Source organism: Clostridium sardiniense (assembly GCF_019753795.1).
Taxonomy (GTDB): Bacteria; Bacillota; Clostridia; order Clostridiales; family Clostridiaceae; genus Clostridium; species Clostridium sardiniense.
The window spans coordinates 57672-115342 of sequence record NZ_JAIKTU010000012.1 but is presented as its reverse complement, the minus strand read 5'-3'; the positions used below and the strand labels follow the sequence as shown (position 1 = coordinate 115342).

The 57671-nt window shown below is 27.2% G+C and carries 61 protein-coding genes, 1 pseudogene, 1 riboswitch and 1 other annotated feature (2 of these 64 cut by a window edge); of the genes and pseudogenes, 51 read left to right on the top strand and 11 right to left on the bottom strand.

Annotated elements, in window-relative coordinates; all coding sequences use genetic code 11:
* On the bottom strand, positions 1-12 hold the start of the coding sequence (locus K5V21_RS14700; protein WP_221861923.1) for a DUF986 family protein. The gene continues 474 nt to the left of window position 1, outside the view; only the first 12 of its 486 coding nucleotides appear in the window; the start codon lies at positions 10-12; its stop codon lies beyond the left edge, outside the window.
* Positions 13-191: 179 nt separating this feature from the next.
* Here K5V21_RS14700 and K5V21_RS14695 point away from each other — a divergent pair, with 179 nt between their 5' ends.
* Entirely contained in the window at positions 192-533 is a 342-nt protein-coding gene (locus tag K5V21_RS14695) for a hypothetical protein (protein ID WP_221861922.1), read from the top strand.
* A 34-nt stretch (positions 534-567) separates the two neighbouring features.
* Here K5V21_RS14695 and K5V21_RS14690 read toward each other — a convergent pair whose 3' ends face one another.
* Positions 568-1050 (bottom strand): hypothetical protein, encoded by a 483-nt coding sequence (locus K5V21_RS14690; RefSeq protein ID WP_221861921.1) that lies wholly within the window; start codon positions 1048-1050, stop codon positions 568-570.
* Positions 1051-1327: 277 nt separating this feature from the next.
* Between K5V21_RS14690 and sdaAB the strand changes: the two genes are divergently transcribed.
* The 13 genes from sdaAB (at position 1328) to K5V21_RS19565 (ending at position 13406) form a co-directional block, all read left to right on the top strand.
* Entirely contained in the window at positions 1328-2011 is a 684-nt protein-coding gene (gene sdaAB, locus K5V21_RS14685; protein ID WP_221861920.1) for an L-serine ammonia-lyase, iron-sulfur-dependent subunit beta, read from the top strand.
* The gene (gene sdaAA, locus K5V21_RS14680; protein ID WP_221861919.1) at positions 2011-2889 is read left to right on the top strand and encodes an L-serine ammonia-lyase, iron-sulfur-dependent, subunit alpha; all 879 of its coding nucleotides are present in this window, start codon (positions 2011-2013) and stop codon (positions 2887-2889) included. Before sdaAB ends, sdaAA begins: the two co-directional genes overlap by 1 nt.
* 100 nt (positions 2890-2989) lie before the next feature.
* Positions 2990-3101, top strand: a riboswitch (TPP riboswitch).
* Between the two features lie 83 nt (positions 3102-3184).
* Entirely contained in the window at positions 3185-3718 is a 534-nt protein-coding gene (thiW, locus tag K5V21_RS14675) for an energy coupling factor transporter S component ThiW (protein WP_221861918.1), read from the top strand.
* A gap of 17 nt (positions 3719-3735) precedes the next feature.
* A complete protein-coding gene (gene thiD, locus K5V21_RS14670) occupies positions 3736-4542 on the top strand; it encodes a bifunctional hydroxymethylpyrimidine kinase/phosphomethylpyrimidine kinase (protein ID WP_221861917.1) in 807 nt (268 codons plus the stop codon).
* Positions 4543-4597: 55 nt separating this feature from the next.
* A complete protein-coding gene (thiM, locus tag K5V21_RS14665; RefSeq protein WP_221861916.1) occupies positions 4598-5422 on the top strand; it encodes a hydroxyethylthiazole kinase in 825 nt (274 codons plus the stop codon).
* Positions 5409-6029 carry a thiamine phosphate synthase gene (gene thiE, locus K5V21_RS14660; RefSeq protein ID WP_221861915.1) on the top strand — a complete coding sequence of 207 codons (621 nt, stop codon included), beginning with the start codon at positions 5409-5411 and terminating at the stop codon, positions 6027-6029. Before thiM ends, thiE begins: the two co-directional genes overlap by 14 nt.
* Positions 6030-6084: 55 nt before the next feature.
* Positions 6085-6606: a hypothetical protein gene (locus K5V21_RS14655; protein WP_221861914.1), complete on the top strand. Its 522-nt coding sequence runs from the start codon at positions 6085-6087 to the stop codon at positions 6604-6606.
* Positions 6607-6770: 164 nt separating this feature from the next.
* Positions 6771-9137, top strand: a complete 2367-nt coding sequence (locus tag K5V21_RS14650) for a PAS domain-containing sensor histidine kinase (protein WP_221861913.1) — start codon at positions 6771-6773, stop codon at positions 9135-9137.
* Positions 9138-9363: 226 nt separating this feature from the next.
* Complete coding sequence (locus K5V21_RS14645) at positions 9364-10071, top strand: nitrite reductase (RefSeq protein WP_221861912.1); 708 nt, start codon at positions 9364-9366, stop codon at positions 10069-10071.
* Between the two features lie 200 nt (positions 10072-10271).
* On the top strand, positions 10272-11312 hold the full coding sequence (asrA, locus tag K5V21_RS14640; RefSeq protein WP_221861911.1) for an anaerobic sulfite reductase subunit AsrA: 1041 nt from the start codon (positions 10272-10274) through the stop codon (positions 11310-11312).
* Positions 11305-12099, top strand: coding sequence for an anaerobic sulfite reductase subunit AsrB (asrB, locus tag K5V21_RS14635; RefSeq protein WP_221861910.1), 795 nt, complete (start codon positions 11305-11307; stop codon positions 12097-12099). Before asrA ends, asrB begins: the two co-directional genes overlap by 8 nt.
* A 13-nt stretch (positions 12100-12112) precedes the next feature.
* Positions 12113-13162 carry a sulfite reductase subunit C gene (gene asrC, locus K5V21_RS14630; protein WP_221861909.1) on the top strand — a complete coding sequence of 350 codons (1050 nt, stop codon included), beginning with the start codon at positions 12113-12115 and terminating at the stop codon, positions 13160-13162.
* 121 nt (positions 13163-13283) lie between these two features.
* A complete protein-coding gene (locus tag K5V21_RS19565) occupies positions 13284-13406 on the top strand; it encodes a hypothetical protein (protein ID WP_280637809.1) in 123 nt (40 codons plus the stop codon).
* 243 nt (positions 13407-13649) lie between these two features.
* Here K5V21_RS19565 and K5V21_RS14625 read toward each other — a convergent pair whose 3' ends face one another.
* Positions 13650-14300: a hypothetical protein gene (locus tag K5V21_RS14625; protein ID WP_221861908.1), complete on the bottom strand. Its 651-nt coding sequence runs from the start codon at positions 14298-14300 to the stop codon at positions 13650-13652.
* A gap of 202 nt (positions 14301-14502) precedes the next feature.
* On the opposite strand from K5V21_RS14625, the gene K5V21_RS14620 reads away from it, so the two are divergent.
* The 4 genes from K5V21_RS14620 to K5V21_RS14605 all read left to right on the top strand — a co-directional run bounded on the left by K5V21_RS14620 (position 14503) and on the right by K5V21_RS14605 (position 19846).
* Positions 14503-15276, top strand: coding sequence for an ABC transporter ATP-binding protein (locus tag K5V21_RS14620; RefSeq protein WP_221861907.1), 774 nt, complete (start codon positions 14503-14505; stop codon positions 15274-15276).
* Position 15277: 1 nt separating this feature from the next.
* On the top strand, positions 15278-17098 hold the full coding sequence (locus K5V21_RS14615; RefSeq protein ID WP_221861906.1) for an ABC transporter permease: 1821 nt from the start codon (positions 15278-15280) through the stop codon (positions 17096-17098).
* Positions 17099-17257: 159 nt separating this feature from the next.
* Complete coding sequence (locus K5V21_RS14610; protein WP_221861905.1) at positions 17258-19135, top strand: FUSC family protein; 1878 nt, start codon at positions 17258-17260, stop codon at positions 19133-19135.
* Positions 19136-19282: 147 nt separating this feature from the next.
* Entirely contained in the window at positions 19283-19846 is a 564-nt protein-coding gene (locus K5V21_RS14605; protein ID WP_221861904.1) for a beta-class carbonic anhydrase, read from the top strand.
* A gap of 51 nt (positions 19847-19897) precedes the next feature.
* Here the strand turns inward: K5V21_RS14605 and K5V21_RS14600 are convergent, their stop codons facing one another.
* Positions 19898-20311, bottom strand: coding sequence for a hypothetical protein (locus K5V21_RS14600; protein ID WP_221861903.1), 414 nt, complete (start codon positions 20309-20311; stop codon positions 19898-19900).
* A gap of 233 nt (positions 20312-20544) precedes the next feature.
* On the opposite strand from K5V21_RS14600, the gene K5V21_RS14595 reads away from it, so the two are divergent.
* The 5 genes from K5V21_RS14595 to K5V21_RS14575 all read left to right on the top strand — a co-directional run bounded on the left by K5V21_RS14595 (position 20545) and on the right by K5V21_RS14575 (position 24560).
* The gene (locus K5V21_RS14595; RefSeq protein WP_221861902.1) at positions 20545-21252 is read left to right on the top strand and encodes a response regulator transcription factor; all 708 of its coding nucleotides are present in this window, start codon (positions 20545-20547) and stop codon (positions 21250-21252) included.
* A gap of 108 nt (positions 21253-21360) precedes the next feature.
* Positions 21361-22284, top strand: a complete 924-nt coding sequence (locus tag K5V21_RS14590) for an ATP-binding cassette domain-containing protein (RefSeq protein WP_308119107.1) — start codon at positions 21361-21363, stop codon at positions 22282-22284.
* Complete coding sequence (locus tag K5V21_RS14585; protein WP_221861900.1) at positions 22277-23011, top strand: ABC transporter permease; 735 nt, start codon at positions 22277-22279, stop codon at positions 23009-23011. Before K5V21_RS14590 ends, K5V21_RS14585 begins: the two co-directional genes overlap by 8 nt.
* A 19-nt stretch (positions 23012-23030) precedes the next feature.
* The gene (locus tag K5V21_RS14580; protein ID WP_245000738.1) at positions 23031-23933 is read left to right on the top strand and encodes a sensor histidine kinase; all 903 of its coding nucleotides are present in this window, start codon (positions 23031-23033) and stop codon (positions 23931-23933) included.
* 114 nt (positions 23934-24047) lie between these two features.
* A complete protein-coding gene (locus K5V21_RS14575) occupies positions 24048-24560 on the top strand; it encodes a hypothetical protein (RefSeq protein WP_221861899.1) in 513 nt (170 codons plus the stop codon).
* A gap of 30 nt (positions 24561-24590) precedes the next feature.
* Here K5V21_RS14575 and K5V21_RS14570 read toward each other — a convergent pair whose 3' ends face one another.
* Entirely contained in the window at positions 24591-24950 is a 360-nt protein-coding gene (locus K5V21_RS14570; RefSeq protein ID WP_221861898.1) for an SdpI family protein, read from the bottom strand.
* 102 nt (positions 24951-25052) lie between these two features.
* A complete protein-coding gene (locus K5V21_RS14565; protein WP_221861897.1) occupies positions 25053-25469 on the bottom strand; it encodes a hypothetical protein in 417 nt (138 codons plus the stop codon).
* Positions 25470-25679: 210 nt separating this feature from the next.
* Between K5V21_RS14565 and K5V21_RS14560 the strand changes: the two genes are divergently transcribed.
* The 4 genes from K5V21_RS14560 (at position 25680) to K5V21_RS14545 (ending at position 28614) form a co-directional block, all read left to right on the top strand.
* Positions 25680-26324: an N-acetylmannosamine-6-phosphate 2-epimerase gene (locus tag K5V21_RS14560; protein WP_221861896.1), complete on the top strand. Its 645-nt coding sequence runs from the start codon at positions 25680-25682 to the stop codon at positions 26322-26324.
* Between the two features lie 177 nt (positions 26325-26501).
* Entirely contained in the window at positions 26502-26813 is a 312-nt protein-coding gene (locus K5V21_RS14555; protein ID WP_221861895.1) for an ArsR/SmtB family transcription factor, read from the top strand.
* A gap of 20 nt (positions 26814-26833) precedes the next feature.
* Positions 26834-27244, top strand: a complete 411-nt coding sequence (locus K5V21_RS14550) for an arsenate reductase ArsC (protein WP_221861894.1) — start codon at positions 26834-26836, stop codon at positions 27242-27244.
* Positions 27245-27288: 44 nt separating this feature from the next.
* On the top strand, positions 27289-28614 hold the full coding sequence (locus tag K5V21_RS14545) for an MATE family efflux transporter (RefSeq protein ID WP_221861893.1): 1326 nt from the start codon (positions 27289-27291) through the stop codon (positions 28612-28614).
* Between the two features lie 69 nt (positions 28615-28683).
* On the opposite strand, the gene K5V21_RS14540 is transcribed toward K5V21_RS14545, so the two are convergent.
* Entirely contained in the window at positions 28684-29019 is a 336-nt protein-coding gene (locus K5V21_RS14540; RefSeq protein WP_221861892.1) for an SdpI family protein, read from the bottom strand.
* A gap of 129 nt (positions 29020-29148) precedes the next feature.
* Between K5V21_RS14540 and recQ the strand changes: the two genes are divergently transcribed.
* Positions 29149-30915: a DNA helicase RecQ gene (gene recQ, locus K5V21_RS14535; RefSeq protein ID WP_221861942.1), complete on the top strand. Its 1767-nt coding sequence runs from the start codon at positions 29149-29151 to the stop codon at positions 30913-30915.
* A gap of 80 nt (positions 30916-30995) precedes the next feature.
* Complete coding sequence (locus K5V21_RS14530; protein ID WP_221861891.1) at positions 30996-31655, top strand: Ntn hydrolase family protein; 660 nt, start codon at positions 30996-30998, stop codon at positions 31653-31655.
* 46 nt (positions 31656-31701) lie between these two features.
* Here K5V21_RS14530 and K5V21_RS14525 read toward each other — a convergent pair whose 3' ends face one another.
* Positions 31702-32865 (bottom strand): cation:dicarboxylate symporter family transporter, encoded by a 1164-nt coding sequence (locus K5V21_RS14525; RefSeq protein ID WP_221861890.1) that lies wholly within the window; start codon positions 32863-32865, stop codon positions 31702-31704.
* A 529-nt stretch (positions 32866-33394) separates the two neighbouring features.
* Between K5V21_RS14525 and K5V21_RS14520 the strand changes: the two genes are divergently transcribed.
* Positions 33395-36187 carry a YfhO family protein gene (locus K5V21_RS14520; RefSeq protein WP_221861889.1) on the top strand — a complete coding sequence of 931 codons (2793 nt, stop codon included), beginning with the start codon at positions 33395-33397 and terminating at the stop codon, positions 36185-36187.
* Between the two features lie 81 nt (positions 36188-36268).
* Here K5V21_RS14520 and K5V21_RS14515 read toward each other — a convergent pair whose 3' ends face one another.
* The gene (locus tag K5V21_RS14515; protein ID WP_221861888.1) at positions 36269-36877 is read right to left on the bottom strand and encodes a methyltransferase; all 609 of its coding nucleotides are present in this window, start codon (positions 36875-36877) and stop codon (positions 36269-36271) included.
* Positions 36878-37085: 208 nt separating this feature from the next.
* Here K5V21_RS14515 and K5V21_RS14510 point away from each other — a divergent pair, with 208 nt between their 5' ends.
* From K5V21_RS14510 to K5V21_RS14460, 12 genes are all read left to right on the top strand, one after another.
* Positions 37086-37652, top strand: a complete 567-nt coding sequence (locus K5V21_RS14510) for a sigma-70 family RNA polymerase sigma factor (protein WP_221861887.1) — start codon at positions 37086-37088, stop codon at positions 37650-37652.
* The gene (locus K5V21_RS14505) at positions 37649-39025 is read left to right on the top strand and encodes a DUF4179 domain-containing protein (protein ID WP_221861886.1); all 1377 of its coding nucleotides are present in this window, start codon (positions 37649-37651) and stop codon (positions 39023-39025) included. The genes K5V21_RS14510 and K5V21_RS14505 overlap by 4 nt, the downstream gene beginning before the upstream one ends.
* A gap of 69 nt (positions 39026-39094) precedes the next feature.
* Positions 39095-39220 carry a CPC_1213 family protein gene (locus K5V21_RS19560; RefSeq protein WP_280637808.1) on the top strand — a complete coding sequence of 42 codons (126 nt, stop codon included), beginning with the start codon at positions 39095-39097 and terminating at the stop codon, positions 39218-39220.
* Between the two features lie 157 nt (positions 39221-39377).
* Positions 39378-39908 carry a hypothetical protein gene (locus K5V21_RS14500; RefSeq protein WP_221861885.1) on the top strand — a complete coding sequence of 177 codons (531 nt, stop codon included), beginning with the start codon at positions 39378-39380 and terminating at the stop codon, positions 39906-39908.
* A gap of 139 nt (positions 39909-40047) precedes the next feature.
* Complete coding sequence (locus tag K5V21_RS14495) at positions 40048-40551, top strand: PH domain-containing protein (RefSeq protein ID WP_221861884.1); 504 nt, start codon at positions 40048-40050, stop codon at positions 40549-40551.
* Between the two features lie 2 nt (positions 40552-40553).
* The gene (locus K5V21_RS19655) at positions 40554-42047 is read left to right on the top strand and encodes a PH domain-containing protein (protein ID WP_221861883.1); all 1494 of its coding nucleotides are present in this window, start codon (positions 40554-40556) and stop codon (positions 42045-42047) included.
* A 135-nt stretch (positions 42048-42182) separates the two neighbouring features.
* The gene (locus tag K5V21_RS14485) at positions 42183-44105 is read left to right on the top strand and encodes a PrkA family serine protein kinase (protein ID WP_204594843.1); all 1923 of its coding nucleotides are present in this window, start codon (positions 42183-42185) and stop codon (positions 44103-44105) included.
* Positions 44106-44115: 10 nt separating this feature from the next.
* Complete coding sequence (yhbH, locus tag K5V21_RS14480) at positions 44116-45297, top strand: sporulation protein YhbH (RefSeq protein WP_221861882.1); 1182 nt, start codon at positions 44116-44118, stop codon at positions 45295-45297.
* A gap of 6 nt (positions 45298-45303) precedes the next feature.
* Positions 45304-46689, top strand: a complete 1386-nt coding sequence (locus tag K5V21_RS14475) for a SpoVR family protein (protein ID WP_221861881.1) — start codon at positions 45304-45306, stop codon at positions 46687-46689.
* 46 nt (positions 46690-46735) lie between these two features.
* Positions 46736-47272, top strand: a complete 537-nt coding sequence (locus tag K5V21_RS14470) for a rubrerythrin family protein (RefSeq protein WP_221861880.1) — start codon at positions 46736-46738, stop codon at positions 47270-47272.
* Between the two features lie 18 nt (positions 47273-47290).
* Positions 47291-47539 (top strand): hypothetical protein, encoded by a 249-nt coding sequence (locus tag K5V21_RS14465; protein WP_221861879.1) that lies wholly within the window; start codon positions 47291-47293, stop codon positions 47537-47539.
* Positions 47540-47641: 102 nt separating this feature from the next.
* Positions 47642-48037, top strand: a complete 396-nt coding sequence (locus K5V21_RS14460; RefSeq protein ID WP_221861878.1) for a hypothetical protein — start codon at positions 47642-47644, stop codon at positions 48035-48037.
* 42 nt (positions 48038-48079) lie between these two features.
* On the opposite strand, the gene pssA is transcribed toward K5V21_RS14460, so the two are convergent.
* Positions 48080-48616 carry a CDP-diacylglycerol--serine O-phosphatidyltransferase gene (gene pssA, locus K5V21_RS14455; protein ID WP_221861877.1) on the bottom strand — a complete coding sequence of 179 codons (537 nt, stop codon included), beginning with the start codon at positions 48614-48616 and terminating at the stop codon, positions 48080-48082.
* A gap of 209 nt (positions 48617-48825) precedes the next feature.
* Between pssA and K5V21_RS14450 the strand changes: the two genes are divergently transcribed.
* The 8 genes from K5V21_RS14450 to nth all read left to right on the top strand — a co-directional run bounded on the left by K5V21_RS14450 (position 48826) and on the right by nth (position 56860).
* Complete coding sequence (locus tag K5V21_RS14450) at positions 48826-49707, top strand: YegS/Rv2252/BmrU family lipid kinase (protein WP_221861876.1); 882 nt, start codon at positions 48826-48828, stop codon at positions 49705-49707.
* Positions 49708-49766: 59 nt separating this feature from the next.
* Positions 49767-50405: a hypothetical protein gene (locus K5V21_RS14445; RefSeq protein WP_221861875.1), complete on the top strand. Its 639-nt coding sequence runs from the start codon at positions 49767-49769 to the stop codon at positions 50403-50405.
* A gap of 409 nt (positions 50406-50814) precedes the next feature.
* A complete protein-coding gene (locus K5V21_RS14440; RefSeq protein ID WP_204594852.1) occupies positions 50815-52083 on the top strand; it encodes a magnesium transporter in 1269 nt (422 codons plus the stop codon).
* Positions 52084-52287: 204 nt separating this feature from the next.
* Positions 52288-52532: a binding site (T-box leader), on the top strand.
* A 176-nt stretch (positions 52533-52708) separates the two neighbouring features.
* Complete coding sequence (cysK, locus tag K5V21_RS14435; protein WP_204594853.1) at positions 52709-53614, top strand: cysteine synthase A; 906 nt, start codon at positions 52709-52711, stop codon at positions 53612-53614.
* Between the two features lie 70 nt (positions 53615-53684).
* Positions 53685-54269, top strand: a complete 585-nt coding sequence (gene epsC, locus K5V21_RS14430) for a serine O-acetyltransferase EpsC (protein ID WP_221861874.1) — start codon at positions 53685-53687, stop codon at positions 54267-54269.
* A 43-nt stretch (positions 54270-54312) separates the two neighbouring features.
* The gene (gene queG, locus K5V21_RS14425; protein WP_221861873.1) at positions 54313-55293 is read left to right on the top strand and encodes a tRNA epoxyqueuosine(34) reductase QueG; all 981 of its coding nucleotides are present in this window, start codon (positions 54313-54315) and stop codon (positions 55291-55293) included.
* A 57-nt stretch (positions 55294-55350) separates the two neighbouring features.
* Positions 55351-56055 (top strand): lysophospholipid acyltransferase family protein, encoded by a 705-nt coding sequence (locus tag K5V21_RS14420; protein WP_204594856.1) that lies wholly within the window; start codon positions 55351-55353, stop codon positions 56053-56055.
* A gap of 169 nt (positions 56056-56224) precedes the next feature.
* Positions 56225-56860 (top strand): endonuclease III, encoded by a 636-nt coding sequence (nth, locus tag K5V21_RS14415; protein WP_221861872.1) that lies wholly within the window; start codon positions 56225-56227, stop codon positions 56858-56860.
* Positions 56861-56933: 73 nt separating this feature from the next.
* Here the strand turns inward: nth and K5V21_RS19400 are convergent.
* Positions 56934-57094, bottom strand: a pseudogene (locus K5V21_RS19400) (IS3 family transposase); the annotation flags it as partial.
* Positions 57095-57483: 389 nt separating this feature from the next.
* Between K5V21_RS19400 and K5V21_RS14410 the strand changes: the two are divergent.
* Positions 57484-57671, top strand: the start of a protein-coding gene (locus tag K5V21_RS14410) for a hypothetical protein (protein ID WP_221861871.1). The gene runs 199 nt beyond the window's last position; the window shows 188 of its 387 coding nt (coding positions 1-188); it begins with the start codon at positions 57484-57486; the stop codon falls past the right edge of the window.

The following is a 57671-nucleotide window of genomic DNA, read 5'->3' as shown; positions in this document are numbered from 1 at the left end:
AAAAAATTTCATAAGAGTCCTCCTTAAAAATTTATATACTTTAAATTTTATAGCTAAAAAAAGATAATGGTGTGAATAAAGTGTTAAATATTAATAAAAGAAATAACTTCTAAATATCCAAAAAACTTGTACATTTATGATAAATGTAGTTAAATTATTATGTAATCTAGACAAATAAATGAGGTGTTACTGTGAAAAACAAGGAAATTAAAGATTATTTAAAAGATATAACAAAGGCATCAGCATATTTCATATTTAGAAATGGTCCAGTTAAGAAGCTGTATGAAGATGGGAAATTAACCGATGAAGAGGTTAAAGATATGCAAGAATATCTTCAAAATCATTTAGCATACCTGTATAATGTCCTTCTAGAAGAAGGTAACATTAAAAAATTTGATTTAATAACATCAACTATGAATAAATTCTATGTAAATGATGAGTCAAATATAGAAATTAAGGACGATGGATTTGATAACTTTTATAAGAGTCTTTTTGAGCCAAAGACAGTAGATACAGGAATAAAGTTTAAATAAAAATACCTCGCATAATTAATGCGAGGTATTTTTATTATTCTCTTATAACTTTTATTTTTCTACTTTTCAATATTTCATAGAAGTCATCAGCAGACAATTTATTAATTGAAAAATTAAAAGTTGTCTTTTCGAATTTTAATTTTAATAAATACCTATTTTCAGATTTCTTTTTAAATATAACAGAGTTTATTTCTTTATAGTTCACATTATAGTACATGTAATAAAGTGAGCTATGTGTAAGCAATATTTCAGTATTAATAATAGTATTTAGTATCAAAATTAAAATTATTATACTAGATAATATTTTTTCAGGAATTGAGTCTTGATCTACAAAGATTAAGTAAACACAAGCTATAATAAGTAAAATTATTAATGTTATTGTAGATGATAGATTATAATTTTTTATTATTACAAAGGGTCCTTCTTTCTTTAAAGCTACTCTTTTAAAGTAGTTTTTAAGCATAGCGAAGGAGTATACAAGAATAAATACTAATTCTATAATTAAGAATAAATTCATAGGTTTTCCTCCTTTTAAATTAACATTAATAGTAAGTTAAATATAACATCATTGTGTGAACAATAAATTAATAAGATTTAAATTAAAATTGAAAGCATGTCTAAATTTAACTTAAATTAATTATTTTAGATATTTATAAATGAGAATTATTAAATAATAGTTAAATTCATTAATATTATACTCTAAAGTGATTCTTTATATTGATAAAAGCTATATTAATAGATTAAACTATAAATATAAAAAATATAAAATTTACGCATAGGATAAGGTGAGAAGTATGAATAATGTAGGTGTTTTTGATATTTTAGGACCAATAATGATTGGGCCTTCAAGTTCACATACAGCTGGTGCTGCAAGACTTGGAAAAGTTGCAAGGGCAGTGGCAGGTGATGAGGTTGTAAAAGTAACGTTTTACTTACATGGGTCATTTGCAAAAACATATAAAGGACATGGTACAGATAGAGCATTAGTTGCAGGTATTCTTGGAATGGAACCAAGTGATAAAAGACTTAGAAATTCTCTTGAAATAGCTAAAGAGAAGGGATTAAAATTTGCTTTTGCTGAAACAGATCTTGGGGATGTTCATCCAAATACAGTTAAATTTGATATGATAACAAAAAGTGGTGAAAGAAGAGAAGTTATTGGATCATCAATAGGCGGAGGAAGTATTAAAATAACTGAAGTTAACGGAAATAAAGTTGAGTTTACAGGAGATTATCCAACGCTTATAATAGCTCAAAGAGATGTGCCAGGAGTTGTATCTAAAGTTACAAGTATTCTTTATGATGAAGGTATAAATATTGCATTTATGAGTGTATTTAGAAGACAAAGAGGCCAAGGAGCTAATATGGTATTTGAATTAGACCATAGTCTAGATAGTAATACAATAGAAAAACTAAAAACAATTGAACATATAACTAGAGTAATTATGATAAATCCTGTAAAGGAAGGTGAAGAATAATGGTTGCAAGAAGTGGAGAAGATCTTTTAAGAATATGCAGTCAAAGAGGAATATCTTTAAGTGAATATGCAATAGAAATGGAAATGGAGAAGTCAGGATCAACTAGAGAAGAAGTAATAAATAGAATGAGAACTACTTTAAAGGTTATGATTGATTCAGCTACAGAAGGAATGGAAAAAGAAGTCTATTCAGTAAGTGGTCTTATTGGAGGCGATGGATATAAGCTAAATGAGTATCTAAAAAAAGGCGAAACTTTAACTGGCACTACAACAGTTATGGCAATGGCAATGGCATTATCATCATCGGAAGTAAATGCTTCAATGGGAAGAATAGTAGCATGTCCAACAGCTGGTTCATGTGGAATACTTCCAGCAGTTATATTATCAGCAGGAGCAAAGCTTGATAAGACTGAAGATGAACTTGTTATGGCTCTTTTTGCATCAGCTGCAGTTGGTACAATAATTGCAATGAATGCAACGGTTTCAGGTGCAGAAGGTGGATGTCAAGCTGAATGTGGATCAGCAGCAGCTATGGGATCAGCGGCAATAGTTGAAATGATGGGTGGAACTCCAAAGATGAGCTTAGATGCAGCAGCAATTGTTATAAAAAATATTTTAGGATTAGTTTGTGATCCAGTTGCTGGACTTGTTGAAATTCCATGTGCTAAAAGAAATGCAGCAGGTGCTGTAAGTGCACTTTGTACAGCAGATTTAGTAATGGCAGGAGTTGAATCAAAAATCCCATTTGATGATACAGTTTCAGCTATGTATAAAGTAGGTAAGCAATTACCACCATCACTTAGAGAAACAGCAATGGGTGGAGTTGCAATAACTAAAACTGGACTTGAACTTAAGAAAAAAGTTTTCGGTGATAATTAGAAAAGAAGTAAAGTAGACTATATATAATTTTATTAAGTTTTAAGTTAGTGTAGACTTTAAAAATTTTTTGTTATAGAATTAAAATAGAAAAGTAAATAGAATATAGAGCTAGGGGAGCTATAAGTTTTTAGCTGAGATTGAAATTTTAATTTCTAAACCCTTATTACCTGATATGGTTAGTACCATCGTAGGGATAGCATTGTTTATGAATTTTTATATTGATAGATAGAGTATAGCCTTATGAGGTTATACTCTTTTTTTATTACTTAAAATCATGTATAAAGGGGGAAATTTTATGAATAGGAAAAGTAATCTAACCTACAAACTAGCTTTAAGTGGACTTTTAATAGGAATAGCAACTATTTTAGGAACTTTCTCAATACCTATTTTAGGTGCGAAGGTCTCACCAGTACAGCATTTTATAAACGTTATTTCTGGAATAACTCTTGGGCCAGCATTTGCGGTAGGAAATGCTTTTGTAGCATCTCTTCTTAGAAATATTTTAGGGACAGGCAGTTTACTTGCTTTTCCAGGAAGTATGATAGGAGCATTACTCGCAGGGCTTATTTATAAAAAGTTTAAAAGTTCTTTAGGAGCTGTAATTGGAGAAGTTATTGGAACAGGGATTTTGGGAGCTATACTTGCTTATCCAGTTGCTTCATTAATTCTTGGAAAAGAATCATCATTATTTTTATATATAGTACCATTTTCTTCAAGTTGTATAGTGGGAGCTATTATAGCTTATATGTTTATAAGTGTTCCAGCTATTAAAAGTGTACTTGGAGTCTATGATGAAGGATTAAATAAGCAAGTAGAAAAAAATTATTAATTGAAAGGATGATATACATGTATAGAGCATTATCAATTGCAGGATCAGATTGTTCAGGAGGTGCAGGAATACAGGCAGACTTAAAATCTTTTTCGGCAAATGGAGTATTTGGAATGAGCGTAATTACAGCAATTACAGCGCAAAATACCCAAGGTGTATTTGGAATTCAAGATATAAATGAAGATATGATAAGAGATCAAATAAAAGTAATATTTGATGATATAAGAGTAGATGCTATAAAAATTGGAATGGTATCAAAAAAAGAATCAATAAGGATAATAGGTGAAACTTTAAGAGAAATAAATAATCTTCCATCAGTTGTAGTTGATCCAGTTATGGTATCAAAAAGTGGATTTAAACTTTTATCAGAAGATGCTAAGGATACACTAATTAAAGAACTATTCCCTATAGCTACGCTTATAACGCCAAATCTTCCAGAAGCAGAAGAAATACTTGGAGTAGAAATAAAAACTTTAGATGATATGAAGGAAGCTGCAATTAATTTGAAAAATCTTGGACCTAAGGCCGTTTTGGTAAAGGGTGGACATTTAGAAGATGATGCAACAGATCTTTTATATGATGGAGAAAAGTTTATTTATTTAAAACAAGAAAGAATAGATAGTAAAAACACACATGGTACAGGATGTACGTTATCATCAGCTATAGCTGCAAATATTGCAAAGGGTATGACTATAGAAGAGGCAGTAAGAGAGGCTAAGAGATATATAACAGTTGCAATAGAACATGGAATAGAACTTGGGAAGGGTGTTGGGCCAACACATCATTTTTATGAGTTATATAAAGAAGCAGGTATAGAAAAATAGGATTTATTAAAAATATATTTTAGGTAATTAAATAATATTAGTAGGGAGTAGTGTTATGGAAATAAGAGAGATTTTAAAGAGAGCTAATAGATATGTGGTAGAAAGCCCACTTGTAGATTCAATAACTAATAATGTTACTATGAATGATGTAGCACAAACTATACTTTCATATGGTGGTAAGCCAATGATGATTGATGATTTAAAAGAAATAAGAGAAGGGGTAGCTATATCAAACTGCCTGCATATAAATATTGGAACAATGGGATATGAAAAGGGCAATAGTATGGTATTAGGAACACAAGTAGCAAAAGAAAAGAATATTCCTGTAGTATTGGATCCTGTTGGTGTACATGTTACAGAGCTTAGAAAGACGGTAGTTAGAAATATTCTAGATGTTGGTGTAAGCTTAATTAAAGGAAATTTAACTGAAATAAAGAGCCTTATAGGTGTTAAGAGTAATTTTATAGGCATAGACTCACTAGATGATGGAGAATTTACAGACAACTTGAGAAGTACTTTAAGAACATATGCAAGAAATAATAATTGCATTATAGTTATAACAGGAAAAGTAGATTATATTACAGATGGAAAAAGAGAAATTACAATAGATAATGGAGTATCAGAGCTTTCATTAGTTACAGGAACAGGATGTATGCTTGGTGGAATGTTTGCAGTAGAATGTGGTAAAAACCTAGGTGATAACACTATATTTGGAGTAGCTAAAGCAGTTCTTACAATGAATATTTCTGGGGAAATAGCTATGGAAAATAATGAAGGGGAAGGAATAATTTCATTTAAACATAAAACATTAGATAAAATATCTTGTTTGAAAGATGAAGATATAATAGAAAGAGGAAAGATAACTTATGAAGAATTTTAGTGACAAAAAAATATATTTAGTGACAGATTATAGAATACATTTTGAGGAGTTATTAGAAAAAACAGAAGAAGCTTTAAAAGCAGGTGTAAAGCTTATCCAATATAGAGATAAAGATATTTCAACTAAATTAATGTGTGATAGAGCAGAGAAGTTGTGTAATCTTTGCAAAAGGTATAATGCCATATTTTTAGTAAATGATAGAGTAGATGTAGCTATGGCAATTGATGCAGATGGAGTACATGTAGGGCAAGATGATATGGAGTGCAGTTTAGCTAGAAATTTACTTGGAGCAGATAAAATAATAGGAGTATCTACTAAGACACTAGAAGAGAGCAAAAAAGCTTTAGATAATGGAGCAGATTATTTAGGGTGCGGGGCTATATATAGTACAAGTACTAAAGATACAAGTGTTTTAAGCATAAGTGACCTTAAAGAAATAAAAGATAATATAAATCTTCCTATATACGGAATTGGAGGAATAAATACAGATAATATAACTAATGAATTAAAAGATTTATTAGATGGAGTAGCTGTTATAACAGCAATATTAAATTCAGATAATATAAAAGAAAGTATTAACAAATTTAAAAACATGCTAGAGGAATAAGATTATATCATAAGAATAATATAATAATTGAAGCACTATTTTTAAGGGGATATAAATGAAATCTAACGGTATGAATGATTTTAATGAATTTAACGAATTTATGAAACAGTTTGGTTTTAATTTTGGATATAATAACTGCAATAATAGAGATAATGCAGAAAATTTTGATCCAGACGAAAGATGCGAAGATATACCAGGTGGATTTCAAGATTTACATCCTCAGTTATTTGTTCTGATTGGTGATATAATGGGACAAATTATGGCAGGAGAGATGCCTTTTAACGTTCAAAATGCCATAGGAAATTGGTTTGAATTAATAGGACAGGTAATTCTAACATATAGTGCTCAGCAACAATATTTTCAAAATGGACCGGGAAGATACTATAAGAGAAAAAATAAAAATGTAGGAAATCCTTTTTGTGAAGCAAATCCAACACCTGACAATGCAGCTGATCATGGGGGAATAAGACAAAATACTAATTATGATACAGAAATTAATATTTTAAAAGGTAATATAGAATCCCTTACTAAAGAAATTGAAAGTTTAAAATCTATAATAAGAGATATAAATAAATAGTATAAAAATAATCAAAAAAACAGGATTCTTAGTAATCCTGTTTTTTACTTACTTGATAGTTATCTCTGAAAAGAATAAGGTTAAATTAATAAAAAATTTACAAAAAGATACAAATTAGCCAAAAAAGATGTTATTATATAATTGATTTAGTGGGGAGGGGAAAAATGCTGAATTTAGCTAATAGAGAGAGAAATTTATCGAGAGAGAAGAATATTATAAGAGGGACTTTGACTATAATTTTTATTGTAGGTGTAATAATATCTATATTTATATCTAAAGATTTATTATATAAAAGAGAGGTTTTAATTAATAAGGAAGTAATATATCCATATGGAGTAGTAAACTTAAATTTAATGCTTGGAATTATGGCATATATAAGTTCACTAATATATTATTTTAGTAATAAAAAGGATAACTTCTTTTTAATATCATTGTTATATTTAAATTTATTTATAAGTTCATTAATGAATTTAAATAGTAATGTGATTAATGATTCCTTTATTCAGGTATTGAATCCTACATTTAGATTATTTATTTTAACTAAAGTGATAAGTGAAAAGAAAACTTTTTCTATAGATAATAAAATAAAAACTAGTATAGAAGTATCTATATTAACTATTATATTTTCAATATTAGATATTAAAATAAGTAAGCTACTTATAAGTGATGAAACATTAGATTATTTAAATATTATTATATCTATTATAATAATAATGATAATAATAGGATATATCATATCGAACATATTGTTGGTTAAGAAAAGTTTAAAAGAAGTTGAGATAGTATATACATGTGTAATTGCAAGTATGTGTTTATTGATTTTAAGAGGTGTATATTTTTTATATTCTGCTAGATATCCAAGCATACATTTTATTCAACAAAATTATTATGCACTAAATTATTTAACTATTATATCAAATATAGTAATTATATCTGGATTGTTTATAGAAATAATAAAAGAAATAAATAGAAACAAAAGATTAGAAAATGAATTAAATATATTTTATTATATAACAGAGTTTGATTATACAAATAATATTTTATTATTTGATAGTGAGTGGAACGTAGCTTATGCAAATAAAGCAATAATAAATAATTATTGTAGTGAAAGTGAGGTAGAAGCTCAATATAAAGAATTAAATAAAATATTTTGTAAATATGCAGATGATGTAGAAGAATTTAACTTTACTGATGTATATAAAGATATAGCAGATATTGGGTTCTGGAAAGGGAATGTTATATTAAAAGAACTAGATAAAGTTATGGAATTGTATATAAAACAAATTGCATATAATAAAGAAATATATTTTTTTATATCCTTTAATGATATAACTAAAGAATATAAATTAACAGAAGAATTAAGAAAGAAAGAAGAACTTTTAAGAACAATAAATGATAATATACAAGATATTATCATTGGATTATCTGCTGATGGTTCTATAGAATATGCAAATAAAGCTGCAATAAGAACTTTTAAATATAGGTATAGTGACTTAATAAATAAAAATTATAGTGAATTGGTTTATTCATATGATAAAGATAATATATTTAAAGAGGTAAATAGAAGGTTTAATTGCATAGGAATTGATTCTAGAGATAATGAGATAGAGCTTCAGTCTATATGTAGAAATATAAGTGAAGATAATGAGTTAGATGTAAAGAATATAATAATTTCTAAGGATTTAACTCAAAAAAATAAATATGATAAATTAAACTATAAGTATAATGAAATAAAGGCATATGAGAAGTCTAAAAATGAATTCTTTGCAAATTTATCACATGAATTAAGAACTCCAATAAATATAATATATTCAACTTTACAGCTACTTGATGGAGTGGAAAATAGCGATGTAAATGCTTTTAAGGAGTACTATATAAAATATAAAAAAGTATTAAAATTGAACTGTTATAGAATGCTTAGACTTGTTAATAATCTTATTGATATTACAAAGTTTGAGGTTGGATCAGTTGAGGGCGAATTTGTAAATTTAAATATAGTAGAGCTTGTTGAAAATGTTACTTTATCTGTATTATCATATGCTAAGATAAAAAATATAAATATAATTTTTGATACAGATGTTGAAGAATTAATAATAAAGTGTGATGCAGAAAAAATAGAAAGAATAATGTTAAATTTACTTTCTAATGCTATAAAATTTACTGAGGATAATAAAACTATTTTTGTAAATATAACATCAAATGATGATTGGGTAGATATAAAGGTAAGAGATGAGGGAAGAGGAATTCCAGAAACTATGAAAAATCTTATTTTTAAAAGATTTGTACAAGTTGATAAATCATTAAACAGAAATACTGAAGGAAGTGGCATTGGACTTAGTATTGTTAAGTCATTAGTTGAAATACATAATGGAAATATATTAGTAGAGAGTGAAGTCAACAAAGGAACTACATTTAATATATTTTTACCTAATGTTAAATTAGATAATGAAGAGGTTTCAATAATACATTCTTTTAACTCAGATATGCAAAAAGTTGAATTAGAATTATCAGATATATATGAGCTATATTAATAGTTTATATATAAGTATTAAATGAAGTTAGGTAAAAACTAAATTTACCTAACTTTATTTGTATTTATGATAGCTTATAAATAATTTTATTATAATATATAGGAATTTATTTGCATAAAAATATAAGTAAAACCTATTAATAATATAAAAAAACTATATATCACTTATATTAATTCGGGTTGTATAATTAAGTTAAGAAGTATAGTATTATGGAGGATAAGTTAATATGAGTAATAATTTAACAGCTGAAGAAAAAAAATCACTTAAAGCAAAAGGAATAATAGCTCAAAAGCAAGATGGGTATTTTACTATAAGGTTTTTAAGTAAAGTTGGATATTTTAAATCTGATGAAATGATAGAACTAGCAAATTTATCTAAGAAGTACGGAAATGGAGAGCTTAGTCTTACAAGTAGATTAACTTTAGAGATTCCGTATATAAAGAAAGAAGATATAGATAATGTTATTAAAGAATCAAAAGAAAAGAAACTTAGAATTGGAGGAGGAGGGGATACTGTTAGAGCTGTAATTGCATGTAAAGGGTCTGTTTGTACACATGGATTGACAGATACAAATAAACTTGCTATTGAAATTGAGGATAGATTCTTTGGAAGAATACTTCCAGGTAAATTTAAAATTGGAGTATTTGGATGTGTAAATAGTTATGGAAAGGCTCAAAGTAATGATTTATCAATACTTCCAGTTAGAAATTTATCAAACTTAGAAGTAGAATATAAGATATTTTTAGGTGGTAGACTTGGAAGACAAGCTAGATTAGCTATACCTATGGAAAAAAGATTTAAAGAAAATGAATTAATTGAAGTAGTAGAAAAAGTAATAAGCTACTATGAAAAAAACGCAAGGACAAAGGAAAGATTTGCAGAAGTTATAGATAGAATTGGCATTGAGGAAGTTGAAAGTGAAATAATTAAATAGAGAATATATAAAACTATCAAATTTTTAGATTGAAGAATTTGATAGTTTTTTTAAATTCTATAATAGGTTTTTACTTATTATTATTATAAAAAATAAGGATTGGAATTATAAGTATCACAGTAGTATTATCAAAGTATAAGATTGTCAAAAAAAAGACAATTGTGTGTTTAGATTAAATAAGATAGTTCGGAGGGAAAAATATGGGATACAAGTTAGAATTTCAAGAAGTTAATGATTTGTTTGAAGAATTAAAAAAAGAGTACAAGATTTATGCACCAAAAAGATTTGAAAAGCAAGGAAGGTATTCAGATACTGATATAATTCGTTACGCAGAAGTTAATTCAGTAGAAGAGATAGTTTATAAGGAAAAGTCTACATATCCTGTAAAAGAAGTAATAACACCAATAAATCAAACTTTATACTATTTTACAGAAGATGAATTTAGAGAAAGTAAAAATCCACATAATAAAAAAATATTAATATTTGCAAGACCTTGTGATATTAATGCTCAAGAAAGACAAGATAAAATATATCTTGAAAATGGCAATTTCGAAGATGTGTTTTATAAGAGAGTAAGAGATAAAGTTAGATTCGTATGTATGGAATGTATTGAAGGATGGGATACATGTTTCTGTACAACTATGGGAAGTAATAAAACAGATAATTATAGCTTAGCAGTTAGATTTTTAGAAGATGCTATTTTATTTAATGTAAATGATGAAGAATTTAAAGATTACTTTAAAGATAAAAAAGAAGAAGAATTTATACTTGAGTTTATAAAAGAAAATAAAGCAAAAGTAAAATTACCAGAAATAAAAGATAAAGAAGTTATTGAAAAACTAAAGAGACATCCAATGTGGGAAGAATATAACAAGAGATGTATAGGTTGTGGAAGCTGTACATTAGCTTGTAGTACGTGTACATGTTTTACAACTAAAGATATTGTATACAATGAAAATGCAAATGTTGGAGAAAGAAGAAGAGTACAAGCTTCATGTCATATAGATGGATTTGATGAAATGGCTGGAGGACATAAATTTAGAAATACTTTAGGTGACAAAATGAGATATAAAGTACTTCATAAGATTCATGATTATAAAGAAAAGTTTGGAGACAACCATATGTGTGTGGGTTGTGGAAGATGTACAGATAGATGTCCTGAAAATATCTCAATTACAGCAACGATAAATAAAGTTACAAAAGCAGTTAATGAAATTTGTGGAGGTAATGATAATGAGTAATAATGTATTAACACCAAAACCATGTAGAATTATTAGCATAAACAAAGAAAGTAATTCAGAATATACATTTAGAGTAGAAACTGATATTGTTCCAGAACATGGACAATTTTTACAATTATCAATACCTAAGATTGGAGAAGCTCCGATATCAGTTAGCGGATTTGGAGATGGATATTTAGATTTTACAATACGTTCAGTAGGCAAGGTAACAGATGCTATCTTTAACTTGCAACCAGGAGATACTTTATTCCTAAGAGGAGCTTATGGTATAGGTTGGCCAGTAGAAAAGTTTAAGGATAAAAATATAGTTATAGTTGCTGGTGGTACAGGGGTAGCACCTGTTAGGAGTATGATAAATAAGTTCTATAATACTCCAAATTACGTTAAGAGCTTAAATTTAATATTTGGATTTAAAAATGAAAGTGGAATATTATTTAAGAGTGAATTAGATTTGTGGAAAGAAACATTTAATACAATCTATACTTTAGATTCAGGCGTTAAAGAAGGATGGGAGACTGGACTTGTTACAACTCATTTAGAAAAACTTCCACTTGATAGATTTGATGATAACTATGAAGTTATTATAGTTGGACCTCCAATAATGATGCACTTTACAGCATTAGAATTCTTAAAACTTGGAGTTCCTGAAGAAAAAATATGGGTATCATTTGAAAGAAAGATGTCATGTGCAGTTGGGAAATGTGGACATTGTAGAATAGATGAAACTTATGTTTGTCTTGAAGGACCTGTATTTAATTATACTAAAGCAAAAACATTATTAGATTAGAGGAGTGTTATATATGAATCATGATATAGATATTAAAAAAGTAAGAATTAACTGTTATCGTCAATCTAAAGTTCCAGGAGAATTCATGCTTCAAATGCGTATTCCAGGAGGGACAGTAAACGCTAAATATTTAACTACTGTTCAAGAGATAGCAGAAACATGGGGAAATGGAACTTTCCATGTTGGTATGAGACAAACTTTTAATATACCAGGAATAAAATATGAAAATATAGAAGATGTAAATGCATTCATTGAAAATTATTTAAAAGAAGTTGAAGTAGATGAATGTAATTGTGACATGGAAATTGATAAAAATGGTTACCCAACTATAGGTGCTAGAAACATTATGGCATGTATTGGAAATAGTCATTGTATAAAAGCAAATGTTAATACAAAAGAGTTAGCTACAAAGATTGAAAAGCTAGTATTCCCTTCACATTATCATATAAAGGTTTCAGTATCAGGATGCCCAAATGACTGTGGTAAAGGACATTTCCAAGATTTTGGTGTTATAGGACAAGCTAGAATGGAATATCATCCAGAAAGATGTATTGGATGTGGAGCTTGTGTTAGAGCATGTGAACATCATGCAACTAGAGTATTAAGTATGAATAAGAACGGTACTGTAGATAAAGATCCTTGTTGTTGTGTTGGTTGCGGAGAATGTGTTCTTGCATGTCCAGCAAGTGCGTGGACTAGAAAGTCAGAAAAATTCTATAGAATAGTTATTGGAGGAAGAACAGGAAAGCAAACTCCAAGAATGGGTAAGACATTTATAAACTTTGCAACTGAAGAAGTTGTACTTGGTATATTTGGTAACTGGCAAAAGTTCTCTGCATGGGCTTTAGACTACAAGCCAGAATACTTGCATGGTGGACATTTAATAGATAGAGCAGGATACCATAAGTTTAAGGAGATAATTCTAGATGGAGTAGAGTTAAATCCAGAAGCTTTAGTTGCTGATAATATATTCTGGGCAGAAACAGAATATAGATCAAACTTTAATGTTAAACCAATTAGCCAACATAAGACTATAGATACAAATAGAGAAATTAGAGAATAATTTTATTATATTAGGCTGTATTACATATGTAGTACAGCTTTTTTTATGAATTAATATACTAATATTACTTTAAGTGGTAAAATCAAAACTAAAGGAAGAATTAAAAGAGGGGGAGATTTTTATGAATACTATGATTTTTTCGTTAATACCATTAGTAATAATGATAATAGTATGGGGAGTTGGGATATATGCACTTATTTTATTTATTAAGGCATTAAAAATATATATAAAGAAAAATCAATAATTGGGCAATAAATTAAAGCATAATTTAGACTATATTTTAATAATATGGTCTTTTTTTTATAGTTTAAAATAAAGATTTGATAGGATAAATATGGTTAAGTGATTAGTTGTAAAGATCATAAATAATTAAGAGCAGATTTCGGAATATTAGAAAATTATTTTGAAGGTAATAAAAGATATTACATCAAAAAGAATACATAGCAAATAAGATAAGAGGGGTTTTACCTCTTATCTTATTTTAGAATTAATATATATTATTTTCTTTAGTCTTTTTAGGATTATAAGTAAGTAAAAAAATATTGATATCAGTATTATCTATTGTGAAGTTCCTAGAAAGTTTAAATCCATAGCTTTTGTATAAGTTAACCATTTCTTCAGTTTCAGTCTCAACAATAAGCGGAGTCTGTTTATCATAGGATTCCTTAACTAGATAATTTAACATATCTTTTAAAAATATATCTTTATTATCTCTATTAGATGAAGCAATACTAGATATAAATATATAACTATTTTTAAAATTAATATAATCTTTTACTTTAAGTAAAGTATCCTTTGCTTTAATTAATCTACTTATTGTCTCAGCTATATCAATATTTAAAGTAGCTCTTAGTATGTTAGGTATAGAGGTAATTAAAGATTCATAATAAAGTCTATTTTCTTTATCAAAATTAACTAAAGAAAAAGTACCTTCCATATCAATTGATGTTACATATGTAACTCCAATATCTTTATAGAGTTTAAGGAGTCTATCAAAAATAAGAGGAAGAACTATATTTTTATCATATTCATTAGGAAATATATAGCTAACAACAGGAGACGAGGAAAATTCCTTCGAAAGCATAGAGGAAAGCTCATAAATCATACTATCATTTATTTTAATAAATTTATCTGTCAATAAAATCACTCCAATCTTAATGTTAGTTTTTGTTATAAGATAAGATTTTAGTCATTTCAAATTAACTTAAATTACGGAATAAACTTCATGTAAAGAGAATGATTACAAAATTGTAAGATAAGTGAAAGATTAATCAATATGTAATAAAAAGTGAAGGTGATAACATGATATAGAAACAAGAATGAAAAAAGGAGGCGTTAAAATGGGGAAACCTGTAGTTGACGTAAGAGATTTAAAAAAGGTATATGGAAAAACAAATGATAATAAATTTTATGCTTTAAATGGTATTTCGATTTCAGTGGAAAAAGGAGAGTTTGTTGGAATAATGGGACCATCTGGTTCAGGTAAGACAACTCTTTTGAATATTTTATCTACATTAGATAGTCCAACAAGTGGGGTAGTTAAAATTGATGGAACTGATATAACTCATATGAAATCAGATGCATTATCAGACTTTAGATCACAAAATTTAGGATTTATATTCCAAGATTTTAATCTTTTGGAGAACTTATCACTTTATGAAAATATAGCGTTGCCACTATATCTTCAAGGAATGTCATCAAAGAAGATTGGAAAGAGAGTAAATGAAGTTGCAAAAACTTTAGATATTTTAGAAATACTAAAAAAATATCCAACAGAGGTGTCAGGTGGACAAAAACAACGTACTGCTGCTGCAAGAGCACTCGTACATAATCCAGCAATTATATTAGGAGATGAGCCAACAGGAGCACTTGATTCTAAAAATGCAACAAGTATGCTTGAAGCAATGACAAACTTAAATAAAGAGCAAGGAGTATCTATATTAATGGTTACTCATGATGCTTATAGTGCAAGTTATTGTAATAGAATTTTATTTATTAGAGATGGGAAAATCTTTAATGAGTTGAAGAAGAAATCAACTCAAGATGAATTCTATAAAGAAATTTTAGATGTAGTAGCAAATATGGATACTACTATAAAGCATGGGGAGGAGTAATATGTTATTAAAACTCTCAATGTCAGGAGTAAAAAGTAAATTTAAAGATTACTTAGTTTTACTTTTTGGTCTTGTAATGGCAATTTCAATATTTTATATGTTTCAGACACTTGCATTAAATGAGGAGTTTGTTAAATCAAATTCTATCATTAGTTCAATAATGGCAGTATTCCAAATAGGCTCCGTATTACTTGCTATAATTACGGTATTTTATATAATCTATGCAAACTCATTCCTTCTTTTATTAAGACAAAAAGAGTTTGGAATGTACATGATGTTAGGTGCAAAAAAGAAAAAAGTCACACTTATAATGTTTATAGAAACATTAGTAATTGGAGTAGTTTCATTAATTGTTGGTATTATAATTGGAGCTATACTTTCCAAAATAATTAGCTATATATTAATGACACAATTAAATTTTGAAGGTGGAAAATACTATCCATTTTATATGCCTTCTATATCAATTACATGTATTTTCTTTATGATATTATTTTTGATCGCAGCAATATTTAATTCTATTAAGTTATTTAAATCTTCTGTTCTTCAATTATTGCATGCAGAAGATCAAGCAGATAACGTAAAAGTTAAGCCAATGAATTCAGTAGTTAAAGCTATTTTAGCTATTATACTTTTAGTTATTGGATATGCAGCCATAATTAATATTAAAGTAACTATGATAGCGGGCTTATTTATAGGAATGATAACTATAACAGCAGGCACATATTTATTATTTATGGCATTTGTTCCTATACTTATTGATACATTACTTAAAAATAAACATATAAAAGAAAAAGGATTAAATGTATTTACTCTTTCTCAATTAAGTTTCCGTGTAAAAGAGCTTACTAAAGTGCTAGCAACTGTTGCAATGTTAATAGCATTATCTGCTGGAGCAATTTCTAGTGGCATGGCATTTAAAAACAATGCAAAATTTATAGCTGAAGACTCTGAGTATTATGATGTAGTTTTAAATAATCCAACATCACAAGAAAATAGTATATTAAGCAAATTAGGTACTAAAGAAAAATTAGAATATAGGTATAAGAAAGATAAGGAATTTATATACTATCTGTCAAATGATTTGTTGAAGAATAAGCCCAATATATTAGAAAGAGATATGATGGGCAATATCACATATAGTGGTAAAGTTAAGTCTGAGTTAACTGTAAATAATGGTATTTACGATAAAAGCAAAAAAGATAATCAGTGGTTAGACTTCTTCTATAGTATAAAGAATAGGTATACAGATTCAGATTTAAAAACAAAAGTAGTTGATGAGAAGAAATTTAATTCAATAACAGGTAATGTAAATAAAGCTGTTGTTATAAAAACTAATGACTTTATTAAAGACTTAGATAATTTTAAGAAGATAGATGATATTGAAAGGTTAAGATATAATACTAATGAGATAAATAGTAAATATGAATTTTATACTCAGTATTATGCAATGACAAGTGGTATGGTATTTATGGGACTTTTTTTAGGGGTTGCATTCCTTGGAATGATGGCAAGTTGTCTAATGTTTAAAATATTAACAGGGGCATCAAAAGATATTAAGCGTTATGAAATGCTTAGAAAAATAGGAGTTCGTAAAAAACTATTAATTAAATCAATATATAAGGAAATATTATTTATATATGCAATTTCAGCTATAGTTGGTATAGCTCATGTATTAATAGGTATGCAGATGTTTAAAATATTTTTAGTACATCCTTACTATCATATATGGGTATCATTATCAGTATTTGGAGTAATATATTTACTATATTATTTTATTACAGTTCAATTATATAAAGGTATTGTTCTGCCAAAGAAAAAATAAAGTATTTAAAAGACGAAATTGTTAACAATTTCGTCTTTATTATTTTAAATAATATGAATTTTGTAAAAAAATACTGTTCTTTTAATTGAAAAATATATATTTTAGGAGTAAAATTGCTTGTTGTATAAGTCGTACTATAGATGAAAGGGTGTAGGAATTATGAATAAGAAATTAGTCATATCAAAAACTATAATGTTTATATTCATTGTAGTCTTTGTTATTGCTTTTAAAAGTATATTTGGAGCTGAGAACACTCTAATAGGTGTAACAACAGCAACAGCAATGCTGATGTTACTGCAAAAGGATTTAACTTTATCACCAGTTAAAAATACTGTATTGTTGATTATATTAAATGTATGTATAGGATTAGCTGCAACAATTGCAAGCATGAATATGTGGATAGCTATTCCAGTTAATTTTATTATGATGTTTGTTCTAAGTTATTCTTTATGTTATAACTTGAAGAGTCCTATATATCTACCATTTTCACTTCAATATTTATTTTTATTAGTAAATCCAGTTAATACTGATAAACTTCCTATGAGATTTTTATCATTAGTTGTTGGTGCCATCATAATTATGATAGTTCAATTAATAGCTAATAGAGATAATGTACTTAAAAAGGGAAATAAGCTATTAGTAAAATCTTGTGATGATATGATAGAGAAAATAAAAAATGAGTCCTTAAATAAGAAAGATGATAGTTTAGATGAGAATATAAGGACTAGTTTAAGTGCTTTTAGGAATATTATATATAATAAAAGAGAGCAAAATTTTTATTTAACAGAAGAGAGTAGAATAAAATTAAATATATCAGTGGCTTTAGAGAAGATATTTATATTATTAGAGAAATTAAATTATTCTAATAATGAAAAGATTATATCAGATATAGAAACCGCTTTAATAAAAATTAGAGGGTATTTAAATGATGAAAACACTATAAGTGATGATATAATCAATTCAATAAAAAATTATGATGGACATGATATAGAAGATTTAACTACCCTTAAGATATTAAATAATATTTCATTCATATATGAAGCATTAGGAGAACTTAAAAACTTAGGTAAGAAACAATATAACCTAATAAATAAAATAGAAAAAATACCTAATAACTTTAAGTTAACACATAATATAGAATCTAATTATAAAGCAAGGTCAGCAAAATTTTCTTATGCAGTACGTATTGCAATAGGTATAACAGTAGCTGCATTTATAATGGATTACTTCCATTTAAGAGAGGGAAGATGGATTGCATTTACTATGTTATCATTAGTAAATCCTATTTATGAAGTATCAAAGACAAAAACAAGAGATAGAATAATTGCTACAATAATTGGTGCTATTATAGTAGAAGTACTTTTCTATATATTTAAAGGTGTTGTAGAGAGAACATTAATACTTATGATAAGCGGTTATATAAGTGGATATATGAAAGAGTATAAATATAATATGATATGTGTAACTGTATCTGCAATAGGAGCAGCAGCTATTTTAGGAGACACAAACACTATGGCTATAAATAGAATAATGTTTGTTATTCTAGGGGCTATACTTGCCATCTTAATAAATAAATTTATATTACCATATAGCATTAAAAAAGATGTAAAAATATTAAAGGTTATGTATATTAATGTAATAAAAGAGATGATAGATAGTTTAAAGGAAGCATATAAGAATAAAAGAGGAGATAAGATAAATAATTTGTTTATAGTTACTTCTTTTATAGAAGAGAGATTAAAGGCTAATAATATAAATTCAGAAGATAATCTTATGGAACTTATAATAAAGGAAAGAAATCTTGTATGTAGCATTTATGAATTATATATAAGAATTGCAAAATTTAATGGTGATAAGAAGGATATTGAAGTTAAATTTGAGAAATTAAAAAAAGAAAAGAATAAGGATGAAAAAGGATTTGAAAGTAAATTAGGAGATTATATTCATAGCTCTCATAGTTTAGATGAAAAGCTAATACTAAGTAATATAATAGAAGTATATAATGGTATAGATAAAATAAAAAGTTTAACAGTATAGTAAAGAGAAGATGCAGGATTTATAATTTTGCATCTTTTATTATTTTATTACCTTAATATTTTAAGTATTGGAATTTTTAAGAAATAAATAATATATAACATTTATATTGTGATATAATATTTAAAAATATAAAGGGTAGGTATAATTATGAGTAAATTAGATGAGATATTAGAATACAATAAAGCTTTTATAGAAAATAGGGAATATGAAAAGTATATAACATCAAAGAATCCTAAGAAGAAACTAGTAATATTATCTTGCATGGATACAAGACTTACAGAACTTTTACCAAAGGCTATGAATCTTAAAAATGGAGATGCAAAGATAATAAAGAATGCAGGTGCAACAGTAATGCAACCTTTTGGTAGTATTTCAAGAAGTATAATAGTAGCTATATATGAATTTTTGGCAGATGAAGTTATTGTAGTAGGTCATTATGGTTGTGGTATGTGTAACTTAGATACGGATAATTTATTAAATAAAATAGAAAATAGAGGTATATCTAAAGAGGTTATAAACACTATTTCTAATTCAGGAATTAACCTAAATAAATGGCTACATGGATTTGATTCAGTAGAAGAATCAATTAAAAATAGTGTAGAAGTTATAAAAAATCATCCATTAATACCAGAGGGAGTTGTAGTACATGGAATTGCAATTAGTCCTGAGACTGGAAAAATTGATGTAATAGTAAATGGATATGAAAAATAGTATAAGAAAAATTAAACCTAGATAAAATATTTTATCTAGGTTTAATTTATATCATTTAACTTTAATTACTGCTGATTTAAGTTCAATTAAACTTTCATTACTTATAGGAGCTTTTGCAATGCCTTTAATTGCAACAAAAGATCCAGTGTTTATCCCGCTTAAATCTTGATTTTTTTGGAAGTTAACTTTTATGTTTTTAACCATCCCCTTTATTATGATTTTATTCTCTTCAAGAAGAACCATGTTAACTTCACCTGTAATCTCAAATACTTTCCCATTGTAGTCACTACCATTATCCTTACTTAATAATGAACTAAACTCTGTTGATGTCATATAAGTTATATCCTTTGATGTAGAAGAGTTTACTAATTTATCAGGTTTTTGAATTTGCTCAAATACAAAAAATAATCCTATTATTGAAATTAAAAGTCCTATAACTATTGCAACAATCCATGACCTTCTCATAATATTATAAATCCTCCTTAAAGAAGTATATAAATATAAATTTAACTTCAAGACTATTATTTGCATATATATAAATAATATATACTATAGAGAGTGAAGTTATATAATTGTAAGATGAATAGAGTTATAATAATATTATTATGTTATTCTAAATATAGAGATATAATATAATTTTCCTATTAAGTAAAAGTTTGATATTATATTACTAATTATTGAGTAGATGAGGTGTTGTTATGGATGAAAATAAAAAAGGAAAAATTTTAATTGTTGAAGATGACTTAGATATAAATGGATTAATATATAGAATATTAATTAAAGAAGGATATGATGTAACACAGGCTTTTTCAGGTTCAGAAGGAAGAATGTGTATAGAATTATATGAATTTGATTTGCTTTTGCTTGATTTAATGCTTCCAGGTATGAGTGGAGAAGAAATTATTGAAAGGGTAAGAAAATCAAAGGATATGCCTATTATAGTAATTTCAGCAAAGACAGGGCAAGATGATAAAATAAATACCTTAGATATAGGTGCAGATGATTTTGTATCAAAACCATTTGATGTAAATGAAATTGTTGCTAGAGTTAATGCACAGCTTAGAAGATATAAACGTTTTTCAGATAATAATAAAGAAGAGAGTAATAATAAAATTTTAAATCATAAAAATATAACTTTAAATAAGGAACTTATAGAAGTAAAAGTAAATAATGAGCCTATATCACTTACAGCAAAAGAATACTTAATACTTAAACTTTTAATGAGCAATCCAAATAAAGTTTTTACTAGAGCTAACCTTTTTGAGTCAGTTTGGAAGGATGAATTCTTAGGAGATGATAATACTATAAATGTACATATTAGTAATATACGTTCTAAGATCGCTGCTGTAGATAAAGAAAATGATTATATAAAAACTATCTGGGGAATAGGCTTTAAAATGGAATAATTTAATGCTTTCTTAAGATTTTCTTTAATTTATATTGGTGTTTATATCTTACAATAATGTAAGAATGAAATTTAGATTAGAATGAGAGTTTAAGAAAGGATGAAGAAAGTGAATGAAATTGTACTTAAAACAAGAAATTTAAGTAAGAATTATATAAATAAATCAGCTGTAATCAACTTAAATATGACAATAAAAAAAGGCGATATTTATGGTCTTGTTGGAAAGAATGGTTCAGGTAAAACTACTTTAATAAGAATGATTTTATCATTAACAAATGAAAGTGACGGAGAGATTGAATTATTTGATAAGGTTAGAGTAGAAGATAGAATAAAAGATCATTCAAGAATTGGAGCAATAGTTGAAACTCCATCTTTTATGCCAAAGCTTACTGCAAGACAAAATTTAGAATATTACAGAATTCAAAAAGGTATACCTAATAAAGAATGTATAGAAGAGTTATTGAATTTAGTTGGATTAAATAAAGTAAAAGATAAAAGAGTAAAAGGATTTTCTTTAGGGATGAAGCAAAGGCTTGGAATAGCATTAGCAATGCTTGGAGATCCAGAATTCTTAATTTTAGATGAGCCTATAAATGGGATAGACCCTATGGGAATCAAAGAAATTAGAGATGTACTTAAGAAATTAAATAAAGTGAAAAATACAACAATACTTATTTCAAGTCATATACTTGGAGAATTATCTCAACTTGCAACATGTTATGGATTTATAAATGATGGTATATTAATTGAGGAAATATCAGCTAAAGCTCTAAATGATAAATGCAAAAATTATATATCAGTAAAAGTTGATAATGTTGAGAAATCATGTGTTGTATTAGAATCACTAAGTTGTTATTCGTATGATGTTTTAAATAATGGATTTATAAGAGTATATGATTTTTTAGATGAGCCATATATAATAAATCAAGAATTAATTAAAAATGGAATAAGGGTGTATTCATTACAAACTATGGGTACTAGCTTAGAAGAGTACTTTATAAATCTAATTGGAGGTGGTGATAATAATGCTTAACTTTATTAAAGCTGAGTTATATAAGCAATTTAAGTTACCACTAATTTATGTAATTAATGCTGTATTAGTAGCCGGATTAATTTTGCTTTGTTTATCATTTAATGGCACTGAAAGTGATATTGCAACTAAAGGATTTATTTTAGATAGAATTGGTGGAATATTCCCTATTATAGCTGTATTTTTAACAGTATTCACTTCAGTATTCTTAGATGATTATAGATACGGAACCTTAAAAAATATACTGTCATCAGATATATCAAGAAGTAAGTACTATATAGGAAAACTTATAGTTCAAACAATAATGGGATTAATTACATCAGCAGTATGCTTAATATCCTTATTTATAGGATTATTTTTATTGCCATCAGGAGATGATTTTGGAGCATATGCCATGAGCTTCTTATTAAGATGTCTATGTGTTATTCCAATATACATAGCTTTATTATCTTTTATAGATTTATTAGTAGTTATGTTTAAAAAAGGAACAGTATATTTAGCATATTATCTTGTACCAGTTGCTCTTTCAATAGTCCTAGGTATATTAAGTTCATTTTCAAATATATTTGAAAAATTAAAATACTTATCAATAGGGTATGCACTTATTCCATTAACTGATACAGCAGCAACTAATGAGCAAATGATTTATGCTGTTGTTTTAGGTATATTTTGGACTATAGTATTTACAGGTCTAGGATTAACTATATTTAAAAATAGAGAAATAAAATAGATTAGGTTAGAGGGGAGATATGATGAAAGATTTAATAATTGTAATATTAGTAATTTTATTATGTATTATATTTGCCCTTTATAGATTAAAGATAAGCAATATAAAATCAGTAACAGAAAAACTTAAAGATTTAAATAATATGGAGAGTAATACAAGGCTTAAAATACCGGCACCCGATAAGTATATTGAAGAGCTTGTACTCCAAATTAACAAGACTATAGATTATAGAATAAAAACAGATGAAAAGCATAGGGAACTTGATTTGGAACTTAGACAGGCGATTGCAAATATGTCACATGATTTAAGAACTCCATTAACATCTATAATGGGGTATATACAACTTTTACAAGATTTTAATATATCAGATGAAGATAAGTCAGAATATTTAGGGATAGTAGAAAAGAGAGCAGAAGTTTTAAAGGAGTTAATTTCAAGTTTTTATGATTTATCAAGATTACAGGCGAATGAGTATACTTTAGATATGGAAAAGGTTAATATAAGCAATATACTTTGTGAACTTATAGCAGCTTTTTATGATGAGATAAGTAAAAAGGGACTTGAGCCAGTTGTAGAAATAGAGGAAAATATTCCATTAATATATGGAGATAAGAAAGCAATAAATCGTATTTTTACAAATATGATTCAAAATATATTAAAACACTCAAAAGGGCAAGTGAAAATATATTTAAAAAAATATGATGATTACATTATTACTGAGTTTTCAAATAAAGCACCAGACCTTGATGCAGATGACGCAAAGAGGATATTTGAGAGATTCTTTACTGGAGATAGAATGAGAACTGGGCAAAACACAGGTCTTGGTCTTGCAATAACCAAAATATTAGTAGAAAGACAAGGTCATGAGATTACATCAGAGAAAATAGATGATCTTCTTAGTATAAAAATAAAGTGGAAATTTTAACATAATAATTATAGGAAATAGTTAATAATTAATAGGTAAACTTTATATAATTATACAAAGGACTACTAAATTATTATTAGTTATCTTTAAATTAATTATAAAGGAGCCTATTAAGTGAAAAAAATTATTTTAAATATAATATTGTTAATTATACTTTTTACAGTTCCTTTTCTTCCGTACAAAAAAGAGTTTACTTTAAAAAACTTCGATGAGACCAAGGTAAATTTAATAATTCAATATAAAGAAGGTTCTGATATACCAAGTGTTGTTAAAGGTGCAGCTTATATAAAATCATACGCAAGTGTAAATGGAATAAAAGATATAAATTATTCCGAAATAAATATTATAGGTAATGTTCCATATAAGGAGATATCAACGTTTGAACTTGGAAATAGAAAATATATTGATTTTGTAGTTATAGGAGAATTCATTGAAGATGAAGTAAAAAATAATGTATTAACATTAAGAGTAATTGACTGGTATAATATTGGAGCAAATATTAGATTAATGGATACAGTATTTTGGCATAGATATAATTTTAGTTTATGGCTTACATATTTTGTTGTAATAGTAACAATATATTTATTATATGAATTAAATAAAGTGTTATTAAGAAAGCTAGAGTAGCAAATCACTATTCTAGCTTTTTATATTTAATTAATTTTTTAATTTTCCAGAGCTTGTGAAATTAATTTTAAGTTCTATATCTACTAATACTAATGGTATAAACATATTAAATAAAGATATAATCATACATATAATTGATGTAAGCTCAGAATTTAGAGTTAAAGAACTCTTTAAAGCAATAATAAATATAAAGGAAATTGTACCAAATATAAGCCAAAGTTTACCGAAGTGATTATTAGCAAATTCAAAAGCTTCTTTAGACTTCATTGAATATGTGGTTCTATATCCGTAAAATTCATTAAATTTTGGCGGTTTAATTATAGAAATTAAGCCAACTAAAATCATGGTTATAGAAATTAAAAAGTCAGTAAAAGAATTTATAATATTCATAAAATCTCCTCCTTACTAAGTAAACAATTACTTTCTATATATTTATATTATAGTATATAAATGTTAATGTTTAGAGGATATTTTTTAAACTTTAAAAAACATTTATTTATATGTTTGATATACAGTTAATACATTATTATCTAATGAAAGTGCAATCATATCATCTTTCTCTCTTTTATAAAAATATCTAGAATTTTCATTATCACTTTCTATAACTTCCATAATATCTACAGGTATAAATTCTTCAGTATCACCTTTAAATACCCAATTAAAAGATGTTTTAATTTTTTCTAAATCAGATTCACTATTATAGGTAAGCTTGTATAAGGATTTTTCACTGTTATTACTTTCTTTTGAACTTTCAATTTTAGATTCCTCTGCTGGGGCTGGTATATCCATTCCCCATTTCTTATCAATAGACTCAGTAAAATTTGGAAAGAAAATAGGACGAGCAAATTTAAGTCCAAATAGCGCAATGAAAATTAGAGTTATATTTATAATAGCAGTTTTTTTATTCATAGAGACCTCCTTGTATTATCAATATATGTAAAATTATAACATAAAATCAGATAGAAAAGTGTAATTATTTAGGAGAATTTAAACGTTGTAAAGGATAATCTATTATGGTATCATGTGATTAAAGAAAATAATTTTCTTTAATGATTTAAAAATAAAAATAATTTTCAAATATATTATTTATAAGAAAAAATATATAAGGTGGGATTTTTTATGAATTCAGGATTAATAGTATCATGTCAAGCATTGAAGGACGAGCCTCTGCATAGTTCGTTTATTATGAGTAGAATGGCTGTAGCAGCAGAACTTGGAGGAGCTGTAGGTATTAGAGCAAATAGTGTGGAAGATATAAAGGCCATTAAGGAGGTTGTAAAGCTACCTATAATAGGAATTATAAAAAAAGATTATGAAGGTATGAAATCTTATATAACACCTACTATGAAAGAAGTTGATGCATTAGTAGAGGCTGGAGTTGATGTTATAGCACTTGATGCTACAATAAATCAAGATGTTGAATTTTTAAAACAAGTATTAGCAAAGTATAAAGATCAACAGTTTATGGCTGATATTTCAACTGTAGAAGAAGGAATAAGAGCTGGAGACTTAGGATTTGATTTTGTTGGAACTACTCTTACAGGATATAATGAGCACTCAAAGGGTATTAATAACTTTTATGTATTAAGAGGATTATTAGAGTCATGTAAGGCAAAAGTAATTGCAGAAGGTAACTTTGATACTCCAGAAAAAGCAAGAAAGGCGATAGAACTTGGAGCTTATGCTGTAGTTGTTGGGGGTGCTATTACAAGACCACAACTTATAACTAAAAAATTTGCAGAAGAAGTAAATAAGGTTATTTAGAAATTATAAAAACTATATATTATATATTATATAAAAAAGAGGCAAAAATAATTGTCTCTTTTTATATTTATCAATATATTATATGTTGATAGATTGGTATTAAAGAAATATAGTGACAAAATATAGATAGTAATCTATATTATATATAGATACTTATCTATATAAGGAGTGGTGAAAATGGAAAAGAATTATGAAGTGAATGCAAAAATATTTAAAGCATTAAGTGATCCTAATAGAATTAAGATAATTGATATATTATCATGCGGAGAAAAATGTGCTTGTGATATATTAGAAAATTTTAATTTTACCCAACCAACATTATCACATCATATGAAAGTTTTAATTGAGTGTGATCTTGTAGTAGCAAGAAAAGAGGGCACATGGAATTACTATACTTTAAATTCTGTAAATGCAAATAGATTAGCACTATTTTTAATGCATATAATAACCGATACAGAAAAATGTATTTGTAAAATAGAAAAAAATTGATTATTTAAGGGGTAGATTATATGAAACCAAAAGTAGCATTTATATGCGTTCATAATTCCTGTAGATCTCAAATGGCAGAGGCTTTAGGAAATCTATATGGTAAAGATATATTTTTAAGTTACTCAGCAGGAACAGAGACTAAACCCAATATAAACCAAGATGCAGTTTATGTAATTAAGAAGCTATATGATATCAATATGGAAAAAAGTCAATATTCAAAATTACTAGGTGATATTCCAGCAGTTGATATAGTTATAAAAATGGGGTGCAATGTTATATGTCCATATCTGCCTTCAAGGCATATTGAAGATTGGGGATTAGATGATCCAACTGGAAAAAGTGAAGAAGAATTTATAAAAACTGCAAGATTAATAGAAGATAGAATTAAAGATTTGATAAATAGAATTAGAAATAATGAAATAAAATTTTAGTTAAGAGTTGAACTTCAAAATATAGAAAATATTATGGAGGAAATATGAAAGGTGTAGATTTAACAAAAGGAAATGTAATATCTGTTTTGGTATTGTTAGCATTACCGATAATGGGAAGTTCACTATTGCAATTTGCATATAATTTGGTTGATATGTTATGGGTAGGAGGACTTGGAAGTAATGCTGTTGCAAGTATTGGATCAGCTAGTTTTTATATAGGACTAGGATATTCAATAAATGCACTAGTTGTCATTGGTACTGGAATAAAGGTTTCTCATTCATTAGGAAAGAATGAGAAGGAGAATGTTAAAAGATATATAAATTCAGGAATATTTATAAATGCAGTAATGGGAATAGTTTATGTATTGGCCCTTTTATTTTTAGGTAAAAATTTTATAGGATTTTTAGGGCTTGATAATTCCTATGTTGAAAGACAATCTTATTTATATTTAGCAGTTAGTGCACCTATGATGTTTTTTACATTTTTTAATTCATTGTATACAAGAATATTTGGTAGTTTTGGAAATAATAAAACTGCATTAAAAATAAATGCAGTAGGAATAGGTATAAACATAATATTAGATCCAATATTTATTTATATATTAAAGTTTGGAGTGGTAGGTGCAGCACTTGCTACATTAGTTGCGAATATTATAATGTTTGTTCTATATAAGACAAAGTCTAATGGATTATTTAGGTTTGATTTTAAATTAGGAGTAGAGAAAAAAAGAGTTTTAGAAATAATAAGACTTGGTTTTCCAATGGCCTTTCAAAGAATTTTATTTACTCTTGTTAATATAGTTATTGCTAAAATAATTGCTATATTTGGAGCAGATGCAATAGCTGCTCAAAAGATAGGGCTTCAAATTGAATCTATAACTTATATGGTAATAGGTGGATTAAATGGAGCTATTTCAAGCTTCATTGGACAAAACTTTGGAGCTAAAAGATATGAAAGAATAGAAGAAGGATATAAGTCAGCAGTAAAAATAGGAGTAGTATATTCAGCTATAATTGCTATTATATTTATTTTATGGCCGGGTTATTTAGTAAAATTATTTATTAGATCTGAAAGCACTGTAAAGATAGCAAGCACATATCTTCAAATAATAGGTTTCTCTCAAGTTTTTAGCGCTATAGAAATGGTATCGAATGGTCTTTTCACAGGGCTTGGAATGCCAAAAATACCAGCTATTATAAGTATAGGATTTACGCTCCTTAGAATACCTATGTCTTTATTTTTTATAAGATATATGGGGGTAAATGGAATATGGCTTAGTATTGCGTTATCAAGTGTTTTAAAAGGAATTACATCTTATATAGTATATAAAATTAAAATTTCTAACGGATTTCTTAAAATAAGTGTCTAATTAAAAGTATTTAAATTAAGTCAAAACGATAATAGAAATGTTTCTATTATCGTTTTTAATTATAGTGTTTTATTTCCTTGTTCCATCTTTATTAAATAATTTCTTTAAGTGAAGTTCATCTACATATATCATCAATACTGAAGTTATAATGAAAAAGATTAATTGAAATTTATCGGCATTTATGGACATAGGAAATATATAGATCCAAAGAGCAAAAATTATATTTAGTATTCCGAAAAAGCTCATACTAATACCACCATATTTTTGAGATTCATCCCATGTATCTTGATTAAGCATAGACATAGAAGTTCTATAACCTAGAACACCATTTCTGCTTCTTGGTGGATTAAGTGCTAAAAGAATTCCAGTTATAAGAAAAATAAACCCAACTATTAAAGATATCAAAAAAATCACCCCTATAAATATTTATGCATTACAAAATGATAAATTTACTTTAAGGTAATTTATATATTTTATCCTTATGAGGAAATAATGTATAATAATCTTAAATTAAAAGAAAGAGAGAGTAGGTTTATGAATAACACTCAAAAAGCATACCATGCCCTTAAGAAGTTTTATGGATATGAAAGCTTTAGAGAAGGACAATTAGATATTATAAATACAATTTTAAATAAAAGAGATGTTTTTTGCCTTATGCCAACAGGGGGAGGAAAATCCATTTGTTATCAAATTCCTGCAATTCTTTTTGAAGGGATTACAGTAGTTATTTCTCCACTTATTTCTCTTATGAAAGATCAAGTTGATGCTTTAAGAGAAAATGGTATAACAGGCGTTTATATAAATAGTAGTTTAAAAAATGACGAAATAAAAGAAATATTGAAAGATGCTTCCCTTGGAATGTATAAACTTATATATATTGCACCTGAAAGGCTTGAATCAAACTATTTTAAAAATATGATTTTAGATTTAAATATTTCTCATATAGCAATAGATGAAGCACATTGCGTATCAGAATGGGGACATGATTTTAGAAAGAGTTATAGATATATAAAGCCTTTTTATGAAGGCTTTAAAAATAAACCAGTTATTTCGGCATTTACAGCAACTGCAACAGATGAGGTTAGAAAAGATTCTATAAGTTTATTAGGTCTTAGAAACCCATACATATATTTAGGTGATGTTAATAGAGCAAATTTAAGCATAGAAGTTTTAAAGGAAGTTGATAAAGAGGAAGAGCTTAAAGATATTATAAGAAGTCATGAAGATGAATCAGGAATAGTTTATTGCTCATCAAGAAAAGAAGTTGAAATTATTTATCAAAGACTAAAGGATTTAGGATATAGTGTTCTTAAATATCATGCTGGTATGAAAGATAGTGATAAAGAGATTGCACAGGAAGATTTCCTTTTTGAAAGAAAAAATGTAATGATAGCAACTAATGCGTTTGGAATGGGAATAGATAAATCAAATATAAGATTTATAGTACACGCAACTCTTCCTAAAAATTTAGAGACTTACTATCAAGAGATTGGCAGAGGGGGAAGAGATGGAGAAAATTGTGATTGCTATCTTTTCTATTCAAGGGATGATATTAAGAGAGTAGAATTTTTAATAAATAAAAGTAGTGGAATGAATAGAAGAGAGATAGCCCTTCGTAAGCTTCAATCTATGGTTGATTATGCAGAAACTGATGATTGCTATAGAGAGTTTATATTAAAATATTTTAATAATAAGTATGTAACTAGCTTCTGCAATAACTGTACTAACTGTCTAAATAGTGATGATATTCAAGACTTTACAAGAGAAGCTCAGATAATTTTATCAACTGTATTTAGGACTAGAGAAAGGTTTGGTATCTCAGTTTTAGTTGATATATTAAGAGGTATTAAAGGACCTAAGATACTTCAATATGAATTAGATAAAGTCACAACATTTGCTCTTATGAAGGAATTTAGTTCTAAGTTCATAAGAGATTTTATAAAAAGTCTTATAGATTTAGGATATATTGAATTAAAGCCAGGTACGTATTCTATGCTTATACTAAACAATAGATCTATAAAAGTTTTAAAATCAGAAGAGAAGGTTCTTATGAAGCTTCAAAAGAGTGAAGATGAAATAATAAATAAAGAACTTTATAATGCATTGAAATCATGGAGAAAGATTAAAGCAACTAAAGAAAATATTCGTCCATATATAATTTTTTCAGATTCAACATTAATTGAAATAGCAAATAATAAACCTAGAACTGAAGAGGAGATTATGAATATAAGAGGAATGGGTGAAAAGAAACTTAAAAAGTATGGAGATGAATTATTAAAAGTAATAAGCGCTTTTTTATAGCTTAAATAATTACTAAAAAATAAAATTTTATTGAAGATTTGAAAATTAATGGATATACATTAAAAAGAGGAGATGGGAATATGTCAATAATAGCAACAGTATTTCTTCCAGAAGGAATTGCAATGGCAGCAGATAGTAGACTAACAGGTATTACAGAGCATGAAGATGGTACAAGAGATAGACGTATTTTAAGTGATAATTCTCAAAAGTTATTTCTTATAAAGAAAAATACAATAGGAATTTCTTGTTGTGGAGATGCTACTATAGGTGGAAAGTCTGTAGGAGATTTTATAAGAAGCTTTGAAATAGATGAGGTTACAGAAGAGGATAATATTAAAGATGTAGTTAGAAAGTTAGTAAATTACACTCAAGAAAAACATGGTAATGGAGTGATTTATCATGTTTGTGGATATTACGAAGATGAGCAGTATGTATATAATATTAAAAATAATGAAGTTATTAGGCCTAATCTAAATAGTAATACTATTGTTGCCGGTGCATCATGGGATGGAGAAACTGATGTATTAGTTAATTTAATGGCATCAAGTAAAAGTATGAAAGTAGATTGGAAGTTTATGCAACTAAAAGATGGAATGGATTTTGCAGAATTTATGGTTGATTTAACTATAAAAGCTCAGAGGTTTAATGTTGGTATTGCAACTTGTGGAGGTGCAATAGATCTTTTAGTTATAACTAAAGATTATGCTAAATTTATAAAACATAAGATATTACATCCGTAAATAAAAAATGGAGTAGGCAATATTACCTGCTCCATTTTTTTATATTTTATAAATTTCTCTTTTTAGCTATACCTGTAAGCATAAGAGTAATTGCCCCGTCTCCAGTAACATTACAAGCTGTTCCAAAACTATCTTGAAGAGCAAATATAGTTAAAATAAGAGCTGTTCCAGCTTCATCAAAAGCTAATATACTAATTATTATACCTAAAGATGCCATAACAGTACCACCAGGAACTCCAGGTGCGCCTATTGCAAATATTCCTAATAATAAAATAAATAATATCATTGTTGTAAGATTAGGTAGCTTACCATAAAGTATTTGAGATACTGTCATTAAGAAGAATACTTCTGTAAGAACTGAACCGCATAAATGTATATTAGAACAAAGTGGTATAGCAAAATCAACAATATCTTCCCTAAGTGCTTTAGATTTTTTAGCACATTCTAAAGCAACCGGTAAAGTTGCAGCGCTTGACATAGTACCAACAGCAGTAAGGTATGCAGGTCCATAGTATTTGACAACTTCCCATGGATTTTCTTTTGATATAAACCCTCCTATTATGTATAAGACAGAAAGCCAAATAAAGTGACCTATTAAAACAATGATTATTACCTTAAAAAATATTGGTAGCTGAGTCTTAAGACCACCTTCATATGATAAAGCAGCAAAATTTGTTGCAATGAAAAATGGAAGTATTGGAATAATTATTTTGTTTACAATACTTAATACTATATTTTGAAATTGATCTAATAGTCTTTCAACTAAATCAGCTTTTGTCCAACCCGTTGCAAGACCTACAAGTAGAGCTAATGCAAGTGCACTCATAACACTCATAACAGGTGGTATGTCTAGCTTAAATAGTAATTCCGGAAGTTCTTTTAAACCAGAAGTATTTGAAGTTATTGAAAGCTTAGGAATTAAATTATATCCAGCTATCATAGATAATAATGCAGCAAATACCGATGAAAGGTAAGCTATAACTACAGTATATATTACTAGCTTACCAGCATTCTCTCTAAGTTTTGCTATAGACGGAGTAATAAATCCTAAAATAATTAATGGTACTGAGAAAAAGATAATTTGTCCTAGTATATACTTGATGGTAACAACTACTCCGATTACTGAAATAGAAGCAACATTTCCGATTATAATACCGATAATAACTCCTAAAAGTAGTTTGAAAATTAGATTGTTGAAAAGTTTTTTCAAAAAAAGTCCCCCTTTTTATAAATGTATTTATAAGCATAAAAAAACTTCTGCCTCTAAAATACAGAGGCAGAAGTAATAGCTTCCACGGTTCCACTCTGTTTATATGCAAAGTATTAATTGCATAAAACTCTAAAATTTAGGTACTAACATACCCTAACGCTGTAACGGGCGTACACGCTTTAATCTACTCTTTAAAAATTTCGAAAAAAGAGCTCATAGACGCACTCAACTGATAGACTATCTTAAAGTCTCTTTCAGCCTAAGGAGACTATTCTCTGTGTAAGTTAGATATATCATACTTTTCTACTCATAGCTTTTAATGTGATTATTTAAATGATATTAAAATAAATTTGAATTTATAACCAAATTATACAAGAAAAATTTTACAAAATCAATGATATAAGTTAATATATTTAAAAAAGATTAAATGGAAAATAATTGAATAAGTTTTAATTTTAAGTATTCAAATAGATTATTTGGACATCATTATTAGATGGTAGAACTTAAATAACGAGGGGGGGAGAAGTTTATGAAAAACTTAGATAGAATAAAGAAATCACCAATAACTATTTATACGATTATATTTATTATAATTTTTTCTTTATATTATATTGTATTCGTACAAGACGGTAAAACATTAATATGGAGTGGGGATGGTATTAATCAACATTTCTCTATTTTATATGATTTTAATGAAATGATCAGAAACTTTATTAAAGATCCTTCAGCTGGATTTCCAGAATGGTCATGGAATATAGCTTATGGAAGTGATGTTATAGGAGCATACTCTTATTATGTTATAGGGGATCTCTTTTCATATTTATCATTATTATTTCCACTTAATAAATTAGAGTTTGCATATAATTTACTAATAGTACTTAGATTATATTGCACTGGATTAGCTTTTATTTATTACAGCAAAAGAATGAGATTTTCAAATTATGGGAGTATTTTAGGAAGTATTGCATATGCTTTTTCAGGTTTTATATTAATGTCAGCAATTAGACATCCATATTTTATAAATCCATTAATAATTTTGCCTATTGTTTTTATCTGTATAGAGAATATATTAGAAAATAAGAAAAAATACTTATTTTCGATTATTGTTGCCGTATCAATGATTTCTAATTTTTATTTTTCATATATGATTGCAATTATAAGTATAATATACGCCTTTTTAAGATACATTGAGATAGGGAAGATACGAGGAATAAAATTTAGAAAGTATTTTGGAAGTCTATTTATCTATTTTTCTATAGGAATTTTAATATCTTGTATTATTTTACTTCCAACATTATACTCAATAGTTACATCATCTAGAATTTCATCTGATAATTCACAGGGTACAATATTACTTTATCCAATTGGATATTATATTAATTTATTATATTCATCCATATCAAGTGGAAGTTATGCATTTTGGACAGTTCTTACACTACCAATATTGACTTTTATTTTACTTCCTATATTTATTAAGATGAAAAAAAGATATAAAACATATTTTTATATGACTATTATTTTTTCTATAATGATTTTAATACCGTTTTTTGGATCAATGATGAATGGATTTTCATCTATATCAAATAGATGGACATTTGTATTTGCATTTCTTTCAAGTGTAATAATAGCAGTAGGTTTTGATAACCTAAAGGAAATAAGTAAGAAGGATATATATATTACTATATTTATACTTCTATCTTTCGTAGGACTTGGAGTTTTAAATATATTATTTAAAAAGGTTAGTAATAATGTATTTCCTAGTATTTTTTTAGGTATCATAACAGTCATATTTATTTTTTATTATATGAAGTTATTAAAAAATAATATATCAAAAAGCAATAGAACTACGTTTATAATTTTATTGACATTACTGTCATTAAATATAATATTTAATAATTATTATAGATACAGCACTTCAGGAAATAATTATATTAAAGAGTTTTTAAGTAGAGGTAAGGCTTTTTCATATTATGGAGATGCTTTTAATGGTGCGGAAAATTATATTAAAGAGAAATATAAGACTTTTTATAGAATAGGAAAGGCTGATAATATCTCTCGTGATAAAACTAGAAATAATTCATTTGTATTAAACTATAATGGAATAGATTCATTTTTATCAATAAATAATGGATATTTAGCTGAGTTTTCTAGATCATTAAATAACAGGGCATTTACGCCAAATAGTCCAATAATTAATTTTGATAATAGACCTATAGTTAGCAATATAATGGGTGTTAAATACTATGTAAGTAGAAAAGATAAAGATCCAAGATTTGATCCATCAATAAAGAAAATTTATGATAAAGGAAAGTTTTCAATATATGAAAAAGAGGATGTACTACCTTTTGGATATGTCTATTCAAATATATTAGATAAAGATGTTTTTGAAGATTTAAATGGTTTGGAAAAAGAAGAATCATTAGTAAACACAGCAAGTGTTGATTCAAAATATTTAAAAAGTAATATAGACGATGTACCAACTTCAAATTTAGAAAGTATATCTTTTGATACTGGAAATAGTACAGCAAAAATTATAGATAAAAAAATTATAGTTACAGAACCTAATCAAAAAGTTATTTTAAATATCAATCCTAATGAAACTAAGGCAGGGAATTTATTTGTTAACATAAAAAATCTACAATATACAAAGCTTCCAAAAGGACTAAAAACACAAAAAGAAGTAGATAAATTTAATAATGGGAGCTTTAAGGATAAAATAAAGTTTATTATAAAAGGATTTTGTGAAATAAATAAAGGAGATAGCTTTCGTATAAATGCCTCATATAGGAATATGAATAAAAATTTTAATAAGCCTGACATGTTAGATGCTTCAGGATACTTTGAAATGGACGATTTAATTTATAATTTAGGATATTATAAAGATATTAAAAGTGGAGATTCTATTGTTTTAACATTTAATAAAGCTGGAGAATATAGCTATGAATCATTAGATGTAGTTAATTTGCCAATTGAAAAATATAATAATCAATTTGAAAAACTTAGAGAAAATGATTTTAAAATATCAAGTATCAATGATGATAAAATAACTGGCAGAATAAATTCAGCTATAGATGGAGTACTCACTTTCCAAATGCCATATTCTAAAGGATGGAAAGTAAAAATAGATGGAGAGAAAGTGAAAGCATTTCCTGTAAATGAGGCTTTTCTAGGTGTAAATCTAAAAGCTGGTAGTCATTATGTAGAGTTAGTATACAAGACTCCATTCTTAAGATTAGGTATGATATTTAGTGTTATAGGAATAGCTCTGCTCATATCTATAATTATTGTGCAAAAGAAATCTTCAAAGAAAAAAGTTATATAACTAATTAGAAAATATAGTGAATTAATATATAAAGCTATTTAATATTAAAAAGTCCCTTATAGTTAGTATAAGGGACTTTTTTTAGATATAAGCTAATCTATATATAAGAAATCTTTCTCTATTATCATTATCAAAATTTTCAAGTCTAACTTCTTTAATTAGCATAAAGAATGTATAGTTCTCTAAGAAGAATATATAATCATCAGAGGGATAATAAAGTATAAGTTCAACTATTCTTTTATTTTCTTCAACAGAAACTAAAATATTTTCTAATACTTTCATAAAGATTTGAACTGAAAAAGGATTAAAGAAATAAAATTTATTATCATTAGGCTTTATTTTATACTTTTCTGCAAGACAACAATAAAAGTTTATATCTTCTAAGTTCTTTTTATGTTTACTTAAATAATTAGTTCTGTTATGTAGAGATTCTTCATAGAAGTAATGATTCATTTCTATGCCCGTAACATTTGAATCAAAGAAATAATTTATATAAAAATTAAGGCGCCCTTTTCCACATCCAAAATCTATTATGGAATCTTTATCAGTAATCTTATATTCTTTAAAAAGTTTATCTAAAGCTGAGTATTCAGTTGGTTCATACCTATTGTAATGAATTGAAGTTTCATCTAAATCTTGCTTCCCGCTTGTTTTTATATTAAGGAGAGTTTCATAATCTTGTTCATTCATAAAGCTACCTCTTTAGTTTATTTAATTATTTTCTGATAAGAAAATCATAATAGCAATTAATTTATAAGTCAAATCTTAGGTAAAATATAGTAAAAATATAAAAATTTAATTATAATGGAATTTATGTGAGAGAAAAGTGTTTTTATATCGTTATATAAAGTGTAGAAGCTTTTACAATAACCTTTAGAGTATGGGAGAAATTATAATTATGAAAATAAACGAGGGGAATTATATAAAGGAATTAAAGAGGGGAAAAGAGGATGCTTTAAATTATGTTGTGGATATATACTTACCATTAGTTAAAGGAATAACTTATAAAATATTAAATCAATTTGGTGATAATGGATTAGTGGAAGAATGTATAAATGATATATTCGTATCTATATGGAAGAATGCTAAGAAATTTGATGGAGATAAAAATAGTTTTAAAAGTTGGATTGCTAAGATAAGTAAATATAAAGCAATTGATTATTATAGAAAGAGAATAAAGCAAGTTGAGTTAAGCAAGAGTGATGTAGATCTAGGTAATAAATATTATATAGAAGATAGAATTGAATCTTTAGAAAGCAAAGAAGAATTGATAAAACTCATAAATACTTTAGAAAAGATAGATAAAGATATATTCCTGATGAAATTTTTCCAAGGAATGACCTCAAAGAAAATAGGAGATATAAAAGGCTTATCTGAAACTGCGATTAATAACAGGATATATAGATGCAGGAAGAAACTAAAAGATAAGATAGAATGTATTAAATTAGAGGAGGCATTAAGATGAAAGATATTTATGAGTTATTAAATGATTTAGAAATAGATGAAAATGAAATTTTTGAATTAGAAATTAATGATATAGAGAAGAAAAAAATTAAAGATAGGTTAAATAAATCTATAAAGAGAAAGTTTGCATATAAGAGATATATTACAGTAGCACTAATTACAATGATTATCGGAATAAGTTCTATTTTTGTAGTTAAACCTGCTTTTGCATATGATATACCTATAATAGGGGATGTGCTTAGAGAGCATATTAATAAAAATACAAATTATTTAGATTATTTTAATGTTATAGGAAAGACTAAATCAGCTGGTGGGATAGATATTACATTTGAACAGGCAGCATTAGATGATAATATGTTACTTTTAAGTTTTGTTGTAAAAAATAACAATAAAAAATTTGAAAAAGATAATTTTGATACATTCTTAGATTTATTACTTATTCCAACATCATTAAAGATAAATGGAAAAAATAGCGATGCTGCAAGTAGAGGAGATTGGGAATTTATTGATGATAACACAATAAGGATTATAAAAGAACTTGAATGGGGACATAAAGGAATTCCAAATAAGAGTAATATAAAAATAGAAATAGATGATGTATTAGGAGAAGAAGCAGACTTTGGTGTAGAATTTTTTATAGATAAAACAGATATATCAAATAAAACTGTAAAAAAAGAAATATCTAAAGGAATTGATGTTGGAGGAGAAGCGTTTAATATAGATAAAGTAATAGCATCACCACTTACAGTTTCAGTAAAGGGAAGTCTAAAAAAAGATTCACGTACGTGGGTTGATTATATAGCTATAGATGATAAGGGAAAACCTCTAAAATGGAGAGGTGGAAGAAATTCAGAAAAGTTTTGGAGTAAAAATAAAATGTTTCAGAGTATTTTATTTATAGGAAATAAAGACATGAAGAGTATAGAATTTATACCTTTCTATAATATAAATAGAGATAGTAAAGATGAAGTTAAATTAGAGAGTGTTAAGTTAGATTTAAATAGTAAAAATACAATTAATATTAAGATAGATAAAAATTCAGGGATTAGAATAAATAAAACTATACTTGATGGTGAATATTTAATATTAGAATATGATGATATTTATAAGAATAATGCATATCACTATATACCAACACATAATCTATATATTAACGCTGATGGTAAAGAAATAAATGAAGTAAGAGAAAATATAGATGATAATGAGAAGGATACTGATTACATTGATTCATTATATAAAAAGTATGATATTTCCCAAAGTAATATAGGAATATTTAAGATTGGAAAAGCAAAAGGAATAGAAGTCGGAGTATATAAAAATAACAATATTAAAATATCAGAAGAAGATAGCTTTAAAGTAGATTTAACTAAATAAAAATTAAGTTAAAATATACTAGGAATAACATAGCTATAGATTGTACAAACTATTTTTGAGGTGATAGTTATGGGTGATAAAAAGAATAATAAAAAGAATCATATAGATCATGACCCACAATCAGAAAGTTCAAAAGCAGTTTTTGGTGAACCAAAAGCTAAGGGTTACGAATTTATTCCTCGTACTTTTAAGTAAAAATAAATAGACTAATTAAATGCAATTAGGATTTAGGTTCTAATTGCATTTAATTTTATAAATTTAAAATAAGTGATTACTTATTAGTTACAATATAAGGAAAATGATGTTAATATATATTATGTAATTAAAAGTAAAATATTTTTAAGGGGGATATATGAGAAAGGGATTAAAAGGGGCGCTATGGACAATTATAATTTTATATATACTACTTATAATTTATGGATGGGTTCCGGCTAGATTATCAAAGCCGATAGATTTAGATAGTGATATTATAAGTGTAGATATAAAAACTTTAGCTGAAAATACAGATCAAAGAAGTTGTATAAATAGTGAGGCTGATAAAGAAAAGATAATGAAGATATCTAATAATAAATATTCTAAAGAAGAACTTTATTATATAAATTTAAAAGGAAATATGCCATATTATTATGTAGATGATCCGGCAATTTTGCCACAAGAATATACAGCATATGGGAAAATTATCAATGCTGAAGGTAGTACTCACCCTACTCTAGATGTAGCTTATACTGATGTTAAGTTAGAGCGAGTGTTTGTAAAAGGAGAGTTAGGAGATAATTTATTGGGGTTTTCAATTGTTTTATTTCCAGTTGCTGTAATTTGCGTTATTGCATTATCTAGTATTTATATAACAGATTATAAAAACAAAAAAATAAAAAAATTATAAATTTAAAGTGTAAAAGTCTCTTAATATGATAAGGGACTTTTGGTTTTTGTTATTAAATAATATTTAACATATATGGAAAATTGACTGGATATATCTTTTGTGATATGTTGAAAATGAATACATATAAGGGGGAGAGTACGTGGAAAATAAATTAAGCAGCAATGCAATAAAATCTTGGATTATAGCACGAACTATATTCTTAGTAAGCTTAATAGCTATATATATAATAGTTACTTATATAGTTCCTAGATTAAATATTTCCTGGGTAAGTAATTTTGTTTCTAGCAATAATAAAATTATAAACATAATATTTTTAGTTCTAATATTTATATCAATTGTAAGTGCATTCGTTGAACCATTTTTTGAGTACAAGCAATGGAGTTATAAAATTAGTGAAGAAGAAATTGTTTTTAGAGAAGGAATATATTTTACTAAAAGTGTTACAATTCCAATTGTAAGGATACAACATATAGAATTAAAAGAAGGACCTATAAATAAAAACTTCAATCTTGCATCTGTAAGTATAGGAACAGCAGGCGGAAGATTTGAAATTCCTAATTTAGATAAAGATGAGGTTTTAAAGATAATAGAATTCTTAAGGGAAAAGATAAATGAGAATGTTAGAGAGGAGTTGTTTTCATAAAGGTGGAAGATAAAATAATTTCTCCTGATAATTTGGATAATGATAAGAAAATTAGAAATAACATAAGAAGCATAGTCTATAAATTTTTATCAAATATAATAAAGAATATAGTAGCTTTTATACCTATTATTATATTTGCAGGTAAATTAGCATTTATTTTGATTCCAGCGTTTATAATCTTAGAGTTAGTATATACATATCTAAATTGGCTCAATGAGTATATATTATTAAAAGAAGATGAAGTTCGGTATTGTTTTGGAATACTATCTAAAAAAATGATTATAATTCCTAGAGGTAATTTAAAATCAATGGATATTTCTAGAGGAATAGTAGATAAGTTATTAAGATATAACGCAGTAAAGATAGAAAGTCCATCAATGAATTCAGAAATTAAAGAGATAAAAATGTATCTAACAATAGATGATATAGAGAGTCTTAAAAAATTTGCATTCTTAGAGAAAAATATAAGCCTAGAAAAAGAAGAAATCACCAAAGTTAGATGTGATGAAATCATTAATAAAGATATCGAAATAGAAGAAAAAAGCAATGAACTAAATATTTATAGAAAAATTATAGATAAGAAAACTCTATTTATGTATGGATTAACAAGCTTTAATATAGTAATAATTTTTATAGGATTAGCTAAAGGATATGATATCTTAGAAAACATTATAAGTAAAAGTAGAATAAGTAGCATTATTTCAAGCGTTGCACCAAAGTATTCGAATGAATTAAATATATTTTATGCTATATTTGCAATAATAGCATTGATCATTATTTTGAAAGCAATTGCAATATCATATAATATGATAAAATATTATAATTTTACTATCTCAAAGGAAAATAAAAATATAAAAATAAGTTATGGCTTAATAAGTAATAAGGAATTTTCATTTAATGAAAGTAGCGTTAAAATAATAAAACTGAAAGCAAATGTTTTAAGGCAATTGCTGAATTTATATGAGATGCAAGTTGTAATAAAAGGTTATAGTGGGAATGATGATGAGAAGATAATTCTTTGCCCATTAGGAAAAGAAGAGGATCATATTAGAATATTAAAAGATATACTTCCTGATTGGAATATTGGATTAGAAAAAGGAGAAGGGATGAAGAGGGGGAAATTTATAATAGTAATAAAGCCTATTATAAATATATTTATTATTTCAATAATAGCTTATATTATTTTAAGGAATAATTATGTTTTCCTAATAAATTTATTTATTATATTTACAATTCCATCTTCAATACTTAAAGGGAAAAATATGAATTTAAGAATCAAAAATGATAAAATTAGGGCAGCCAATGGAGGGTTTTTTAAGAAGATAAATATATTAAATAAAAGAGACATACAAGCAGTTGAATTTAAAACTACACCATTTCAAAAAAAGTACGGATTAGGGAAGATAAAAATTCATTATTATAGTGAGATAGGTGAAGAGATAAATCTTATTTTTATGGAAAATTACTTGGTAGATAAATTGATAAAAACAAAATAGTTTACATTATAGAATTTAAGGTATTACAGTATTGTAAAGAGTAAGAATTAGAAATTTAATATTTCTAATTCTTTTTTTTTGTCATAGATTAGGTATTTCATTGAATATATTTTAATTAAAGGGAGGGAGTGTAATATGAATTTTAAAGAATTTATTCAAAGCGATAGAGAGAGTAGAGAAAAGGAAAAGTTTAACGGTAGCTTCTTAGATTATTTAGAAATAGTCAAAGAAAATCCTAGTATTGCAAAGCTATCTCATAAGAGACTTTATGATACTATCATAAAAGATGGTGTTGAAGTATTAAAAGGAGAAGATAATTATAGGGTAAAAAGAATATATGGAAATGACATTATAAGAGAATATGGATTCTTTAAAGATAATTTCTTTGGTATTGATAAAGTATTAATGAAATTGGTGAATTATTTCCATTCAGCTGCAATGCAAGGTGAGGAAGCTAGACAAGTACTTTATCTGGTTGGTCCTGTTGGTGCTGGTAAGTCATCACTTGTTGAATCATTAAAGAAAGCTTTAGAAAGCTGTGAGCCAATTTATAGTATTAAAGGATGCCCAATGCATGAAGAACCACTTCATTTAATTCCTAAGCATTTAAGACCGGAGTTTGAAGAACTTTTAGGTGTTAAGATAGAAGGTGATCTTTGTCCTGTATGTAAGTATAGATTATTACACGAATATGGTGGAAGATATGAAGAGATTCCTATAGAGAAAAAAGGTTTCTCTATTAGATCAAGAAAAGGAATTGGAGTTGTGCCACCAGTTGATCCAAATAATCAAGATACATCTATTCTTACTGGATCAATTGATATTTCAAAAATGGATATGTATCCAGAAGATGATCCAAGAATATTCTCATTAAATGGAGCATTTAATGTTGGTAATAGAGGAATGGTTGAATTTATAGAAGTATTCAAAAATGATGTTGAATATCTTCATACAATTATTACAGCAACACAAGAAAAATCAGTTCCATCACCAGGTAAGGGTTCAATGATCTATTTTGATGGAGTAATTGTTGCTCACTCAAATGAAGCAGAATGGAATAAGTTTAAGGCAGATCATACTAATGAAGCTATACTAGATAGAATTGTTAAAATAGAAGTGCCATATTGTTTAGAGCTTGATGAAGAAGTGAAAATTTATCAAAAAATATTAAAGAAGAGTAGTTTTAATGCTCATATTGCACCGCATACAATTGATATAGCTGCAATGTTTGCTATTTTATCAAGACTTACAGCATCAAACAAAGTAGATCCAATTACTAAGCTTAAGATCTATAATGGAGAAGAAATTGTTGAAAAAGGTTCAACTAAGAGAATTGATATAAGTGAGCTTAGAGAAGAAGCCGGTTCATATGAAGGTATGAAGGGTATTTCAACAAGATTCATAATAAAAGCTATTGATAATGCTCTTTCAAATTCAGAGCATAATTGTATAAATCCACTTAGTATTATGGAAAGCATAATAAAATCTGTTAAGGAAATGGATATTGGTTCAGATGATAAGAAGAGATATCTAGGATTTATTCAAGATACAATAAGAAAAGAGTATAACAAGATTTTAGAAAAAGAAATTACTAAAGCCTTTATACATTCATTTAGAGAGCAAGCTGAAAGTTTATTCAATAACTACATTGATAATGCAGAAGCTTTTGTAAATAAGAGCAAAATAAAAGATACTTCAACTGGAGAAGAATTAAATCCAGATGAAGAATTTATGAGAAGTATAGAAGAACAAATAGGAGTTTCAGAATCATCAGCTAAAGGATTTAGAGCAGATGTTACATCTTATATGTTCTACTTAGTTAGAAATGGTGGAACGATGGATTACACATCTTATGAGCCTATAAAAGAAGCAATTGAAAAGAAACTTATTGCATCAGTTAAGGATCTTTCAAGAATAGTTACAAAATCAAGAGTTAGAGATAAAGAGCAAACTGAAAAATATAATGCTATGGTAGAAGAAATGCAAAGAAATGGTTATTGTCTACATTGCTGTGATGTAATATTAAAGTATGCTGCTAATAATCTTTGGAAGGATTAATTAAAAGCTTATGGCAATCTTTAGAGATAATACAATAAATCCAGTAGATCATGATAGATCTATTGAAGATAGAAGAAGGCATAGGCAATTAGTAGAAAAATCCATTAAAGAGAATTTAGGAGATATTTTATCAGAAGAGAGCATTATTGGAGAAGGTAAAAATAAAAAGTTTAAAATTCCTATAAGAGGGATTAAAGAATATCAGTTTGTTTATGGAAGGAATTCCAAAGGGGTTGCAACAGGGACTGGAGAAGAGAAACGTGGGGATAAGATAGGTTCTGGAAGGCCAGGACAAGGAAAAGGTAATAAGGGAGCAGGTAATTCAGAAGGTGATGATATCTATGATACAGAAATAACATTAGATGAATTACTTGATTATATTGCAGAGGATTTAGATCTTCCAAATTTAGATAGAAAAAAATATTCTGAGATAATATCAGAAAGTGCAGGTAGAAGAAGTGGATATCAAAGGTATGGTATAAGGCCAAGACTTGCAAAAAAGAAAACTGTTATGTCTAAAATTGCAAGAAAGCAAGGTAAGAAGCGTGCATTACTTGAAGCTGGAGCAGGAAAAGAAGACATTAAAATTGAAAGATTCCCATTTAGAGAAGATGATTTAAGATTTTATAGAGTTAAGCAAAAGCCAAAGAGAGAAAGTAATGCTGTAATGATATTTATAATGGATGTATCAGGTTCAATGGATAGTACAAAGAAATACCTTGCAAGGTCCTTCTTCTTTGTATTATCTAGATTCTTAAGAAGAAAATATAATAATTTAGCCTTTGAATTTATATCTCATACAACAGTTGCAAAGAGAGTTAGTGAATATGAATTTTTCCATAAAGCAGAATCAGGAGGAACTTATATATCAAGTGGTCTTAATGTTGCTTTAGATGTAATAAAAGAGCATTATCCAAAGGATATGTGGAATATTTATCCTGTATATGCAAGTGATGGTGATAACTGGACTGAGGATAATGAAAAGGCAATGCAAGCAGTTAAAGATTTATGCGAAATTAGTAATATGTTTGGGTATGCAGAGTTACTTCCATCAACATATTCAACAACAATGTACTATAGATTTAAGAAGGAAATCAAAGAAGATAACTTTATTCCCGTTATAGTTAAAGAAAAGAAAGATTTATGGGAGGCATTAAAGCTTATGCTTAGCAAGGAGATGAAGGAGGAGTAGATTGTTTTGGAATACAATTTAAAAGATTTAGAAATCTGGAATGAAAGAATAGAAGAAAAAGCCAAAGCTCTAGGATTAAACTACTATCCTCAAGAATTCGAGGTGATAGGCTTTAATGAAATGATAGGATATGAGGCCTATGTTGGAATGCCATCAAAATATCCTCATTGGAGTTATGGAAAATCTTATGAAAAAAATAAAACTCTATATTCGTTAAATTTAACAGGTCTACCTTATGAAATGGTAATAAATTGTAACCCTTGTTTAGCTTATTTAATGAAGGATAATACTTTATTACTTCAGATATTAACGATGGCTCATGTTTATGGTCATAATGATTTCTTTAAAAATAATAGATTATTTAAAGAAGGAACACATGCAGATAGAGCTCTTGAAATGTTTAAATTAGACTCAGAAATAATAAGAGGATATATAAACAATCCTACCATAGGGTATGAGAAGGTTGAAAAGATTTTAGATGCAGCCCATGCTATAAGATATAGTATAGGTAGAAGCATTGGAGTAAAAGAGTTGAATGATGAAGAAATAAGAGAAAGAAGAATAGAAGATTATAAAAATAAAATAGTAAATAGAGATTTTTTAGATAGAGATGAAGAGATAGAACCGCCAGAAGTAGATAAGATACCATTAGAGCCTAGAGATGATGTAGTTGGATTTATAATAAAGTATGGGAAGTTAGAAGAGTGGGAAAAGAATATACTAAGAATAGTTAAGAGAGAGACAGAGTATTTCATTCCTCAAATAGAAACAAAGACTATGAATGAAGGATGGGCATGTTTCTGTCATTATAACATTTTAAAAAGTCTTGGATTATCAGAAGATCTTTATCTTGAATTCCTAAAAAGGCATAATGATGTAGTATCACCTATACCTGGAGGACTTAATCCATATTATATTGGATTTAAAATATTTATGGATTTAGATAAAAGGTATGGTAGAGAAAAGATATTTGAAGTTAGGGCATTAGAAAGAGATGCTTCTTTTATAAGAAGATATTTAACCAAAGAACTTTGTGAGGAACTTAATTTATTCCAATATGGAAAGAGAAGTTTTGATTTTGTGGTAGAAGAAGTATCTGATGATAGGGGATGGGAAAGTATTAGAGATAATTTATCATTCTCATCAGGAATTGGGGGAATACCTCATATAAGAGTTATAGATTTAAATAAGAAAGATTATACTTTAACTTTAGAACATGTATATGATGGAAGAGAATTAGAATTATCTTATGCAAAAGAAACATTAAGGTATTTAGGAAAGCTTTGGGGATATAAAGTTAGATTAAATACAACAGATAGAAATGGAGAAAGCTTTACTTTATTATGTGATAATGGAAAAGTTGCCATCTCTGAAGGTAACAAAATACGCTAGATAAGAATAAATTAAAAATATAACAAGTATTACTTAGGAGTATAAAGTGAAATTAGAGGGAAGCAAAACAGAAAAAAATCTTTACAAAACTTTTTCAGGCGAATCCAGAGCAAGAGGTAAATATAATCTTTATGCAGAAAAAGCAAGGGAAGAAGGATACAGGTGGGTTGGAGAAATATTTGATGAAACAGCAGCAAATGAATATGCCCATTCAAGAGAGGCTTTTAAAAGATATCTTGGTAAAGTAAACAGTACTGAGGATAACTTAGTAAATTCCGCTTACTTTGAAAATGAAGAAAGTAAAAGTATTTATAAAGAATTCGAAAAGGTTGCTATGGATGAAGGTTTTGAAGAAATAGCACAATTCTATAAAGAATTACAAGAGGTTGAGGAATCTCATAAAAAGAGATTTTTAACTCTTTGTGAAAAAATAAGGACTGATACCATGTTTAAATCAAATACGGAGACCTACTGGCAATGTATGAATTGTGGGTATATTCATGAGGGTATGGAGGCTCCTGCAATATGTCCACTATGTAAGTATGAAAGATCTTACTTTAAACCATACTGTAAAGTTAAGTAGCCTAGGAGGAAAACATGTATGTATTATAGATATCCGGAAGGAGACTTCTTTTTTGAAGTTAATGTAAGAGAAGATTTAGAGTTTGATGAATTTATAGAATTAGATACGTGCTATAGAAATAAAAAAGAAAAATGCAAAGATGGATGTAAGAGTAATAAAAGCTGTAGCTGTGAAAAGATTATGCATTCTAATAAAGAATATCCTATAGATTTTGCGAAATGGATAAAGACAGATGATGAGTATTCGGAAGAAATGACTTGTAAATGAAAAGATAACTGGTACTTTTGATAGTGCCAGTTGTTTTTTGTAATAAAAGAATATAGGAATTAATATTATTAAATATAATAATTTATTTTAGAAGGTATTATTATGAATGAAAAAGTAATGACGTCTCATTATGATGATTTAGTAAAGCTTACTAATTTGCTTAGTTCATATGTAAATTCATATAGACTTCTTGTTGCAGGTGCATCAGAACTTAACACTATATATGGTAGAAAATCTAGGGAAGTACAAAAAGCTATAGATAGGGCTGATGATATTGGTGGAGAAATAGATGAATTAATTAAGGTGATAGACTTATATCAAGATAGTTATCTAAATTATAGTAGGCTTAAAAATGAAATAGTATCAATAAACTATAAAAACGGAAAGATTAAAGAGGAACTTAAAGGTGTAATACAAACAGAGATAGATAAAGAACTTAAGTTTTTTAATCAACCAGTACCTAATCAATCATCACCTATAAGAGATGAGGATGATTAAAAAAGTATCCCAGACTAGACTTAGCCTGGGATACGAAATACATTATAATTTCTTTAATTTTAAATTGCTTACCATTAGGTAAGATCCTAGAATCATTAATATTACTGGTATTATTACATTTACATTTTCAACTTTAATATAAAATACTATAATTGCAAAGAATGCTATAAAGCAACCGGCGATTGTGATTGGTATTCCTCTAAATATACCATCAAATTCAGTAGCATTATATCTTGCTAATCTATATGCACCACAAATTGGGAAGACTAGAAGTATTATGTAACCTAAAATTCCAAATGGACCAAAGTCCTTTAAATTGAATAATGCAAAGATTAGTAGTGAAGGCGCAACTCCAAATGACACAAGGTCAGCTAAGGAATCTAATTCCTTTCCAAGATCACTTGATACTTGTAAATATCTAGCGATTCTTCCATCATATCTGTCTACAAATCCAGCAAATAATATTAATAAAGCAGCTTGAACATACTTACCCTGTCCGTCAAATGTTGATAAAATTGATAATACCCCACATGATAAATTAATAAAGGTAAATATATTAGGAATACAACTTTTTCTCATATAACCACTCCTAAAAATCATAAATAACTTACAGTAAGTAATTATAGCATACAAATTAGGATAATATAAAGGCTTAAATAAGATTTAAGAAAAAATTTAGGTACTATTAAGGAATAAACTATATAGTATTTAGTGTTATATTAAGCAGTAGACAACATATGAAACCAAATGTATAATATAAGTTAGTTCTATCATAAGGAGGAATAATAATGCGAAAGGTACGCTTCATTTATAATCCGTATTCGGGGGAGAATTCAATATTAAGTGAGCTAGATAATGTTATAAAAATTCATCAAAACTATGGATATCAAATAGTTCCATATAGAATAGAACGTGGTAGAGATATAATTGAAGCTTTAGATTATATTGATAAAAGTTATGCATATATACTTATAGCTGGAGGCGATGGTACTGTAGATTCAGTTTTAAACGCTATGATGAAAAAGGGAGTAAAGCTTCCAATAGCAATATTACCAGTCGGAACAGCAAATGACTTTGGCAAATTTATAGAAATGCCTCATAACATAACTGAAGCTTGCAAAAGAATAGTTAAATCAAAACCACAACCAGTAGACATAGGTAAAATAAATGATAAATATTTTATAAATGTTGCAAGTACGGGACTTTTTACAGATATATCACAAAAAACAGATGTACATCTTAAAAATGCTATTGGAAAACTAGCTTATTATATTAAAGGATTAGAGGAACTGCCTAATTTTAGAAAGCTTGATGTTAAGATAAGATCAAAAGAATATAATTATGATGGGCAAATGTATCTATTATTATTATTTAACGGAAAAACAGCAGGGAATTTAAATTTAGCAACAAGAGCAGATATACAAGATGGAATGCTTGATTTAATATTATTTAAAGCAGTTCAAGTAATTGAACTTTTACCACTTTTCTTAAAAGTTTTAAGAGGGGACCATTTAGATTCAGAAAAAGTTGTTTACTTTAAGACAAATGATGTTTTAATCGAATGTGATGAAGATATAGTCACAGATATAGATGGAGAAAAAGGACCAGAGTTTCCACTTAGAGTTCAGTGTATAAGAGGTGGAATAGAAGTTTTAGGGTTAAAGGAATAAAGAAGAGTTTAATTTAATAAGTATAAATAACAGAAATATGGTTTTAGGAGTGAGTTTTTATGAACTTTATATACTATATGAGTTTGTTATTTATACTTTTTTTTATACTATTTTTAATAGATAAGGATAGAAGTAAGGCTCCGAAGAAAATAAGAATTTTTCTTGGAGTATCTCTTGCAGTACTTTTTATTAGGAACATGTCATTGCTATTAATGTGTGTAATAAAAAACGTAGAGATAATTTATTTACTTAAAAATTTAATATATTTAGATTACTTAATAATACCTATAATTATTTTAACTTTATATTATATTAATTTTAGATTTGATAATGTAAATTTTAATATAAATTATATTGTAAGTGCAGTTTTATGTTTAGTATATGTAGTGTTTATATGCAATATAGATGGAAGTATAACACTTAGTGCTTCTTTTGGATATTTTATAATACTAAGTTATGGTAATATAATAAAAGGCGTAGTGCTTGCTATAATTGGAGTACTTCTTTTAGTTGGAGCGTTATTAATAGATAAGCCAAACAGTAATAAGAGAGGAATATTTATAATAATAGGAGTTTTAATATCTATGGTTATTGAACATGTATTAGTTATATTAGGATTATGGGTATTCCCATATTGTATAATAAGTGAAATGTTATTACTTTTAGCAGTAAATAATTCTCTAAATAGTTTTAAGTAAAAGAAAATAATAAAAAACTCTCATAAAATTTGTGGGAGTTTTTATTATTAATTTGTAAGAGTTTTATTAAAATCATTAATTTGCAAGATAAATGTCAGATTACTTATGAAAAAATGTTGCCTTTTGAGAGGAATATAATATAATGGAATTATAAAGATTTTTTATTATATAAAACTAATGGTGGTTTTGTTGTATACAAAGCCTTTTTTATTGTATAGGAAATTACAAATTTTAGAAATAGGGATGGTGTTTATAAATGGAGGGTGGACCTCAGTTAGGTGAGAAACCAAAACTCAATAACATGTCTTAGAGTAAACCTCTATTTAATTATTAATAATTGATTTTTTATAACTGTCAATAATTATTAGGATTCATTTAAGGTTCTCTAAGGCAATTAGGAGGGCATAGTATGAAGCAGTTGACAGTTTTTTTATACACAAATATATTAGGAAATAAGATATATGATGAATTTGATGATAACCTTGGTACATTAAAAGATGTTTATGTGACTACAGAAGAGGGGTATCCAAGAGTTATTGGTTATAAAGTTAGAAGAGATGGCTCTATATATCATTATGAATTTAGAGATATAAATTTTTATGATGATGACGGAAAAGTAGTCATTAAGACAAGAGGAAGCAAAGAAATTCTTCCAAGGACGTATAGTTACCTGTTATCTAGGCATCTTTTAGATAAAAAGATAGTTGATATAAATGGTAAACAAGTTGTTAGAGTTGATGATTTAAGAATTGCAAAAATTGCAGGAGAGTATAGAGTAGTTGCAGTAGAGACTGGTCCTCTTGCAAAATATAGAAGAATGGGAATCGGATGGGCTGTTAAGTTTATTTATAAAATAATAGGTAAAAGCTATGATGATACAGTTTTAATGTGGGATGATGTTGAATCATTAGAAATGAGAAATAATAATTTAAAGCTACAAGTTCCATATCAAAAGTTATCTAAGCTTCACCCAGCAGATCTTGCAGATATTTTAGAAGAGCTTGATAGTAAATCAAGAAAACAAGTATTTGAATCATTAGATGAAGATTTAGCAGCAGATACTTTAGAAGAATTAGATCAAGAATATAAGGGTACTATTATTAAAGAGTTATCAGAAAGTAAGGCGGCAGAACTTTTGGAAAATATGCCAAGCGATGAGATTGCTGACCTTTTAGATGAACTTGATGAAGAAGAAAGAGAAAAGATACTAGTAAATCTTGAAAAAGAAGATGCTGATGAAGTAAAAGAGCTTCTAGAATATGAAGATGAAACAGTTGGTAGTATAATGGCGAAGGACTTTATTTCTCTTAATCTAGATATTACTGTTAAAGAGACAGTTGATATATTAAAAGAAATGGAACCTGATGAAGAAGTTATGTACTATATTTATATAACTGATAATGAGGATAGAATTCAAGGCATGATATCTTTAAGAGACTTAATATTAAGTCCTGGGGAAAATAAATTAAGAGATATAATGGATACTAATTTCAATGTTTTAAAGCATGAAGATGATGTTGATGAAGCAATAGAACTTGCAAATAAATATGATCTTTTATCAGTTCCAGTAGTTGATGAGGATGAGAAGCTAGTTGGTATTGTTATAATTCATGATATTATAGATGAGTATTTATACCCATTATGGAAGAAGAAAAATAGAAAATTAAAAGAAAAATAGGAATAATTTATTTATATATACAAGTGATTGGGAGCAGCTTCTCAATCACTTTTTTATATGTTTGTAATATAATAGAGAATGTGTTTATATGAAAATATAATCTTACAGAATTATTTAAATACTTTATAATAATTAAAAAAAGTGTTGACAATAATAGAAGAAAGCATATAATAATAAATATAAACCATACAATATTACTCTGAATTAAAAACTATGAAAAAGGAAAGTAGTATAGAGGAAGATTACAGAGAGAAAAGATAGCTGAGAACTTTTCATCTAGAATTTATATGAAGTGCCCTTTGGAGTTGAAGTCCCAAAATTATAGTAAGACTATCCGGGTTCACCCGTTACAGTGATAAAGTATATTTTTGTACTTGATTTTAAGAGGGATTAATTTATTAAAATTAATTCAATTAGAGTGGAACCGCGAATATTACTTCGTCTCTATAGTTTTAGAGAAGGAGTTTTTTTTATACCCAAAAAGGTATAACAATTGATAATTAACAAAATATAAAATAGTTAATAGTTTAAAACTCTTGATAGTTTGTAAATTATCAATTGATATTAGTAATAAATTTATTTCAGAGAGAAAATAGAATTCAAATGGTAAAACGGAGGTATTAATATGATTTACAAAAGTAGCTTAGAAATGATTGGGAACACACCAATACTTAAGATGAAAAACTTAGATGGAAATAGTGCAGAGGTATATGTTAAACTTGAAAAGTTTAATGTTGGTGGTAGTGTAAAAGATAGAGCAGCACTTGGAATGATTGAAAAAGCTGAAAGCTTAGGATTATTAAAAGAAGGTTCTGTTATAGTTGAGCCAACAAGTGGTAATACAGGTATTGCACTTGCTATGATTGGAAGACTAAAAGGATATAAAGTAATAATAGTTATGCCAGATACTATGAGTAAAGAAAGAAGAGCTTTAATACAAGCATATGGAGCGGAACTTATATTAACTGAAGGTACTAAGGGAATGAAAGGTGCAATTGAAAAAGCAACAGAACTTTCAAAAGAAGATGGGTATTTTATGCCACAACAATTTGAAAATGTAGCAAACCCAGAAAAGCATTATGAAACTACAGCTGAAGAAATAGCAAAAGATATTCCAGATTTAGATATATTTGTTGCAAGTGTTGGAACAGGTGGAACAGTTACAGGTATATCTAAAAAGTTAAAGGAAAAAATAAAAGGTCTTAAAACAGTTGCAGTAGAACCTTCAAATTCACAAGTGTTAAGTGGAGGAAAACCTGGACCTCATAAAATACAGGGTATTGGAGCAGGATTTGTTCCATCAATATACAAATCAGAATATGTTGATGAAATAAAGGCTGTAACTGATGAAGAAGCTTTTAAAGCTGCAAAAGATTTTGCAACAAATGAAGGAGTATTAGTTGGTATTTCAGCTGGAAGTGCAATATTTGTAGCAATGCAAATTGCAAAGGAAATTGGAGCTGGTAAAAAGGTTCTTGCAATTGCACCAGATGGTGGAGAAAAATATATTTCAATGGGATTATATGAATAAAAGAATAGACTATAAAGACTTTAGAAGCCAATATAAAAAGTAACGTCTTAAATTTAAAGGAGGAAACTCTGTGTTTAAAAGTTTAAAATATGATTTAAATAGAATACTAAAAGAAGATCCAGCAGCTAGAAGCAAAATAGAAGTATTTTTCTTATATCCATGTATTCATGCTCTAATAGTATATAGGTTAGCTCATAAACTATATGCACATAAATGGTTTTTCTTAGCAAGATTAATATCTCAAGTAAATAGATTTTTTACAGGAATAGAGATACATCCAGGAGCAAAGATTGGAAGAGGGCTGTTTATTGACCATGGCATGGGGGTCGTTATTGGAGAAACTGCTGAAGTTGGAAATGATGTTACAATATATCATGGTGTAACTTTAGGTGGAACTGGAAAAGATAAAGGAAAGAGACATCCGACTATTGGAAATAATGTTATAATAGGAGCAGGAGCTAAGGTTTTAGGTCCAATTATAATTGAAGATAATGTAAAGATTGGAGCAAATTCTGTTGTATTAAAAGATGTTTTGATTAATTCAACAGCTGTAGGAATTCCTGCTAAAGTGCTAAAAAAAACAGAAGCAAGAATTATAGAGATAAGAGATATTAAGGGTGATTATATACAAATATATAATGATATGGTTATTTAATTAATTTAATTTGTATGAGAGAAATATTAGAAAGAGTGCGAAGATGGAACTTAGAAAAGAAATTTTAGAATTTTGTAAAAGCTTAAATTTAGATTTAGTTGGCTTTATAAAGTGCAGAGAGTTTGAAGAACTTAGAGATTTTTATAATAATAGAAAAGAACTTTTATTAGAAAATGAATTTGAAGAAAAAGATATAGATAAAAGAATAAAACCAAATATGTATATGAAAGAGGGAAAGACTATAATTTCTATAGCTTTCCCTTATGCTACGAATGAGAGTTTTTTTGATAATGGATTTTCAGTTTATACAAAAGGGATGGATTACCATAGAGTGGTCCACAATTATCTAGAAAAGATATGTAAATTTATTGAAGAACATGGGGGAGAGGCTAAAGCTTTTGTAGATAGTAATTCACTTCCAGAACGATATATTGCAAGTTTAGCTGGTATTGGATTTGTAGGAAAAAATAATATGATTATAACTAAAAAATATGGATCATATGTTTTTTTAGGTGAGATTATAACTGATTTAGAAATATATGAAGATGACAAAACCACATTTAATGAATCAAGAGAATATAAAGAGTGTGGTGAATGTAGTAATTGCTTAAAAGAATGTCCTACAAAATCTATAAATAATTTTAGAAGAAACCCAAATATATGTATTTCATATTTAACTCAAAAGAAAGATTTAAATGATAAAGAAATTAATTTATTAAATGGAAGGATTTTTGGTTGTGATAGTTGTCAGATGAAATGTCCTTACAATGAAAATGTTGAGTATACTAAACTAAATGAATTTAAAGTAAATGAGTTCATGAAAAAGGATGAGGAAGATTTTATAATAAATCTTAACAATTTAGCTTTTAAGGAAACTTATAAAAATACATCATGTGGGTGGAGAGGTAAGAATACCTTAATAAGAAACGCTATAATAAGAAAGAAAAAATATAAGAGACAAGAAATAAAAGATGTAAAAACTGAATCACCATATATAAAAGGCTATATGGATAGACTTTTATAAGTATCTAGAATATAATATATTGTAGACTAATATTTTAGGAAGTGGGTGAAATATCTTATGTTATCACCATTTATGGCGAAAATTATGGAAATATTACCTGAGAGTGTAGTAGTATTTGCTGGCAAAAAGATAACAGATAGATACATAAAGAATCATGCAAATATTCACATTGAAGGGTATGAAAAATTAAGAAATATTCAAGGCCCTATAGTGTTTATATGCAATCATTTAAGTAATTCAGATGGATTAGTTTTAAATAAAATATTAAAGAAAGACTTTGATCCATATTTTGTAGCTGGAGTAAAACTATCAGATGATCCTGTAACAAATATAGGAATGAAGATGGTTAAAAATATACCAATAAGACCAAATACTGCAGATAAAGAAGCTATGACTAGAATGGTTAAGGCAGTAAGAGGTGGGGAAAGCCTTCTAATATTCCCAGAAGGAACAAGAAGTAGAACTGGTGCTATGATAGAAGGGAAGAAGGGGGTATTGCTTCTTGCTAAGATTAAGAATGCAACAGTTATTCCAATAGGAATGAGTGGAACAGATAAATTACTTCCAATATGTCCAGAAGGAGATATGGGAGGAGAGAAGTGGCAAGATGCTGATGTAACTATAAAGTTCGGTGATCCAGTAATTCTTCCAAAGAAAGAAAAAGATGAAACTAAGCATGAACATGATGATAGATGTATGGAAACTCTAATGAAATCTATAGCAAATCTATTACCTGAGAGTTATAGAGGAGTATATAAATAGAATAGTAACATAATAATATACTTAGTTAAAATTTATTTAATATATTATTATTTAAAATTAGAATTTAAATTTAAACTCGCTCTTTAAGGAGCGAGTTTCTTTACAATATAACTTAAAGGAGTTAGTTTAAGTTACATAAAGTAAAAAAAGATAGACTAGAGGTGTAAAAATGAAAAAGAGAACTAAAGAGATACTAGAAATACTTAAAGAAACATACCCAGATGCTCATTGTGAGTTAAATCATGAGTCAGCATTTCAACTTTTAGTTGCAACTATTTTATCAGCACAAACAACTGATAAAAAGGTTAATGAAGTTACAGAAACATTATTCAGAGATTATCCAGATTTAGATACATTTTTAACTTTAACTAATGAGGAATTAGAGAAGAGAATAAAGCAAATAGGATTATATAGAAATAAAGCAAAGAATATAGTACTTATGTGTAGGCAACTTAAAGAAAACTTTAATGGAGAAGTTCCAAATACTATGGAAGGAATAACTTCTCTTGCAGGAGCTGGAAGAAAGACAGCAAATGTAGTACTATCTAATGCCTTTGGAGTGCCATCAATTGCAGTTGATACGCATGTTTTTAGAGTTTCAAATAGATTAGGCCTTGCAAAATCAGATAATGTCTTAGAAGTTGAAAAGCAACTTCAAAAGGAATTACCTAAAAAAGAATGGTCCCTTGCTCATCATCTTTTAATATTTCATGGAAGAAGATGCTGTACATCTCAAAGACCTAAATGTTTTGAATGTCCATTAAATCATATATGTAAATGGGAAGACAAGAAGAAGTATATGTAATATATAAATAATCTAATAATAAAAATTTATCATTCTATTAAACAATTCCATTTGTCAAGAACAATTAAAAAGACTAAGATACATTAAGAAGATGACTTCTGTAGTTAACAGGAGTCATCTTTTTTAATTCAATTGTAGCCTATAATTATTATGATAGTATATACAATTACATATTTATTTAACTAATTTTTCAAAAGTTACACATTCATTACTATTGATTTCATCTTTTAAGTTTGTATTAGGAGAATTAAGGAAGAGGGAAGATTAAATATATTAAGCATGTCTAAAGAAGCTTTAGAATTATTAGAGGAGTAAGAATTAAGTTACTATTAATTTAGTATCTTTTTAGGAAAATGATATTTACACATAATTAAAGTCAAACGAAACTATGAGTGAACTATGTTCCAAGGTATTATTTGATTAATAGGGATCAGAAGAACTAATAGAAATTAATTCATTTATTATAACAAATTTAAATTAACAAAGTGTTAATTTAATGGTTATTTAAATATTAAAGTAATATATTTTATGGTAAATATAAAAAAATATGGAATAAAAACACAATATATTGTAAAATAAAGGAGTAAAAGTAAAAAAAAGATCAAGAAAGGGGACGTGTTTTAATGAAAAAAACAATGATTATCGTTGGATTAATAACAGTATTAGGGGGTTCAACTATTGCGCATGCGGCTACAAGTAATTTTCCAGTGCAGTATTATTCAAGTAATGGAGGAAAGCATGTAGGCTCAGCAACTATAAGTCTTGAAGCAAGTGGTACAAGAGAATATGCTTATATATCTTCAGGAGTTTT

Coding starts and splice junctions, on each gene's coding strand:
- sdaAA (WP_221861919.1), top strand. CDS start 2,011: ATGGTTGCAAGAAGTGGAGAAGATCTTTTAAGAATATGCAGTCAAAGA.
- queG (WP_221861873.1), top strand. CDS start 54,313: ATGGAACTTAGAAAAGAAATTTTAGAATTTTGTAAAAGCTTAAATTTA.
- yhbH (WP_221861882.1), top strand. CDS start 44,116: ATGGCAATCTTTAGAGATAATACAATAAATCCAGTAGATCATGATAGA.
- K5V21_RS19560 (WP_280637808.1), top strand. CDS start 39,095: ATGGGTGATAAAAAGAATAATAAAAAGAATCATATAGATCATGACCCA.
- K5V21_RS14460 (WP_221861878.1), top strand. CDS start 47,642: ATGAATGAAAAAGTAATGACGTCTCATTATGATGATTTAGTAAAGCTT.
- asrB (WP_221861910.1), top strand. CDS start 11,305: ATGAGTAATAATGTATTAACACCAAAACCATGTAGAATTATTAGCATA.
- K5V21_RS14440 (WP_204594852.1), top strand. CDS start 50,815: ATGAAGCAGTTGACAGTTTTTTTATACACAAATATATTAGGAAATAAG.
- K5V21_RS14605 (WP_221861904.1), top strand. CDS start 19,283: ATGAGTAAATTAGATGAGATATTAGAATACAATAAAGCTTTTATAGAA.
- K5V21_RS14595 (WP_221861902.1), top strand. CDS start 20,545: ATGGATGAAAATAAAAAAGGAAAAATTTTAATTGTTGAAGATGACTTA.
- K5V21_RS14505 (WP_221861886.1), top strand. CDS start 37,649: ATGAAAGATATTTATGAGTTATTAAATGATTTAGAAATAGATGAAAAT.
- K5V21_RS14485 (WP_204594843.1), top strand. CDS start 42,183: ATGAATTTTAAAGAATTTATTCAAAGCGATAGAGAGAGTAGAGAAAAG.
- K5V21_RS14580 (WP_245000738.1), top strand. CDS start 23,031: ATGATGAAAGATTTAATAATTGTAATATTAGTAATTTTATTATGTATT.
- K5V21_RS14560 (WP_221861896.1), top strand. CDS start 25,680: ATGAATTCAGGATTAATAGTATCATGTCAAGCATTGAAGGACGAGCCT.
- K5V21_RS14650 (WP_221861913.1), top strand. CDS start 6,771: ATGCTGAATTTAGCTAATAGAGAGAGAAATTTATCGAGAGAGAAGAAT.
- pssA (WP_221861877.1), bottom strand. CDS start 48,616: ATGAGAAAAAGTTGTATTCCTAATATATTTACCTTTATTAATTTATCA.
- K5V21_RS14530 (WP_221861891.1), top strand. CDS start 30,996: ATGTCAATAATAGCAACAGTATTTCTTCCAGAAGGAATTGCAATGGCA.
- K5V21_RS14655 (WP_221861914.1), top strand. CDS start 6,085: ATGAAATCTAACGGTATGAATGATTTTAATGAATTTAACGAATTTATG.
- asrC (WP_221861909.1), top strand. CDS start 12,113: ATGAATCATGATATAGATATTAAAAAAGTAAGAATTAACTGTTATCGT.
- thiE (WP_221861915.1), top strand. CDS start 5,409: ATGAAGAATTTTAGTGACAAAAAAATATATTTAGTGACAGATTATAGA.
- K5V21_RS14450 (WP_221861876.1), top strand. CDS start 48,826: ATGCGAAAGGTACGCTTCATTTATAATCCGTATTCGGGGGAGAATTCA.
- K5V21_RS14545 (WP_221861893.1), top strand. CDS start 27,289: ATGAAAGGTGTAGATTTAACAAAAGGAAATGTAATATCTGTTTTGGTA.
- K5V21_RS14615 (WP_221861906.1), top strand. CDS start 15,278: ATGTTATTAAAACTCTCAATGTCAGGAGTAAAAAGTAAATTTAAAGAT.
- cysK (WP_204594853.1), top strand. CDS start 52,709: ATGATTTACAAAAGTAGCTTAGAAATGATTGGGAACACACCAATACTT.
- K5V21_RS14620 (WP_221861907.1), top strand. CDS start 14,503: ATGGGGAAACCTGTAGTTGACGTAAGAGATTTAAAAAAGGTATATGGA.
- K5V21_RS14515 (WP_221861888.1), bottom strand. CDS start 36,877: ATGAATGAACAAGATTATGAAACTCTCCTTAATATAAAAACAAGCGGG.
- thiD (WP_221861917.1), top strand. CDS start 3,736: ATGTATAGAGCATTATCAATTGCAGGATCAGATTGTTCAGGAGGTGCA.
- K5V21_RS14600 (WP_221861903.1), bottom strand. CDS start 20,311: ATGAGAAGGTCATGGATTGTTGCAATAGTTATAGGACTTTTAATTTCA.
- K5V21_RS14565 (WP_221861897.1), bottom strand. CDS start 25,469: ATGAATAAAAAAACTGCTATTATAAATATAACTCTAATTTTCATTGCG.
- K5V21_RS14585 (WP_221861900.1), top strand. CDS start 22,277: ATGCTTAACTTTATTAAAGCTGAGTTATATAAGCAATTTAAGTTACCA.
- K5V21_RS14555 (WP_221861895.1), top strand. CDS start 26,502: ATGGAAAAGAATTATGAAGTGAATGCAAAAATATTTAAAGCATTAAGT.
- K5V21_RS19565 (WP_280637809.1), top strand. CDS start 13,284: ATGAATACTATGATTTTTTCGTTAATACCATTAGTAATAATGATAATA.
- K5V21_RS14550 (WP_221861894.1), top strand. CDS start 26,834: ATGAAACCAAAAGTAGCATTTATATGCGTTCATAATTCCTGTAGATCT.
- K5V21_RS14420 (WP_204594856.1), top strand. CDS start 55,351: ATGTTATCACCATTTATGGCGAAAATTATGGAAATATTACCTGAGAGT.
- K5V21_RS14465 (WP_221861879.1), top strand. CDS start 47,291: ATGTATTATAGATATCCGGAAGGAGACTTCTTTTTTGAAGTTAATGTA.
- sdaAB (WP_221861920.1), top strand. CDS start 1,328: ATGAATAATGTAGGTGTTTTTGATATTTTAGGACCAATAATGATTGGG.
- recQ (WP_221861942.1), top strand. CDS start 29,149: ATGAATAACACTCAAAAAGCATACCATGCCCTTAAGAAGTTTTATGGA.
- K5V21_RS14445 (WP_221861875.1), top strand. CDS start 49,767: ATGAACTTTATATACTATATGAGTTTGTTATTTATACTTTTTTTTATA.
- K5V21_RS14570 (WP_221861898.1), bottom strand. CDS start 24,950: ATGAATATTATAAATTCTTTTACTGACTTTTTAATTTCTATAACCATG.
- nth (WP_221861872.1), top strand. CDS start 56,225: ATGAAAAAGAGAACTAAAGAGATACTAGAAATACTTAAAGAAACATAC.
- asrA (WP_221861911.1), top strand. CDS start 10,272: ATGGGATACAAGTTAGAATTTCAAGAAGTTAATGATTTGTTTGAAGAA.
- K5V21_RS14610 (WP_221861905.1), top strand. CDS start 17,258: ATGAATAAGAAATTAGTCATATCAAAAACTATAATGTTTATATTCATT.
- thiW (WP_221861918.1), top strand. CDS start 3,185: ATGAATAGGAAAAGTAATCTAACCTACAAACTAGCTTTAAGTGGACTT.
- K5V21_RS14690 (WP_221861921.1), bottom strand. CDS start 1,050: ATGAATTTATTCTTAATTATAGAATTAGTATTTATTCTTGTATACTCC.
- K5V21_RS14645 (WP_221861912.1), top strand. CDS start 9,364: ATGAGTAATAATTTAACAGCTGAAGAAAAAAAATCACTTAAAGCAAAA.
- thiM (WP_221861916.1), top strand. CDS start 4,598: ATGGAAATAAGAGAGATTTTAAAGAGAGCTAATAGATATGTGGTAGAA.
- K5V21_RS14520 (WP_221861889.1), top strand. CDS start 33,395: ATGAAAAACTTAGATAGAATAAAGAAATCACCAATAACTATTTATACG.
- K5V21_RS14510 (WP_221861887.1), top strand. CDS start 37,086: ATGAAAATAAACGAGGGGAATTATATAAAGGAATTAAAGAGGGGAAAA.
- K5V21_RS14500 (WP_221861885.1), top strand. CDS start 39,378: ATGAGAAAGGGATTAAAAGGGGCGCTATGGACAATTATAATTTTATAT.